This is a genomic window from Pseudomonas sp. GW821-FHT11D10, from assembly GCF_058808435.1.
In genome coordinates this window covers 736,788-790,383 of record NZ_JBXARR010000002.1, presented here as the reverse complement: position 1 = coordinate 790,383, position 53,596 = coordinate 736,788, and the positions used below count along the sequence as shown (strand labels likewise).

Here is a 53,596-nt window from a genome sequence, read left to right as displayed (position 1 = left end):
TCTGCGCGTAATCGCCAACCTGATGCTGTGGCAGCGCCGCATCTCCAGCCGCCACCAACTGGCTCGTCTGGATTCGCGTCTGCTGGCTGACGCCGGGATTAGCGAAGCACAACGCTACGAAGAGCTGAGCAAGCCGTTCTGGCGCTAAGCAGCGTCGCTGGCTCTGGTCGCTAGACCCACCGCCAGCAACCCGAATTGAACACACAAGACCCGTCGCGGGAAACCGCGACGGGTCTTGTCGTTTCCGGGGTCTGAAAACGGCCAGTACAGCGGATCTGCCACCAGACAGGTACAGTTTAATTAAATGCGTAATTGAACCAGTACAATTTACTACCGGTGTATCTGTTTCGACATCTGTTTCCGGCTCAACATGACTTTTCGCCTTATTGGAAAAGGAAACGGTCATGAATGACTTACAGGATGTTTCAACAATTGCGATACCCGCCCCAGTTAGACCTCACCTGCTGCGACGTCTGCTACAGCAACTCTGGCAGGGTCTTGAACGCGCCAGGACGCGACGCCTGCTGGCTCAACTCGATGGGCGGGATCTTGCCGACCTCGGTCTCAGCCATGCCGATCGATTGAATGAAATGGAAAAACCCTTCTGGCGCTAGCACTCTGCCCTCTGTGCGAATCTGGCGCGCAGGCCTAATATCCATGCAGAACGTGGCGAATGCTGTGCGACTGGCGTCTGACCTTCAGACACCGAGCCACCTCTCAATACGGTTTATCCACAGGAGTTCTCCCATGTCCCGTCTTCGTCTGCTCAGCGCCGCCGCCCTGCTGGCCGTGGCTGCCAACGCCAGCGCTACCAGCTTCATCGTTACCACCGACGCCGTGGTTGGCGCGCTCAAGTCCTCTTCCGATGCCACTTCCGACGTCACGTCGTCCTTCCGTGACGACAAGATCGTGCTTGCTGCCCGTGATGACGCTGCCAGCTTCGTGGCCAGCGAAGGCGAAATCCGTGGCGTGAAACTGGAGAGCGCACTGGATCACATCCGTCATCAGGCTCCGCAACTGAACGCGACCGACGCACAGCTGGCCCAGGCCATTCTGACGATCTAAGCGACAGGAACATTACGGGGCACGCCGGGCGTGTCCCGATGTTTCGGCGCTGGCTCTAGTCCGGGCATTGCGCTAGCCTTGGGACTCGCCAACAGCTGCCGAGTCCCATGCGTTTTCTTTCAAACCTGCTTATCCCCTCTATCCTGATCACCGCCTGCTGGGTTCCTCTGGCAGACGCCTTTGATGTGTCCACACAAAACACCGTGGTCAGCGTCTGGGCCACCGGCATGGTGTCTTCCGCGCCGTTCGACCGTAAACTGATCATCGCCGCGCACGACGATGCCGCAGCGTTCGTTGCCAGTGACGGCCAGATGCGCGGCGCACAGCTCGAATCCGCCCTGCATTACCTGCGCAAGAGCCGGCCAAAACTTCATGTCAGCGACCTTGAACTGGCACAGGCAATTCTCGTCCAATAGTCATCCCTGTCTTTTCGGAGTCGTTCCATGCGTAGCCCGCTGATTGCTGCCGCCCTTGGCCTGCTGTTGTTGGCCGATATGGCCCAGGCACACACCCTGGTAGCCACCAGTAACATCATCGTCCGCGCTTCCCAGCGCACCATCGATTTCACCTCCGACACCACCACGTCGATTCGCGATTCGAAAATCATCCGCGAAGCCCACGACGACGCTGCCAGTTTCGTGGCCAGCGACGGTGATATCCGTGGTGCAAACCTGGAAGCCGCTTTCAATACCTTGCGCACCCGCGTGCCGGAAGCTCGCGACGCCAGTGATCAGGTACTCGCCGAAGCCATCCTCGCACTGTGAAGTCACTCGGCGCCTGGCTGCTGGCCGGGGCGTTGTTGCTGCTTGGCAACAGTGCCCACGCCGGCCTGCAATTGCAGCTCAAGACCGATGGCTTGAGCCCCGCCCAACAACAGGCCAGCCAGGCGCTGCTCGATGAAGCCATGCAGGCATTGCCGCCGAGCTTCATCGAACGTCTGGACCGGCGCATCGATGTCGGCTGGACCGACGACATGCCCGGAAACGCCTACGGTCAGGCAACGCTCGTCTCCGAGCTGGACCTGAACCGCAAACTGCTTGCCAGCCTCACCGATGGCAGCGCGGCCACTCAAAAAACCAATCGCCCTCACGGCACCGTTCGCCGGGAACTGCTGGCCACGGTGCTGCACGAAATCACCCACATTTACGATCGCGCGCGCTTGTGGCCGGCGGTCGAACGCACGCTGATCCAGCGCTGCACCCGGCGCAACAACAGCGCCGGGCTGATCGGCATTCCCGATGAGTGCCGCGGCCAGAATGGTCGGCGCTTCACCCTCAGCGATGATCCACGCCTGCTCGACCTCGCCGGCTGGCAGCAATACGTCGGGCGTCGGGGTGAGCGGGAACAGCACAACCGGCAGATCGCCCGCAGCCCCGACCTCTACGAAATCTCCAGCCCGAAGGAGTTTGTCGCGGTCAACATGGAGTATTTCCTCCTCGACCCGAGCTACGCCTGCCGTCGCCCGGCGCTGTATCGCTATTACCAGGAACACTTCGGCTGGGCACCGCCCGCGAAAGATGAGTGCGCCAAAACCTTCGCTTTCCTCAATGCCGGCAACGACTTTGCCAAACAGCCCCTGGGCCAGGTCGATCCGGAGCGCGTGTACGCGGTGGATTACCTGTTGGCCGAAGCCAACCAGAACTGGGTCAGCCGTTGGGGCCACAGCATGTTGCGTCTGGTGATCTGTGCACCGGGCCGGCCACGCGGGCCGGACTGCCGACTGGATCTGGATCAGCATCTGGTGCTGTCGTACCGCGCCTTCGTCGGTGACGTGCAACTGTCGAGCTGGGACGGACTGGTCGGCAAATATCCGTCGCGACTGTTCGTGCTGCCGCTGGCGCAGGTGATCGACGAATACACCAAGACCGAACTGCGCAGCCTGGCGTCGGTGCCGCTGAATCTCTCGCGCAGCGAAATCGAGGGTGTGGTCGAACACGCCGCCGAGATGCACTGGAGCTACGACGGCAATTACTTCTTCCTCTCCAACAACTGTGCGGTGGAAGGCCTGAAACTGTTGCGCAGCGGCAGCAACAATGCCCGGCTCACCGGCCTCGACAGCATCATGCCCAACGGTTTGCTGGAAGTGCTGAAGGGGCGAGGCCTGGCCGACACCAGCGTGCTCGATGATCCGAAAGAGGCGTTGCGCCTGGGTTATCGCTTCGACTCGTTCCGTGATCGTTATCAGGCGATGTTCGATGTGTTGAAGAAGCAATTGCCGATCAAGCAGACAACCGTTGAAGAATGGCTTTCGCTGTCCGCCGAAGAGCGTCGCCCGTGGTTCGAACGGGCCGACCTGCGCACCAGCGCCGCGCTGTTGTTGCTGGAGCAAGCCAGTTTCCGCCGCCAACTGTTGCTGGCTCAGGATGAGGTCAAGCAACGCTACCTCGGCGCCCGTGAGCTGGAGAACGGAGGCATGGACAAGGCCAACGCGACCTTGCAGCAGATTCTCGCCAACAGCGGTTTCCTCAGCCGACCGGCAGAATTGCTCGATTCCCGAGGTTACGGCCTGCCGCAACCGAGCGAATTCAGCCGACTGGAAGCGGAAAGCAGCCAGCGCCAGAAACAGTTGCTGGCCCTGACCGGCGATCTCGATAAGGAAGTGCGCGCATTGCTCGAGCCCAAACGAGCGGCCGAGATTGCGGCCAGCGAGGCCAACGTAAAGCAGATTGGCGAGCACCTGCGCAAACTGCACAAAGCCTCCGGCGGACTGGAATTGCCGTGAAAAACAACGGCCCTGAAAACAAAAGACCGCAGCCTGTGAAGGCTGCGGTCTTTTTTATTGCCTGACGATCAGTACAGAACGCCATCCAACACTTCGTAAACGACCCCGCTGCCCACCGCGATCAGCACGATGTCACCGCCGGCACGACGCCATTCATAACCCGGGTAATACGGCAGGCGACTCAACGCCCGGTTATCCAGCCGCTCGCCGTAATAGCCATGGGGCAGCGGCCGGCCACGGACCAGATGGATGCCTGGAGGTGGCGGCGCACCGCGAACGAAGTAGCCATGATTGTCGCGGATCACCTGCCGCACCGGGCCGAAGTCCCGAGGCGGCGGGCCGCCGCGATGGTTGCTTTGCCAATCATGGTGATCGCCACCGCGATTGTCGTAGTGGCCCTGTTGCGGGCCGCCGTGGTCGTGATCGTCGCGCGGATCGGCGCTGGCCAGCAGCGGCGTCGCGCTGATCATCAGCACGCCCAGACTGGCAATCAGACGTTTCGGCATTTTCATCGGGTCTTTCCTCACTGCACTGACAGCAAAAAGGGATTCAGAACGTGGTTCTGAATCCCTCGGTCTTGCTTGGTTAGTCTGTGCGTGGAGGCTCTAATTCCTCTGTATCAGGAACTTTACCTTCAGCTGACGCGAGCCTTACGCACGCCTTCGGACAGCGCCGAACACAGGCTCAGCACGCCGTCGATGGCCTGGTCCGGCGTGGTCGCGTTGGCGATGTGATCGATCAGCGCCGAGCCCACCACCACACCATCGGCCAGACGCGCGATGGACGCCGCCTGCTCCGGCGTACGGATACCGAAACCGATGCTGATCGGCAGGTCGGTATGCCGACGCAGACGCGCCACCGCTTCCTCGACGTGTTCCAGAGTCGCGGCACCGGCACCGGTCACACCGGCAACCGACACGTAGTAAACGAAGCCGGAGCTGCCGTTCAACACTTTTGGCAGACGCGCATCATCAGTGGTCGGCGTGGTCAGGCGGATGAAGTCGATGCCCGCAGCCTGGGCCGGGTCGCACAGCTCCGAGTTGTGCTCCGGTGGCATGTCGACCACGATCAGGCCATCAACGCCGGCCTCTTTGGCTTCGGCGATGAAGCGCTCGACGCCGAACTTGTGAATCGGGTTGAAGTAACCCATCAGCACCAGCGGCGTGTCACTGTTGTCCTTGCGGAACTCGCGGACCATTTGCAGGGTTTTGATCAGGTTCTGCTTGGCGCCCAAAGCACGGATGTTCGCCAGCTGAATCGCCGGGCCGTCGGCCATCGGGTCGGTGAACGGCATGCCCAGTTCGATCACGTCGGCACCGGCTTTCGGCAGGCCTTTGAGGATCGCCAGCGAAGTGTCGTAGTCCGGGTCGCCAGCAGTGACGAAGGTCACCAGGGCGGCGCGGTTCTGTTCCTTGAGTTCAGCAAAACGGGTTTGCAGGCGGCTCATCAGTGTTTCTCCTGCTTGGAGGTTTCCATGTGGTGCATGACGGTCTGCATGTCTTTGTCGCCGCGACCGGACAGGTTGACCACCATCAGGTGATCCTTCGGCAGCTTCGGCGCGCGTTTGAATACTTCAGCCAGGGCATGGGCGCTTTCCAGTGCCGGAATGATCCCTTCCAGACGGCAGCACTGGTGGAATGCCGCAAGGGCTTCGTCGTCGGTCACCGAGGTGTACTGGACGCGGCCGATGTCATGCAACCACGCGTGTTCCGGGCCAATGCCCGGATAGTCGAGGCCGGCGGAAATCGAGTGGGCGTCGATGATCTGGCCATCGTCGTCCTGCAGCAGGAAAGTGCGGTTGCCGTGCAACACACCCGGTACGCCGCCGTTGAGGCTGGCCGCGTGTTTGCCGGTCTCGATGCCGTAACCGGCGGCTTCGACGCCGATGATCTCGACGCTCTTGTCATCGAGGAACGGGTGGAACAGGCCCATGGCGTTGGAACCGCCACCGATGCACGCCACCAGGCTGTCCGGCAGGCGACCTTCCTGAGCTTGCAACTGATCGCGGGTTTCCTTGCCGATCACCGCCTGGAAGTCGCGAACCATGGCTGGATAAGGGTGCGGACCGGCCACAGTGCCGATCAGGTAGAAGGTGCTGTCGACGTTGGTCACCCAGTCACGCAGCGCTTCGTTCATTGCGTCTTTCAGGGTGCCGGTGCCGGCGACCACCGGGATCACCTCGGCGCCCAGCAGCTTCATGCGGAACACGTTGGCCTGCTGACGTTCGATGTCAGTGGTGCCCATGTAGATCACGCAGTCCAGACCGAAACGCGCAGCCACGGTGGCGGTGGCCACGCCGTGCATACCGGCGCCGGTCTCGGCGATGATGCGTTTCTTGCCCATGCGCCGCGCCAGCAGGATCTGGCCGATGCAGTTGTTGATCTTGTGCGCGCCGGTGTGGTTCAGCTCTTCGCGCTTGAGATAGATCTTGGCGCCACCGCAGAATTCGGTCAGGCGCTCGGCGAAATACAGCGGGCTCGGACGTCCGACGTAGTCGCGCTGGAAGTAGGCCAGTTCTTCTTTGAACGCCGGATCTTCCTTGGCCGCTTCGTATTCGCGGGCCAGATCGAGGATCAACGGCATCAGGGTTTCAGCGACATAACGGCCGCCGAACGAGCCAAACAGCCCGTTGGCGTCAGGGCCGTTTCGCAGATCGGAGGTGTTCGAAGTCTGGGTCATGGTTCGCTCCAGCGGATTTCACGAGAAGACAATGGCGTTCACTCTACCCCTGACCTTCCAGGCTGAAAACCGATAAGATCGCCACAACCTGTCAGGAAAACTCACAGATATCATGAGCCATGACCTTCCCCCGCTGAACGCCCTGCGCGCCTTCGAAGCCACCGCCCGCCTGAACAGCGTCAGCCAGGCCGCCGAGCAGCTGCACGTCACTCACGGTGCGGTCAGCCGCCAGCTCAAGGTGCTTGAAGAGCACCTTGGCGTCAGCCTGTTCGTTAAGGACGGCCGTGGCCTGAAACTCACAGATGCCGGCATCCGTCTGCGCGATGCCAGCGGCGAGGCGTTCGATCGCTTGCGCAGCGTTTGCGCCGAACTGACCCAAAGCACCGCCGATGCGCCGTTCGTGCTCGGTTGCTCCGGCAGTCTGCTGGCGCGCTGGTTCATTCCTCGGCTGGGACGACTGAATGCCGACCTGCCGGACTTGCGTCTGCACTTGTCCGCCGGTGAAGGCGACCTCGACCCGCGGCGTCCGGGGCTGGATGCATTGCTGCTGTTCGCCGAACCGCCATGGCCCGCAGACATGCAAGTCTATGAGCTGGCCAGCGAGCGCATCGGGCCGGTCATGAGCCCGCTGTTCAGCGGCTACCAGCGCCTGCAATCGGCACCACCCATCGCCCTGCTCGACGAACCCTTGCTGCACACAACCTCACGCCCGCAAGCCTGGCCAAGCTGGGCGCAACAAAACGGCCTCGACGCCAAGGCGTTGAAGCTGGGGCAGGGTTTCGAGCATTTGTATTACTTGCTGGAAGCGGCCGTCGCCGGGCTGGGCGTGGCGATCGCGCCGGAACCGCTGGTAACCGAAGACTTGAAGGCCGGGCGCCTGGTCGCGCCATGGGGTTTCAGCGAAACCCCGGCGCAACTGGCGTTGTGGCTACCCAAGCGCGCCGCAGACGGGCGCGCCCGGCAATTGGCGCAGTGGCTCAGGCACGAGCTGCGCCAGGCGGATCACTCGCCGCGCTTGAACAGCAAGTAAGCGGCCAGCAGACCCAGCGCACCGACCGCCACACCGGCGGTCGTCCACGGATGTTCCTGCGCGTAATCGCGGGTGGCGATCCCGGTCTCGCGGGTTTTGACTTTGACTTCTTCGTAGGCATCGCTGAGCAGACTGCGCGAGTGTTTCAGCGCACTTTCAGCGTTGCCCTTGAGCGCCTTGAGGGTCTTGCGCGACTCGTCAGAAGCGTCGTCCTTAAGGCTTTCCAACGACTTGAGCAGACTCTCGATCTCCGCTTCCATGCTTTGCAACGAGGCTTTGCGTAACGAGGTGTTGGCCATGGTGGCTCTCCTGCATTGGTGATGAGTGGCGTGTGTTGGTTGGGACTTCACGGGTTCTGGAAAGTGCAGAAAATCTGAACTTCCCCTCTCCCGGATCGCCGAAATCAACACGGCAAATCGCTGCTAGGCTCAATTGCACACTTCAAGGAGAACGCCATGAGTGACCATCACACCTACAAGAAAGTCGAGCTGGTCGGTTCGTCCACCAGCAGCATCGAAGACGCCATCAACAACGCGTTGGCCGAGGCCAACAAGAGCATCAAGCATCTGGAATGGTTTGAAGTGACCGAAACCCGAGGCCACATCAAGGACGGCAAGGCGGCGCACTTTCAAGTGACCCTGAAAGTCGGGTTCCGGATTGCCAGCAGCTGAGTTTGGTCTACGCTTCTGAACTTGCGCGCTGGCCGAGTGCCATAGGAATGGCAAAGCGCTACAAGGTGAGCGCATCGGGCGAACGGCTCGATGCCCGCCTTTTTTAATCCGACCAGGGAGTGCGACCGATGAAGAAGTTCATGTTGGCGGTAGGTTTGTTGAGCCTTGCGGGTGGTGCGTTTGCTGCCGGCAAGCCCTGTGAAGAACTGAAGGCCGAGATTGCGGCCAAGCTGGATGCCAAGGGCGTATCCGGGTATTCGCTGGAGATTGTCGACAAGGGTGCGGCCAGTGGCGGCAAAGTCGTCGGCACCTGCGAAGGCGGTGCCAAACAGATCGTCTACACCCGCGGCTGATCACGCCGGAAAAACAAAAGCCGACGCAATGCGTCGGCTTTTTTGTGCACGGCTATCGGGTTCAGCCCTTCATGACCTGCGCCAGCAGCTCGTAGGAATGCAGGCGATCGGCGTGTTCATACAGGTCGCAGGTGAAGATCAGTTCGTCAGCCTGGGTCTGTTCGATCAGCACTTCGAGTTTCGCGCGGATTTTCTGCGGGCTGCCGACCATCGCCAGACCGAGGAAATCCCCCACCGCCTCACGTTCATGGGGCAGCCACAGGCCGTCCATGGTTTTCACCGGCGGACGCTGCACCAGACTTTGCCCACGCATCAGCGCGAGGATTCGCTGATACACCGAGGTCGCCAGGTAATCGGCCTGCTCATCGGTGTCGGCCGCCACCAGCGGCACACCGAGCATCACGTACGGTTTATCGAGTACCGCCGATGGCTTGAAGTGATTGCGGTAGACGCGGATCGCCTCGTGCATGAAGCGCGGTGCGAAATGCGAGGCAAAGGCGTAGGGCAAACCGCGCTCGCCGGCCAGTTGCGCACTGAACAGACTGGAGCCGAGCAGCCAGATCGGCACATTGGTGCCGGTGCCCGGCATCGCGATCACGCGCTGATCCGGGGTACGCGGGCCGAGGAAGCGCACCAGTTCTGCCACGTCCTCGGGGAAGTCATCGGCACTGCCGGAGCGCTCACGGCGCAGGGCGCGGGCGGTCATCTGATCGGAACCCGGCGCACGGCCCAGGCCGAGGTCGATCCGTCCCGGATACAGGCTTTCGAGGGTGCCGAACTGCTCGGCAATCACCAGCGGCGCGTGGTTGGGCAGCATCACGCCACCGGAGCCGACCCGAATGGTCGACGTGCCGCCGGCCAGGTAGCCCAGCAACACCGAGGTGGCGGAACTGGCGATGCCATCCATGTTGTGGTGCTCGGCGACCCAGAACCGCGTATAGCCGAATTTTTCGACATGCTGCGCCAGATCCAGCGAGTTGCGCAGCGACTGGGCCGGGCTGCCGTTCTCGCGCACCGGCACCAGATCGAGGGTGGAAAACTTTACGTCGGACAGTTGCTTCATAAACCTGCATCTCCGATTGAGGGCGCAGGTTTGTTCTTGGCGAACGCAAACCTGCCCAATTCATAAGCGTGTTCTGTGCAATAAGGGCATATACCCGAGTTTCAATAGCCGATCCGAAATTTCCTACTAAAAAAGTCAACGATTCACTTGGGCTGAACTTTGTTCCGACGTCTATCCTCAGAAGCCTTGCAGGCAAAAACCACGACGGCGCGGCGTTTCGCGCCCGATTTGAAGGAGGCACACATGGCTATCGTGAAGAAGGCATCCGCGCATTGGGAAGGTGACCTGAAAACCGGCATCGGCTCGATTTCCACCGAAACCGGCGTCCTGCGCGAAGCACCATACGGCTTCAAGGCCCGCTTCGAAGGCGGCAAGGGCACCAATCCGGAAGAACTGATCGGCGCCGCCCATGCGGGCTGTTTCTCCATGGCGTTCTCGATGATTCTCGGTGACGCCGGGCTCAAGGCCGACAGCATCGACACCCAGGCCGAAGTCACGCTGGATCAGGTGGATGGCGGCTTCGCGATCACCGCGGTGAAACTGATCCTCAAGGCAAAAATTCCGGGAGCGACCCAGGCGCAGTTCGAAGAACTGAGCAACAAAGCCAAGGAAGGTTGCCCGGTGTCCAAGGTGCTGAATGCGAAGATCAGTCTCGACGCCTCGCTGGTTGGCTGACGGGATTGAGTCGGATCAGAACCCGCCAGGCAAAAATGTGGTCGAATAAATGACAGCAGCTTTCGCGCATCTTCGTGCGCGCTGCTTCGATGGAGCTTCAACCATGAAACGTTTTGCCTTGGCGGTTATCTGTGGCGTGCTGGCAACGTCGGCCTTCGCAGCGCCCAAAGACTGCGAAGAACTCAAGCAAGAGATCGAAATCAAGATTCAGGCGAATGCCGTGCCCTCCTACACCCTGGAGATAGTCTCCAAAGAGGAGGCTGAAAAACACGACATCGCCATGATCGTCGGCACCTGCGACAACGGCACCAAAGCCATCATCTATCAGAAGAACGACCGCTGATACGCCTCAGATGATGCAGTTGACCTCGCGGTCCTCGGCGACGATTTCCCGCTTGTCGTTGTACAGGCGGGCACTCGGGGTAAACGCCAGCGAACGGCCTTCGAGCAAGTAACGCTGGCCCGCCTCGAAATGATCGTAGCGGATGGTCATATAGCACAGCCGCTCAACGGGACCGGTCATCAGGCTGCCGCCTCCGCCGAACACTTCAAAGTCGAAGCGCACCCGCAGCTCGTGGCTGCCGGGCGTGACCTGGAAGAAACGCCCGTCAGTCAGCCGCTTGTTGTCGAGACGCTCGGCCATCAGCAGTTTTCCGCCGGGGGTTGGCGTAGAGAATTCGACCCAGGCCATGTTCGGGTCGACGGGGGGCAACGGTGTCTGGCAACCGGCGAGTACGCCTGCGGCCATCAACAACATCAAGATGCGCATGATGGATGTCCGTGAGTTCGGACATCCAGCATAACGCCGATCAGGTTCGCTGGCAGCCCGCCGGCGTGCCCTGGCCCACCACGTTGCGTTGTTGGTCATAGAGCTTGGCCCACGGGCGGAAACCGATGCTTCCCGCCTGCAACTGATAACGCTGGCCAGCGTTGAAATCCTTGAATTTCACGTTCAACTGACAATCGCGCCACAGCGGCTCGGCATCCGGGCCGATGTTGGTCGCCTCGACCGGGAATTGATAACGCACCGTCAGCTCATGGCTGCCGGGCTGCACTTCGAAGTAACGATGATCGACGGAAGCCTTGTTGTCGACTTCCAGCGCCTGCAACGCCGTGTCCTGTTGCCGGGCATCCAGATCGATCCAGGCTTGCGAAGGGTCAGGAGTCGGCATTCCGAATCCGGCACAACCGGCCAGCGTCAGCACGCTTCCCGTCAGTATCAACATGCGCATAGCGGAGCTCCAATGGGCGGGATAGTCTTGGGCAGACTTTCCGGGGGGATTTCTTATTTTGATCAGGCCGCTTCCAAGCCATGGGTTACTTGATCGCGTTTTGCGGGTTTTGTTTCCGGGTGTGATGATTTTGTTGCTCAACGGTTGCTCAAGCCTGAGCTATTACAGCCAGCTGGCCAGCGGTCAGCTGCAGCTTTTGCGGGCGCGGGAGCCAGTGGCCAAGGTGATCGCCGACCCGGCTCGCGACGCCAGACTTCGCACTCACCTCGCCCAATCCCAGAAAGCCCGGGCCTTCGCCAGCGAACATCTGCACCTGCCGGACAACCAAAGCTATCGCCTCTACGCCGACATCGGTCGGCCGTTTGTCGTGTGGAATGTGTTCGCCACCCCGGAATTTTCCCTGAGCCCGCAGAACCATTGCTTCCCGATTGCCGGTTGCGTGGCCTATCGCGGCTATTACAGCCAGAGCGCGGCGCGGGGCGAAGCAGCGATTCAGCACCTGCAAGGCATGGACGTGTCGATCGGTGGCGTCGAGGCCTACTCGACCCTCGGCTGGTTCAACGACCCGATTCTCAATTCGATGATGGGCTGGGGCGACGAGCGTCTGGCGACGCTGATCTTCCATGAACTGGCCCACCAGCGCTTTTATGTGAAGGACGACACCGAGTTCAACGAGTCTTTCGCCACCTTCGTCGAGCAGGAAGGTACGCGGCAGTGGCGAGCGTTTCGGGGCTTGCCCCCGGAAAACGACTCGAGGCTCAAGCAGCGGGATCAGTTCATTCAGTTGATCCTCGATACCCGCTCACGCCTTGAAAAACTCTATGCGCAACCATTGGCGACGGCGCAGATGCGCGAGCGCAAGGCCGCGGAGTTCGAACGGTTTCGACACGACTACCGAACGATGCGCGATGGCCAGTGGGCCGGAGACAAACGCTATGACGCCTGGGTCAATGCGCCGTTGAACAACGCACGGCTGTTGCCGTTCGGGCTGTATGACCAGTGGGTTCCGGCGTTTGCGGCGTTGTTCAGGCAGGTCGGTGGGGATTGGGTCAGGTTTTACGCAGAGGTCGAGAAGTTGGGTGGCTTGCCAGTCGTTGAGCGTAAGTCGGCTCTGAGAGTGCTGGCAGGCTCATAAATCTACAGCGGCTTTTTTGGCCCCATCGCGAGCAAGCTCGCTCCCGCAGGAAACCGAGTTCTACTACTGAAACGCGGTCACTGTGGGAGCGGGCTTGCTCGCGAAGGCTATCTGATCAGCGCTGCAAAAATGCCTGATGCAACTGATCCAAAGTCTCGAAGTGATACGCCGGCGCTTCCGCGCTCAGCTCTTCATGGCTGCCAAAACCGTAACCCACGGCCGCCGCATCCAGCCCGTTGCTGCGAGCACCGATCAGGTCGTGCTTGCGGTCACCGATCATCAGCGTGTTGGCCGGGTCCAGCCCTTCCTCGGCGATCAAGTGGGCAATCAGCTCGACCTTGTTGGTGCGGGTGCCGTCCAGTTCGCTGCCGTAGATCACCTTGAAGTGTCTGGCGAAATCAAAGTGCCGGGCGATTTCCCGGGCGAACACCCACGGCTTCGACGTCGCGATATACAGCTGGCGGCCCTGACCACTCAGGGTTTCAAGCAACGGCGTGACGCCGTCGAACACCCGGTTCTCGTACAGGCCGGTGACCTTGAAGCGCTCGCGATAGAAATTCACCGCCTCCCACGCCTTGGCTTCATCGAAACCATAGAACTGCATGAACGCCTGCAACAGCGGCGGGCCGATGAAGTGTTCCAGTTTGGTCAGGTCGGGCTCGTCGATGCCGAGTTTGCTCAAGGCGAACTGGATGGAACGGGTGATGCCCTCACGCGGGTCGGTGAGGGTGCCATCGAGGTCGAACAGTACGGTCTGGTAATGCATGAAAAATCCCGGGCAATAGAGAGAAAAATCAGAGCTGGTCGTAGCCTTCGGCCAGATGCAGGTCCTTGAGCTTCACGTAGTTCGCCGCGCTGTAGGTGAAAAAGGCGTTTTCCTTGTCGGTCAGCGGGCGGACCTGTTTCACCGGGCTGCCCACGTACAGAAAACCGCTTTCCAGACGCTTGCCCGGCGGCACCAGGCTGCCGGCGCCGATGATCACGTCGTCCTCGACCACCGCGCCGTCCATAACGATGCTGCCCATGCCGATCAACACGCGGCTGCCGACGGTGCAGCCATGCAGCATGACCTTGTGGGCGATAGTCACGTCATCGCCGATCAGCAGCGGAAAGCCGTCCGGGTTGAACGGGCCGGCGTGGGTGATGTGCAACACACAACCATCCTGCACGCTGGTACGCGCGCCGATGCGGATGCGGTGCATGTCGCCGCGGATCACGGTCAGCGGCCACACGGAACTGTCTTCGCCGATTTGGACGTCGCCGATCACCACCGCCGAGCCGTCGACAAAAGCGCCCTGGCTCAAACGTGGAGTGTGATTCTGGTACTTGCGAAGGGACACGATTAGTTCTCTCTCTGTCGCCGATAGCTGCGGTGGGTGTCGATTGTAATTAAGATGGGCGCATGTTTCTTCCAGCCAAGGTGCCAACCGTGAGCGTGAACAACCCTCTTCTGCAGTCCTACGACCTGCCGCCGTTCTCCGCGATCCGTGCCGAACACGTTCAGCCGGCCATCGAAACCATCCTGGCCGACAACCGCGCCGCCATTGCCGAAATCCTCAAGACCCAGGGCCAGAACCCGACCTGGACCGGGCTGGTGCTGGCGATGGACGAACTCAATGATCGCCTGAGCGCTGCCTGGAGTCCGGTCAGCCACCTCAATGCCGTGTGCAACAGCGCCGAACTGCGTGAAGCCTACGAGTCGTGCCTGCCGGCATTGAGCGCCTATTCCACCGAAATGGGCCAGAACCGTGAACTGTTCCAGGCTTATGAAGCTCTGGCCAACAGCCCGGAAGCCGCCGGTTTCGACGTGGCGCAGAAAACCATTCTGGAACACGCCCTGCGCGATTTCCGCCTGTCGGGCATTGACCTGCCGGAAGCCGAACAAAAACGTTACGCCGAAGTGCAGAGCAAGCTGTCCGAGCTGGGCAGCCGCTTCTCCAACCAGTTGCTCGACGCCACCCAGGCCTGGACCAAGCATCTGACCGACGAAGCCGCCCTCGCCGGCCTGACCGATTCGGCCAAGGCGCAAATGGCTGCCGCCGCACAGGCCAAAGGCCTCGACGGCTGGCTGATCACCCTGGAATTCCCGAGCTACTACGCGGTGATGACTTACGCCCAGGACCGAGCGCTGCGCGAAGAAGTCTACGCCGCCTACTGCACCCGTGCGTCGGATCAAGGCCCGAACGCCGGCCAGAACGACAACGGCCCGGTCATGGGCGAAATCCTCGACCTGCGTCAGGAGCTGGCCAAGCTGCTCGGTTTCTCCAGCTTCTCCGAACTGAGCCTGGCGACCAAAATGGCCGAGTCCAGCGATCAGGTGCTGAGCTTCCTGCGCGATCTGGCAAAGCGCAGCAAACCGTTCGCCGCCCAGGATCTGCAACAGCTCAAGGCTTACGCCGCCGAGCAGGGCTGCGCCGATCTGCAAAGCTGGGACAGCGGTTTCTACGGTGAAAAACTCCGTGAACAACGCTACAGCGTCGCCCAGGAAACCCTGCGCGCCTACTTCCCGATCGACAAAGTGCTGGGCGGTCTGTTCGCCATCGTTCAGCGCCTGTACGGCATCGAAATCGCCGAACTGAAAGGCTTCGACACCTGGCACCCGGACGTGCGCCTGTTCGAGATCAAGGAAAACGGCCAGCACGTCGGCCGCTTCTTCTTCGACCTCTACGCCCGCGCCAACAAGCGCGGCGGTGCCTGGATGGACGGCGCCCGCGACCGTCGCCGCACCCTCGACGGCGTGCTGCAAAGCCCGGTGGCCAACCTGGTGTGCAACTTCACTCCGGCCGACAGCGGCAAGCCTGCGCTGCTGACCCACGATGAAGTGACCACCCTGTTCCACGAATTCGGCCACGGCCTGCATCACCTGCTGACCCGCGTCGAGCATGCCGGCGTGTCCGGCATCAACGGCGTGGCGTGGGATGCGGTCGAGCTGCCGAGCCAGTTCATGGAAAACTGGTGCTGGGAGCCGGAAGGCCTCGCGCTGATTTCCGGCCACTACGAAACCGGCGAGCCGCTGCCGCAGGATCTGCTGGAAAAAATGCTCGCGGCGAAGAACTTCCAGTCCGGACTGATGATGGTGCGTCAGCTGGAGTTCTCGCTGTTCGACTTCGAACTGCACGCCACCCACGGTGATGGCCGCAGCGTCGCGCAGGTGCTCGAAGGCGTGCGCAACGAAGTCTCGGTGATGCGTCCTCCGGCCTACAACCGATTCCCGAACAGCTTTGCGCACATCTTCGCCGGCGGTTACGCGGCGGGTTACTACAGCTACAAGTGGGCGGAAGTGTTGTCGGCGGATGCCTTCTCCAAATTCGAAGAAGATGGCGTGCTGAATGCCGATACCGGTCGCGCCTTCCGCGAAGCGATCCTGGCCCGCGGTGGTTCGCAGGCACCGATGGTGCTGTTCGTCGACTTCCGTGGCCGTGAACCGTCGATTGACGCACTCTTGCGCCACAGCGGCCTGAGTGAGGACGCGGCAGCATGAGTGAGGCACCCGTGAAGACCAAAAAACGCTTTATCGCCGGGGCGGTCTGCCCGGCGTGCAGCGAGCCGGACAAACTGATGATGTGGAGCGAGGACGATGTCCCGCACCGCGAATGCGTGGCGTGCGGCTACAGCGATACGCTGAATGCACAAGGGCTTTCGGTACCGAAAGAACTGGGCACGCGGGTCAACACCAGCGCGCTCAAGCCGGCACCGGACAAAACGGTTCAGGCGGTGCAGTTCTTCCCGAATCCGAAACTGAAGAAAAAGCCTGACGAGCAGCACTGATCCTCAACCACCTTCCCCGATTCGTCGGTGGAAGGTGGTATTGGCTTAACACCTGTCCCCCGCACTTGCTTCGTAGGCTGGCCCTTTGTGCCACGCCTCGAAGGAAGCTGCCATGCCCGACACCAATCCCCTCCTGCAACACTGGACGTTGCCACCGTGGCCAGCGATTCGCGCCGAGCACCTGCTGCCGGCCGTCAACGGCATCATTGCCGACAACCGACGCATCATCGCCCAGGTGATCGCCAGTCAGACCGAACATCCCGGCTGGGATGATCTGGTGCTGAGCATCGACGAGGCCGACGCGCGCCTCGGTGAAGTCCGCTCGATTCTCGAAACGTTTTCGATGGTCAGGTCTGACGATGCCGTCTGGCTTGTGGAAAGCGCCAAGGCCCATCTGGCGATCAATCAGTATCGCTTCGAAAAAGCCCGCAATCGCCCGTTGTACGAGGCTTACCGGCGTCTGGCACAAAGCTCGATCTCCGGCAGTTTCGATGAGTCGCGCAACATCGCACTGGCGCGGACTCTGCGTCGATTCAAGCAGTCGGGCATTGAGCTTCCTGCTGAACAGCAACAGGAACTGGCGCGGTTGAACCGCGAGATCGGCGGGCTGGAGTACGTGTTTCTGGACAACCTCGAGCGCTGGACCGAGTCGTGGAGCAAACGTGTCGACGACATTGCGCTACTCGCGGGACTGTCGCCGGCGATGAAGGATCGGCTGGCACTCGCCGCACGCCAGACCGGGCATGACGGCTGGTTGATCCGGCTGGACCAGAACACCTGCCAGCACATCCTCAAGTACGCCGAGAACCGCGCCTTGCGGGAGGAATGCTACGTTGCCTACATGACCCGCGCCTCCGATCGCGGGCCGCTGGCCGGTCGCTTTGATAACGGCCCGGTGCTGAAGAAGCTGCTCGCACTGCGCCAGCAGAAAGCCCGTTTGCTTGGCCATGAAAACGCCGCGCAACTGAGTCTGGCCAAAAACAGCGCCCGGACGACGGAGTGGGTCAGTGGTTTTCTCCAGCGTCAGGCGACGCAGCTGGCACCTGCCCTCGCGCAGGATGCGAAACAACTGGCCGCCTTTGCACAGCAACGCGGGATCGACCGGGTCCAGTCGTGGGATGAGGATTTCCTCGCCGAACAATGGCGCCAGCAAGCGTTTTCCGGCGCGCTGGAAAACCTGCGTGATTACTTCCCACTAGAGGGCACCCTGCGCAGGCTCTTTCTGTTCTGCGAAAGGATGTTCGGGATCCGCATCGTCGAGCAGTCCGGCGGAGACCACTGGCATGACGATGTGCGCCTGCTGGAAATCAGCGAGCATGAGCAGGTCATCGGCTACATCTACCTCGACCCGTTTCACCGCGACAACGCGGTGGACTTCCCCGGCACCTCCACACTGCGCAACCGCCGGATCAACGCCGAAGGTCGCCCGGCGCTGCCGATTGCCCTGCTCTACAGCAATTTCACACCCGCCACCGACACCCATCCGTGCCGGCTCGAAATCGACGATCTGCGAGTGCTGTTTCATGAGTTTGGCCATTGCCTCCAGCACGTGCTGACGCGCTCGCCCCATCACAGCCTCTCCGGCATCCAGCAACTGGGCCATGAAGCGGCGGAGTTTTCCGGGCAATTGTTCGAGCAGTGGTGTTTGTCGCGGGAGTTTGTGCTGTGGCTCGGCGCGCATTTTCAGACCGGCGAACGCCTTAACGCCGGACGGGTCGACGCGGCACTGTCAGCCACTCAATCCCACTCCAGCCGGCAACAGGCCTTGTTGCTGATGGGGGCGATGATCGACTTCGAACTGCACCTGACCCACGGCGATGGACGCTCGGTCGAGGAGGTTTGCAACGATGTGCACCGCAGCCTGGGTCCTCTGCAACTGCCGGACGATCACCGGTTCGCCAACGGTTTCGACTACATGGTGACCCAGTACGACGCCTCGGTTTACGCCTACGTCTGGTCGGGCGTGCTGGCTCAGGAAGCGTTCAAGCGCTTCAGCCGGGACTGGGTGTTCAACGCGCAAACCGGCCGTGAGTTTCGTGCAACGTTCTTTGCGCCGGGTGCGGGGCGTCCGTTGCTGGACGCGGTGGAAGCGTTCATCGGCCGGCCGGTCGCCGGCCTCGTTGACGGAGAGGCCGGACGAGTTACTTAAGATTGACCGTCTGAAACCAGCTCTTCATCGAGCACGTGGCAAACGCGCTGGTGCTGCAATCGCCATTGGCCAACGCGGTGCGCAGTTTATCGACATCGGCCTGCATCACGTAACGCACGCTGTCCCGGAAGTGCCCACTCTCACCAAAGCCGCCCTGGGTCATTTCGCTGAGGGCGTCTTCCTTGCTCCAGCCCTGCACCACGATCCGGTACATCGCCGCCATCAGGCCGGTGCGATCGGAGCCGTGCTTGCAGTGCATCAACACCGGGCCGTCGGCTTCGGCGGACTGGATGGCACGCAGGGTCTTGAGCACATCACTGTCGTCCACGTGATTGGTGCGATAGGGCAATTGCACCTGATGGATACCGGGGGCTTTCAGCCAGTTGGAATCCGCTTCCGGCAGGAAGTTGATGACCGTGGCCACCTTCAGGTTGTTCAGCAACGGTACGGCGCCGTCATCCGGGAGCGCGCTGCGGTACAGCGTGGGCGACATCTGGAACAGGTTGTATTGCACTTCTACCGGTTGCGCCCACTCGACGGGACGGGAAGCCGGGGTGTCCGCCGCCTGAGCGGGAATCCAGCTGAACAGCGCAAGCAGCGACAAACAGAATGCGGAGGAAAAACGCGTCAGGAACATGCTTTACGGCGTCCGTGTGGGTTTTGTCAGTGAAGGCCGCAGCTTGCGAGCCACGCAGTCAAATCCCTGTGAGGCGCTTGTAAAAGAATCGTGAAGACACCGGTTCCCTTGGTCGAAAAGCGGTCTTTTTTTGGCTGAATCGGTTCATCCGGTTGCTTAGCCTGCTACCATTTGTCACATCATGTTGCAGACGCGTCCCCCTTCTCCCGGTCATTCCGGCCACGTCGCAGCCCGAACATTCTTGAGCCGTTCACAGAAACGGCTGACAACCATCAATGCCTGATGAGGTGCATCCCCATGTCTGATGAAGATCGAGACAACCCGCGGCGTGATTTTTTGCGCAAATCCCTGACCCTGATTCCGGTCGTCACCCTCGCCGGCAGCGGACTCGGCAGCACGGTGCTGCAAGCAGCGCCTGAAAGCGCGCCTGCCACGTCCCAGGCGAAAACGGCCGCCGTTGAAGCGAGCACCTATCAGCCGAACTACTTCACCGCCGAAGAGTGGGCGTTCATCAATGCCGCCGTCGCGCAATTGATCCCCAACGATGCGCAGGGCCCAGGTGCACTCGAGGCCGGCGTGCCGGAATACATTGACCGTCAGATGAACACCCCGTACGCCGCCGGTGCCCTTTGGTACATGCAGGGCCCGTTCAATGCCGACGCCGCGCCGGAGATGGGCTGGCAGAGCAAACTGGTGCCAAAAGAGATCTATCGCCTCGGCATCGCCGCCGCGGATCAGTGGGCAAAATCCATCAACGGTAAAACATTTGCCGAGCAAGACAGCGCTACCCGAGACGATCTGCTCAAGCAGCTTGAAGCCGGAAAACCGCAATTCGACGCGGTTCCGGCGAAGATTTTCTTCAGCTTGCTGCTGCAAAACACCAAGGAAGGGTTCTTCTGCGACCCGATCCACGGCGGCAACAAAGGCATGGTCGGCTGGACCATGATCGGCTTCCCCGGCGCCCGCGCCGATTTCATGGATTGGGTGGAACGCAACGAGCAGTACCCCTTCCCGGCAGTTTCGATTCGCGGCGAGAGGGCGTGAGCATGGCAACGGTAATGAAGAAGGTTGACGCAGTGATCGTCGGTTTCGGCTGGACGGGCGCGATCATGGCCAAGGAGCTGACCGAAGCCGGGCTCAACGTGCTGGCGCTGGAACGCGGGCCGATGCAGGACACCTACCCGGACGGCAACTATCCGCAGGTGATCGACGAACTCACCTACAGCGTGCGGAAAAAACTCTTCCAGGACGTTTCCAAGGAAACCGTCACCATCCGTCACAGCGTCAACGACATCGCCTTGCCGAACCGCCAGTTGGGCGCGTTCCTGCCGGGCAATGGCGTGGGCGGCGCCGGGCTGCACTGGTCGGGCGTTCACTTTCGGGTCGACCCGATCGAGTTGCGCATGCGCAGCCACTACGAAGAGCGCTACGGCAAGAGTTTCATCCCCAAGGACATGACCATCCAGGACTTCGGCGTCAGCTATGAAGAGCTGGAACCATTCTTCGACTTCGCCGAAAAAGTCTTCGGCACCTCAGGCCAGGCCTGGACCGTGAAAGGCCAACTGGTCGGTCAGGGCAAGGGCGGCAACCCGTACGCGCCGGATCGCTCGAACCCGTTCCCGCTGGAAGCGCAGAAGAACACGGTTTCCGCACAGCTGTTCGGCAAGGCGGCTGCCGAAGTCGGTTACAAACCCTACAACCTGCCTTCCGCCAATACTTCAGGGCCGTACACCAACCCTTACGGCGCGCAGATGGGGCCGTGCAACTTCTGCGGTTTCTGCAGCGGTTATGTTTGCTACATGTATTCCAAGGCGTCGCCGAACGTGAACATTCTGCCGGCGCTGAAGCCGCTGCCGAATTTCGAACTGCGGCCTAACGCCCACGTTCTGCGGGTCAACCTCGACAGCACGAAAACCAAGGCCACCGGCGTCACCTACATCGACGGTCAGGGTCGCGAGATCGAGCAACCGGCGGATCTGGTGATCCTCGGCGCGTTCCAGTTGCACAACGTGCGCCTGATGCTGCTCTCCGGCATCGGCAAACCGTACGATCCGGTCAGCGGCGAAGGCGTGGTCGGGCGCAACTTCGCCTACCAGAACATGGCCACGATCAAGGCGTTCTTCGACAAGGACACCCACACCAACAACTTCATCGGCGCCGGCGGCAACGGTGTGGCGGTGGATGACTTCAACGCCGACAACTTCGATCACGGACCGCATGGCTTCGTCGGTGGCTCGCCGATGTGGGTCAACCAGGCCGGCAGCCGACCGATCGCCGGCACCTCCAACCCGCCGGGCACCCCGGCCTGGGGCAGTGCGTGGAAACGCGCGACCGCCGATTACTACACCCACCAGGTGTCGATGGACGCCCACGGCGCGCATCAGTCCTACCGTGGCAACTACCTCGATCTGGACCCGGTGTACCGCGATGCCTACGGCATGCCGCTGCTGCGGATGACGTTCGACTGGCAGGAAAACGACATCAAGATGAACCGCTTCATGGTCGAGAAAATGGGCAAAATCGCCGAGGCCATGGGCCCGAAAGCCATCGCCGTGATCGGCAAGAAAGTCGGCGACCACTTCAACACTGCGTCGTACCAGACCACCCACCTCAACGGTGGCGCGATCATGGGCACCGATCCGAAGACCAGCGCGCTGAACCGCTACCTGCAGAGCTGGGACGTGCACAACGTGTTCGTCCCGGGCGCCTCGGCGTTCCCGCAAGGCCTGGGTTACAACCCGACCGGGCTGGTTGCCGCGCTGACCTACTGGTCGGCGAAAGCGATCCGCGAGCAATACCTGAGAAACCCCGGCCCGCTGGTTCAGGCTTAAGGAGCGATGACCATGAAGACTCTCGTTATCGCGACCCTGGCGCTGCTCGGCAGCACGGCCGTTCATGGCGCCGAAGTTGATCAATCCTTGATCAAGCAAGGCGAATACCTCGCCCGTGCCGGCGACTGCGTGGCTTGCCACACGGCCAAGGACGGCAAGCCGTTCGCCGGTGGCCTGCCGATGGAAACCCCGATCGGCACGATCTACTCGACCAACATCACCCCGGATAAAACCGGCGTCGGTGACTACAGTTTCGAGGATTTCGACCAGGCCGTACGCCATGGTGTGGCCAAAAACGGCAGTACCTTGTACCCGGCGATGCCGTACCCGTCCTACGCCCGTGTCAGCGAAACCGACATGCAGGCGCTTTACGCCTACTTCATGCATGGCGTGGAACCGGTAGCGCAGGAGAACAAAGCCAGCGACATCCCGTGGCCACTGAGCATGCGCTGGCCACTGATGGGCTGGCGCTGGCTGTTCGCACCGAAGGTCGAGGATTACAAAGCCGCGTCGGACGATGCCGTCGTCAGCCGTGGGGCGTATCTGGTGGAAGGCCTCGGACATTGCGGCGCCTGCCATACGCCACGGGCCCTGACCATGCAGGAAAAATCCCTGAGCGCGGCCGAAGGCAGCAGTTTTCTGTCAGGCAGTGCGCCGCTGGAAGGCTGGATCGCCAAGAGCCTGCGCGGCGACCACAAGGACGGTCTCGGCAGCTGGAGCGAAGAGCAACTGGTGCAGTTTCTCAAGACCGGTCGCAGCGACCGCAGTGCGGTGTTCGGCGGCATGAGCGACGTGGTCACCCACAGCATGCAGTACATGACCGACGCCGACCTGACCGCGATTGCCCGTTACCTGAAATCGCTGCCGGCCAATGATCCTGCCGACCAGCCGCACCAGTACGACGAAAAAGCCGCCAAGGCCTTGTGGAATGGTGACGACAGTCAGCGCGGAGCCTCGGTGTACATCGACAACTGCGCGGCGTGCCACCGCACCGACGGCCACGGCTACACCCGGGTGTTCCCGGCGCTGGCAGGTAATCCGGTGCTGCAATCGGACGACCCGACTTCGCTGATCCACATCGTGCTCAAGGGCGGCACCCTGCCTGCAACGCACACGGCGCCGTCTACCTTTACCATGCCTGGCTTCGCCTGGCGTCTGTCGGATCAGGAAGTGGCAGATGTCGTGAGCTTTATTCGTGGAAGTTGGGGTAACAAGGCATCCCCTGTCACCGCGAAAGAGGTTGCAAAATTACGCACCGACGATATGACTACAACATCAGCCGGTGATCTTGGACAAGTAACCAGCCACAACTAAGCACAATAACCCCTGCATGATTAATCATGCAGGGGTTATTGATTCAATCGCTGTTACGGATTGGTAATACTGGCATAGGCTTTGGCCAGGGCAACCAGTTTGGCTCGATCCTGCTCACCGATTTCACCGTCACGATCCACATCGTGCTCCAGACGGCCGATGCTGAAGGTATGGCCGCCATCCCGGGAGGTCGCGGTGACAAAAATCGGATCAACCAGCATTTCGGTCTGCACGCCAGCCTCGGCATCCCAGCCCAATTCCTTACGCGCCAGTTGCATGGATACCAGTGTATTGGGCTCCGATGGGCCGGGCTGCATCAGTTGCAGAAAAATACCGCGCGAATTAAAAAACGACATCATCAATTCCTTTTGTCTTTTATATAATCAAGTGTTGTGAAGCGGAGTGAATACTACGAACCTGAACAGTAAACGAACAGCCAACTTATGTTTCTTCAATTTGCACAACTGCAACTTTAGCTCTAGACAAACTTGCAACTAACCGCTCGATTTATTGATGGACGGCCGAACGGTAGTGGATCCTCCGCCGCCTTGCGGATACTGTATGTATGTACAGATCAAGGACACCCGTGATGACCATCCCCTTGCCCCCGCGCGGTCGCGGCACCGCGACCAACCCGCACAACCGCTTCGCGCCGAGTCGTTCGGTGGCCGAGGATGACGGCTGGTTTCAGGAAGTGCCTTTGACCCAGGGCACCGAAGTCAGCTTCGAAACCGCGAAGACCATCATCACCCGCAACACTTCGCCGGACCTGCCGTTCGACCGCTCGATCAATCCCTATCGCGGCTGTGAGCATGGATGCATTTATTGCTATGCGCGGCCCAGCCACGCCTATTGGGACATGTCGCCGGGGCTGGATTTCGAAACCAAACTGATCGCCAAGACCAATGCCGCCCAGGTCCTGGAAGAACAGTTGGGGAAAAAAGGCTATCAATGCGCGCCGATCAACCTCGGCTCCAATACCGATCCCTATCAGCCGATCGAACGCGAACACCGGATCACCCGCCAGACCCTCGAAGTACTGCTGCGCTACCGGCATCCGGTGACCATTGTCACCAAGGGCTCGCTGATCCTGCGTGATCTCGATCTGCTCACCGAACTGGCACAACAGCGGCTGGTGGCGGTGATGATCAGCCTCACCACCCTGGACGACGAACTCAAACGCATCCTCGAACCCCGCGCCGCCGCGCCCAAGGCCCGGTTGCGGGCGATCCGGGTCATGCGCGAGGCGGGGATACCGGTCGGTGTGCTGTGTTCGCCGATGATTCCGATGATCAACGACAGCGAAATCGAAAGTCTGCTGACCGAAGCCCACGCCGCCGGCGCCCAGAGCGCTGCGTACATGATGCTGCGCCTGCCGCTGGAGGTGGCACCGCTGTTCGAGGAATGGCTTGAAGCACACTACCCGCAGCGCGCGGCGCATGTGCTGAGCCTGATCCGCCAGAGCCGTGGCGGCGAGCTCTACGACAGCCGTTTCGGTGCCCGGATGCGCGGCGAGGGGCCATTTGCCGACCTGCTCGCCCAGCGCTTCGCCAAAGCGCTGAAACGCCTTGGGCTCAATCACCGCGAAGGCTTCAACCTCGATTGCACGGCCTTCTGTCCGCCGGGTCGCCAGATGGCGCTGATTTAGGGACAATTGGCCTATGGTTGAGAGGAAGGAATGCTTGGCCCGGTTTACGCCGGTCACGTTTTTTGTGACCTGGAACACACGTTCTAGAGCGCTTGATTCAGTTTGAGTTAAGTTTCGGCGGTTACCTTGTTCATCGAGTGACTGACGGGTCGGGATGACCCGGATGTTCTAAACAGCCACTGGCTTCACACCGGAATACACGGGAACGACTCCCCGAATCCGCCAATGAGGATGAATCATGAGTGACAAGGATAAACAGCCGTTGGCTGCGTCGGCGCAAGCCGCCCCTGTGGCGGAATCCGCCGATGCAGCGTTGAAGCATATCGTTGACGGCTTTTTGCATTTTCATCATGAGGTCTTTCCGCAGCAGGAAGAACTCTTCAAGAAACTCGCCACGGCCCAGTCGCCACGGGCGATGTTCATCACCTGCGCCGACTCGCGCATCGTGCCCGAACTGATCACCCAGAGCTCGCCCGGCGATCTGTTCGTGACCCGTAACGTCGGCAACGTCGTTCCGCCCTACGGTCAGATGAACGGCGGCGTTTCCACCGCCATCGAATACGCGGTACTGGCCCTTGGCGTCCAACACATCATCATTTGCGGCCACTCCGACTGCGGCGCCATGCGTGCGGTGCTCAACCCGGACAGCCTGGAAAAAATGCCGACGGTCAAAGCCTGGCTACGCCATGCCGAAGTCGCGAAAACCATGGTGCAGGACAACTGCAACTGCGCCAACGAAAAAGAAAGCATGCCGATCCTCACCGAGGAGAACGTCATCGCCCAACTGCAGCACTTGCGTACCCATCCTTCGGTAGCCTCGCGCATGGCGAACGGTCATCTGTTCATCCATGGCTGGGTCTACAACATCGAAACCAGCGAAATCAAAGCTTACGACGCGGATCAGGGTTGCTTCCTGCCGCTCGACGGCAGCCATCCGATCCCGGTGGCGACGCCCAAAGCGCGCTTCTAAATCCTCCTAAAAATCTGTGTGGTTTGACGCCGGCCGCTGTTTCAGCGGCCAGGCCTCGCCACGCCTGAAGAAAACTTCGGGAGTATCGCCATGCGTGCGGCTCAATTGAAAGCTGTGTTGCCACGGGAGCTGCTCGCTTCAGTGGTTGTGTTTCTGGTCGCCCTGCCGCTGTGCATGGGCATTGCCATTGCTTCTGGGCTGCCGCCGGCCAAAGGCCTGATCACCGGGATCATCGGCGGTCTGGTGGTGGGCTGGCTGGCGGGTTCGCCGTTGCAGGTCAGCGGGCCGGCGGCGGGTCTGGCGGTGCTGGTGTTCGAGCTGGTGCGCCAGCACGGCATCGAGATGCTCGGGCCGATCCTGCTGCTCGCCGGTTTCCTGCAACTGGTGGCCGGGCGGCTGAAGCTCGGTTGCTGGTTCCGGGTCACGGCGCCAGCGGTGGTGTACGGCATGCTTGCCGGGATTGGCGTGCTGATCGTGCTCTCACAGGTGCATGTGATGCTGGATGCCGCGCCGAAGCCCTCCGGCCTCGACAACCTCACGGCATTCCCCGGCGCGGTGGCGCAGGCCTTGCCGTCCTTTGGCTGGCAGGCCGGGTTGCTCGGGCTCGCTACCATCGCCGTGATGTGGCTCTGGGAGAAATTTCGCCCGTATTCACTGCGCTTCATTCCCGGCGCGTTGCTCGGGGTCGGGCTGGCGACAGGCGCCAGTCTGTTATTGGCGCTGCAAGTGAAGCGGGTTGAAGTGCCAGCGAATCTGGCCGAAGCCATCGACTGGCTGAAACCGGCGGATCTGCTGAGCCTGGCCGACCCGACGCTGCTGATCGCCGCGTTCGCCGTGGCCTTCATCGCCAGCGCCGAAACCCTGCTGTCCGCCGCCGCGGTGGATCGCATGCACAGCGGCCCGCGCTCGGACTTCGACCGTGAGCTGTCGGCGCAAGGCGTCGGCAACATGCTTTGCGGTCTGGTCGGCGCGCTGCCGATGACCGGCGTGATCGTGCGCAGTTCGGCCAACGTCCAGGCCGGCGCCACCACACGCTACTCGACGATTTTCCATGGCCTGTGGCTGCTGGCGTTCGTGCTGTTGCTGTCGAGCGTGTTGCAGAGCATTCCGGTGGCGAGTCTGGCGGGCGTTCTGGTCTACACCGGTTTCAAACTGGTGGATCTCAAGGCGTTCCGCGGTCTGGGCCGCTATGGCCGGATGCCGATGTTCACCTACGCCGCCACGGCGCTGGCGATCATCTTCACCGATCTTTTGACCGGCGTGCTGATCGGTTTCGGCCTGACCCTGGTGAAACTGGCGTTCAAGGCCTCGCGCCTGAAAATCAGCCTGATCGATCTGCCGCAGGACGGGGAAATGGAGTTGCGTCTGGTGGGCGCGGCCACATTCCTCAAAGTGCCGGCACTGACGCAGGTGCTGGGCAGCATTCCGCCGGGCACGACTGTGCACGTGCCGCTCAATAACCTGAGCTACATCGACCATTCGTGTCTGGAACTGCTCGAAGAGTGGGGCCGGGCGAATGCGGCCAAGGGGGCGAAACTGTTGATCGAGTCGCGCGGATTGAAACGCAGGCTCGAGGGGCGGATCCGCACCACCACCGGGATCGGAGCGGCGGGCTGAAAACACTTGGGGGAACAGAGCAATCTGTTCCCCCAATCGTTTGCGCCGAGATCAAGCCGCAGGCTGATCCAGCTCCAGGCCCACGCCCAGACGGCGGCTCATGCACGGCCAGCGTTTCCACGCCGCACCGGTGTCCGGGCTGCTGAGTTTCTCGCGGTAGGCTTCCACCGACTCCAGCGCAAAGCTGTCGTCGTCGAGCATGCTGTCCACCGCGTGATGCACCACTTCGTCGAGTTGGTTGGCAAATTCCTCACCGATCAACTGGTGAGCAATCAGATTGGCGACCGTCATGTCCAAGGGGATCAGTGGCTGGCCGAAATGCTTGATGTACAGGTCGTTGACCTCTTCGACAAAGCGGTGCGCCAGATAGGCTTCGTCCAGCAGACTGTCCAGGCCCACGGGCGGCTGGATGAAGTACTGCTCGGCGATTTTCAGCACCGGTTTGATCTGCGACTCGATTCCCGCTTCCCTGGCGACTTCATTGGCTGCATCCAGCAGGTCTGGCACTTCGTCGATGTAGGCGGCGACAAAACGCGTCAGCACGCCGTTGGCGTCGGTTTCCGGCAACTGGATGGCCGGGTGCAGGTGTTGCAGTTGGGCTTCCAGCTGACGGGTCAGCTTTCCGGTTTCAATCTCGTGTTGTCGGGCTATGTGGATCTGCTCGCGCAATGCGGCGGTGTTCATGAAAACTCCAGGAAACAAGGCAATGAAATAGGGAAGACATAACTTAGCTGGCTTACGAAAAATGCTAAGACGCATTTGTCATAATTATTTCATCCTTGATGCAACGGCGTTATATCGGTTTGCCACCACTCGTCTGCATCCTTCTCCATTCGTGCCCTGGAACGCAAGTGCCAGCTGTTTCATTCGATTTACGTGCGCACATTGCATTTTTCAGCCGCTGTCTATACTCGCCAGTGAATGGAGTTAGCTGATGACGCCCGACTGCACCCGCAGCAAGGCCCGGCGATTCAAGTTCGTAGTCTGATGCAGCCGATCCCTTGCCGCAGGCGAAAGCCGGCGGGATAACAAGAACGATAAGGGGAACCCGCAATGATGCGACATCCACACGTCTGGATGGGCCTCCTGTTGTGGTCGATTTTCAGCCCGGCGCACGCTGCCTGGACTGTGAATATGGCGCCTGGAGCGACTGAAATCAGTCACGCAGTATTCGACCTGCACATGACCATTTTCTGGATCTGTGTGGTGATCGGGATCATCGTCTTCGGCGCCATGTTCTGGTCGATGATGGTGCACCGCCGTTCTACCGGGCAGGTCGCCGCAAAATTCCACGAAAGCACCACCGTCGAAATTCTCTGGACCGTCGTCCCGTTGCTGATCCTGGTGGCGATGGCCGTTCCGGCGACCGCGACCCTGATCAAGATGTACGACACCAGTGAGCCGGATATCGATATCCAGATCACCGGGTATCAGTGGAAGTGGCACTACAAATACCTGGGCCAGGACGTCGAGTTCTTCAGCAACCTGGCCACGCCCGCCGAGCAGATCCACAACAAGGAAGCCAAGGGCGAGCATTACCTGCTCGAGGTCGACAAACCGCTGGTGCTGCCGACCGGCGCCAAGGTGCGCTTTCTCGTGACGTCCGCCGACGTGATCCACTCCTGGTGGGTGCCGGCCTTCGCGGTCAAGCGCGATGCGATTCCCGGGTTCGTCAACGAAGCCTGGACCCGCATCGACAAGCCCGGCCTCTACCGTGGTCAGTGCGCCGAGCTGTGCGGCAAGGATCACGGCTTCATGCCGATCGTGGTCGACGTCAAGGAAAAGGCCGATTACGAAAAATGGCTCGCCGAGCGCAAGGCCGAAGCGTTGCAGCTCAAGGAGCTGACCAGCAAGGAATGGACCCTCGACGAGCTCAAGGAACGTGGCGACAAGATCTACCACACCACCTGCGTCGCCTGTCACCAGGCTGAAGGCCAGGGCCTGCCGCCGATGTTCCCGGCCCTCAAGGGCTCGAAAATCGCCACCGGCCCGAAAGACGCGCACCTGAGCATTGTCTTCCACGGCAAGCCCGGCACCGCCATGGCGGCGTTCGGCAAGCAGCTGTCGGAAGTCGATATCGCAGCGGTCGTGACCTACGAACGTAACGCCTGGGGCAACAACAAGGGCGACATGGTCACGCCAAAAGAAGTGCTGGAGCTGAAACAGGCGGAAAGCAAATGAGCCGGTCTATTGCGTACTTCGTGAACCGGTCGGGGCCCTGCGCCCCGGCCTGCCCAGTCCACTCTTTTGAAGGAGACCGGCCATGAGCGCTGTCATCGATGACCACGGTCATGCCGACCACGACCACGCCCACGGCCCCGCCAAAGGCCTGATGCGCTGGGTGCTGACCACCAACCACAAGGACATCGGCACGCTGTACCTGTGGTTTGCGTTCTGCATGTTCCTGCTCGGCGGCTCGTTCGCCATGGTGATCCGCGCCGAGCTGTTCCAGCCCGGCCTGCAGATTGTGGAGCCTGCGTTCTTCAACCAGATGACCACCATGCATGGCCTGGTGATGGTGTTCGGTGCGGTGATGCCGGCGTTCGTCGGCCTCGCCAACTGGATGATCCCGCTGATGGTCGGCGCGCCGGACATGGCCCTGCCGCGGATGAACAACTTCAGCTTCTGGCTGCTGCCGGCGGCGTTCCTGCTGCTGGTCTCGACCCTGTTCACCCCCGGTGGCGGGCCGAACTTCGGCTGGACGTTCTACGCACCGCTGTCCACCACCTATGCCCCGGAAAGCGTGACGTTCTTCATCTTCGCCATCCACCTGATGGGGATCAGTTCGATCATGGGCGCGATCAACGTGATCGCCACCATCCTCAACCTGCGCGCCCCCGGCATGACCCTGATGAAAATGCCGCTGTTCGTCTGGACCTGGCTGATCACCGCGTTCCTGCTGATCGCGGTGATGCCGGTGCTGGCCGGGTGCGTGACGATGATGCTGATGGACATCCACTTCGGCACCAGCTTCTTCAGTGCCGCCGGTGGCGGTGACCCGGTGCTGTTCCAGCATGTGTTCTGGTTCTTCGGCCACCCCGAGGTGTACATCATGATCCTGCCGGCCTTCGGTGCCGTCAGCCAGATCATCCCGACCTTCTCGCGCAAGCCGCTGTTCGGCTATACCTCGATGGTCTACGCCACGGCGAGCATCGCGTTCCTGTCGTTCATCGTCTGGGCGCACCACATGTTCGTGGTGGGCATCCCGCTGGTGGGCGAGCTGTTCTTCATGTACGCGACGATGCTGATCGCGGTGCCGACCGGGGTGAAGGTGTTCAACTGGGCCAGCACCATGTGGCAAGGCTCGATGACCTTCGAGACGCCGATGCTGTTTGCGGTGGCGTTCGTGATCCTGTTCTCGATCGGCGGTTTCTCCGGGCTGATGCTGGCCATCGCGCCGGCGGACTTCCAGTACCAGGACACCTACTTCGTGGTCGCGCACTTCCACTACGTGCTGGTGCCGGGGGCGATCTTCGGGATCTTCGCCTCGGCCTACTACTGGCTGCCGAAATGGACCGGCCACATGTACGACGAAACCCTGGGCAAGCTGCACTTCTGGCTGTCCTTCGTCGGCATGAACCTGACGTTCTTCCCGATGCACTTCGTGGGTCTGGCGGGCATGCCCCGGCGGATTCCCGACTACAACCTGCAGTTCGCCGACTTCAACATGGTCTCGTCGATCGGCGCGTTCATGTTCGGCGCCACGCAGATCTTCTTCCTGTTCATCGTGATCAAGACCATCCGTGGCGGCGAGCCGGCTCCGGCCAAACCGTGGGATGGCGCCGAAGGTCTGGAATGGAGCGTGCCGTCACCGGCGCCGTACCACACCTTCACCACGCCGCCGGAAGTGAAATGAACCCTGTAGCCGTTGAGGGCCGCCACCATGGCTGACTCGATCTCGATGAAGAAGCTGGTCACCCGATTGCTCGGCGTGGTGGTGGCGATGTTCGTCTTCGGTTTTGCCCTGGTGCCGATCTACGACGTGATGTGCAAGGCGTTCGGCATCAACGGCAAGACCGCCGGGCAATACGAAGGCGAGCAGACCGTCGATGCTACGCGGCAGGTGCGGGTGCAGTTTTTGTCGACCAACACCGCCGACATGCCGTGGGATTTCTACCCCAAGCATGACGAACTGACGGCCAACCCCGGCGCGGTGAACGAGATGATCTTCATCGCGCGCAACCCCACCGACAAACCGATGAGCGCGCAAGCCGTACCGAGCATCGCGCCGAGCAATGCGGCGGCGTATTTCCACAAGACCGAATGCTTTTGCTTTACCCAGCAGGTGCTGCAGCCCGGTCAGCAGATCGAGATGCCGGTGCGTTTCATCGTTGACCGCGACATGCCCAAGGACGTGAAGCACCTGACGCTGTCCTACACGCTGTTCGATATCACCGCCCGACATCCTCCGGTGGCTGCAAACACTGGCGGTTAAGCGTGCCCGATAAGGAGAACAATAAATGGCAACTCATGAGCACTATTACGTCCCGGCCCAGAGCAAGTGGCCGATCGTGGCCACGGTGGGGATGTTGGTCACCGTGTACGGTCTGGCGACCTGGTTCAACGATCTGAAGGCAGCGCGTCCGGAATCCCACGGCCCGCTGATCTTTTTCGTCGGCGGCCTGTTGCTGGCGTACATGCTGTTCGGCTGGTTCGGTACGGTGATCAAGGAAAGCCGCGCGGGGTTGTACAGCCCGCAGCTGGACCGCTCGTTCCGCTGGGGCATGAGCTGGTTCATTTTCTCCGAGGTGATGTTCTTCATCGCCTTCTTCGGCGCGCTGTTCTATGTGCGGCACATCTCCGGCCCGGCGCTGGGCGGCGAAGGCACCAAAGGCATCGCCCACATGCTCTGGCCGAACTTCCAGTTCACCTGGCCGCTGCTGCACACGCCGGATCCGAAACTGTTCCCGCCTCCGAAAGAAGTCATCAGCCCCTGGGGCCTGCCGCTGATCAACACCATTCTGCTGGTGAGCTCCAGCGTGACCATCACCATCGCCCACCACGCGCTGAAGAAAGGTCATCGCGGCGCGCTGAAACTGTGGCTGGCAATCACCGTGCTGCTGGGTTGCGCGTTCCTCGGCTTCCAGGCTGAAGAATATATCCACGCCTACCACGAACTGGGGCTGACCCTCGGCTCGGGCATCTACGGCGCGACGTTCTTCATGCTCACCGGTTTCCACGGCGCCCACGTGACCATCGGCACGATCATTCTGTTCGTGATGCTGATGCGCATCATGAAGGGCCACTTCGACAACGAACATCAGTTCGGTTTTGAAGCGGCGAGCTGGTATTGGCACTTCGTCGATGTGGTGTGGATCGGCTTGTTCATCTTCGTTTACGTGCTCTGAGGAATAGAGCTACCAAGGCGCGTGCGACACCAGTTGGCCGCTGTAGAAACCCCAGGCGATCAGGCCGACGGTGCAAGCGGCCAACGCCACCCGAACACTCAAGGCGATCACCAGCCGATTCGAGCTGCTGTCGTCCTTGACCAGGAAAAACAGGCCGCTGAACAGGCTGACCACCGTGGCAATCAGCATCAGGACGATGGCTGCTTTGAGCATGGGAAGAACTCCGGGGGAACAAGCGATGCAGTTGAGTATAGCGATCGCACTCACTGATTTTCTGGCGCGGCCATGAAGCGCTTCCGGCCGGGCGTGGTGCCGACACTGGTGGTCGGCCTGCTGCTGCCGTTGCTGATTTCGCTGGGCTTCTGGCAACTGGGCCGGGGCGCGGAGAAAACCGCCCTGCTCGCCAGCTACGCCGAACGTCGCGCCGCCGAACCGATGGCCAGCACCGAGTTGCTGCACAGCGCCGATCCGGCGTTTCGCCGGGTCCATCTGCACGGCCAGTTCGACGCCGCCCACAGCCTGTTGCTGGACAACCGTCAGCGCAACGGCAAGGTTGGCGTCGAATTGCTGCAACCGTTTCAGGATCAGCGCAGCGGCCAGTGGCTGCTGGTCAATCGCGGCTGGCTGCCGTGGCCGGATCGGCGCACGGCCCCGCAATTCAACACACCGACCGATGCCGTGAATGTCGATGCCTGGGTGTACGTCGCCCCCGGCGCCACCTTCCAGCTGCATGCCGACCCGGTCAGCAGCAGCTGGCCGCAAACCGTCACCGCCATCGAACCCGCGAAGCTGTGGAAAACCCTCGAACGCGACGGCTTCGCCTACGAATTACGCGCCGAACCCGGCCCGGCCAGCTATCAGGCCGACTGGCCGGTGGTCGCGATGGGCCCGGAAAAACACCTCGGTTACGCCGTGCAGTGGTTCGCCATGGCCACCGCCCTGCTCGGTCTTTACCTCTATCTCGGCTGGCACAACGCAAAGGAGAAAAACCATGGGAGCGGCCATGAATCCACCCAGCATGTCTGAAGCAAAAGCCCCGGCCAGTCGCCGTCGCGGACGCATCCAGCTGCTGTTGATCGTGCTCGGCGTGGTCGGGCCGATGATCCTCGCCACCGGCATGTACAAGTTGCAGTTCTGGGTGCCGGACGGTCGCAGCTATCACGGCGAACTGATCGGCAACGGCCAGACCCGCGCCGACCTCGGCATCCAGGCTGACGAAACGCGCTGGCAGATGCTGGTCACCGCGCCGAAGGATTGCGCGGTGGACTGCCAGCAACTGGTGTACCTGGCGCGGCAGATCCAGATCGGCCTGGGTCGCGAAGCCGGGCGCGCCAGCCATGCACTCGCTGCCGCGCAACCACTGGCCGCCGACTACGAAGCCAAGCTGACTCGCGAGTACCCGCAGTTGCAACGTTACCCGCTGGACGCAGCCACCTTCAGCAAGGCCACGGGCGACAAGGCCACGCCGCAGCTGTGGATCATCGATCCCCACGGCAACCTCGTGCTGCGCTACGACCCGAGCGTCAAGGGCAAGGATCTGCTCAACGACCTGCGCCACCTGCTGAAACTGTCGAACATCGGATAAGGGCATCGTCATGGCCAAACCTGGATTTCGCCTCGCGCTGTTTGCCACCCTGCTGGCACTGATCGTGGTGCTGCTCGGCGCCTACACCCGCCTGACCCACGCCGGCCTCGGCTGTCCGGACTGGCCGGGCTGCTACGGGTTCATCAGCGTGCCGAAGAGCGAAGCCCAACTGGCCCATGCCGAACTGCATTACCCGGATTCGCCGGTGGAAGCGCATAAAGGCTGGAACGAGATGATCCACCGCTACTTCGCCGGCACCCTCGGCATGCTGATTTCGGTACTGGCCGGGCGCGCGTGGGTCAATCGTCGTCATCCGGGGCAACCGCTGAAACTGCCACTGTTTCTGCTGGCGGTGGTGTTCGCCCAAGCCGCGTTCGGCATGTGGACGGTGACGCTCAAGCTCTGGCCGCAAGTGGTGACCGGGCATTTGCTCGGTGGCTTCGCGACGTTGAGCCTGCTGTTTCTGCTGACGTTGCGACTGTCCGGCGTGCTGCCGGCGCTGACCGTGCCCAAGCGGCTGCAATATTGGGCGACTGCCGGGTTGTTGCTGGTGATCGGCCAGATCGCCCTTGGTGGCTGGGTCAGCTCCAACTATGCGGCGGTGGCCTGCATCGACTTCCCGACCTGCCACGGCCAATGGCTGCCGCCGGCGGATTTCGCCAACGGCTTTCACCTGACCCAACACATCGGCCCGAATTACCTCGGCGGGCAACTCGACAGCGATGCACGCACGGCGATTCACCTGACCCACCGCATCGGCGCCCTGCTGGTGACGGTCGTTCTGCTCGGCCTGGCCTGGCAACTGAAAGTGGTGGGCATGACCCGACTGGCCGGGCTGGTGCTGATCGCCCTCACCGCGCAGATCACCCTCGGCATCAGCAACGTGCTGTTTCATCTGCCGCTGCCGGTGGCCGTGGCGCATAACGCTGGCGGCGCAGCGCTGCTGCTGACGATGGTGCTGGTCAACTACCACGCGCGGACCAGCCTGGTTCGGGTCAAGCAGCCGATGATCGCGCGCTGGCGCCTGAGCCCGCGCAAACACTCGGCGGCGCCCATCACTATTAAAGGAGAGACGCCATGGCGATTCTGATCGGCGAACGTCCCGCGCAGGCGTTGTGGCGAGATTACCTGGAGCTGACCAAACCGAAAGTCGTGGTGCTGATGTTGATCACCTCGCTGGTCGGCATGTTCCTCGCGACCCGCGCCGGGGTGCCGTGGACGGTGCTGGTGTTCGGCAACCTGGGGATCGCGTTGTGTGCCGGTGGCGCGGCGGCGGTCAATCACGTGGTGGACCGGCGCATCGATGCGGTCATGGCCCGCACCCATAAACGGCCGCTGGCCGAGGGCCGTGTTTCGCCCACAGGAGCACTGACCTTTGCGCTGGTGCTGGCGCTGCTCGGCCAGGCCTTGCTGCTGACCTTCACCAATCCGCTGACTGCGTGGCTGACCCTGGCCTCGCTGCTCGGCTACGCGGTGATCTACACCGGTTTCCTCAAACGCGCGACGCCGCAGAACATCGTCATCGGCGGTCTTGCCGGCGCTGCCCCGCCGCTGCTCGGCTGGACCGCCGCCACCGGCCACGTCAGCGCCGAACCGTTGCTGCTGGTACTGATCATCTTCGCCTGGACCCCGCCGCACTTCTGGGCGCTGGCGATCCATCGCAAGGAGGAATACGCCAAGGCCGACATTCCGATGCTGCCGGTCACCCACGGCGAGCACTACACCAAGGTGCACATTCTGCTGTACACCTTCGCCCTGCTGGCGGTCAGTCTGCTGCCGTATGTGATCCACATGAGCGGCCTGTTGTACCTGATCTGCGCGCTCGGGCTGGGCGCGCGGTTTCTGCAATGGGCCGTGGTGCTGTACCGTGGCACTCGGCCGCACGCGGCGATCAACACCTTCAAGTACTCTATCTGGTACTTGTTTCTGCTGTTCATCGCCCTGCTCGTAGACCACTACTTACTGTTGAACCTATGACTCGAACCCAGAAAACCGTCTTCATCCTCGTCGCCGTGATCGCGCTGATCCTCGGCCTGACCGTCAACAAAGTGCTGAGCGGCAAGGGCCAGGGCGACCCGACCGCACTGATCGACGCCGGCATCATCCTGCTGCCGCAGAGCCGCAACCTGCCGGACGTGACGATGACCAATCAGGACGGCCAACCGGTCACGGTCAACGAACTCAAAGGCAAGTGGAGCCTGCTGTTCTTCGGCTACACCTTCTGCCCGGACATCTGCCCGACCACCCTCGCCCAACTGCGCCAGATCAAGAGCGAGCTGCCGAAGGATGCGGTGGATAAATTGCAGATCGTGCTGGTCAGCGTCGACCCGAACCGCGACAACCCTGCGCAGTTGAAGCAGTACCTGGGCTACTTCGATCCACAGTTCATCGGTCTGACGCCGAAGTCGATCGACGAGCTGCAGAAGGTGGCGAACGCGGTGAGCATTCCGTTCATTCCGGCGGACACCAGCAAGCCGAATTACACGGTGGATCACAGTGGGAACCTGGCGGTGATCGGGCCTGATGGTACGCAGCGCGGGTTTATTCGGGCGCCGTTGAACAATGCCAAGCTGGTTGCGCAGTTGCCGGTGATGTTGAGCCGCAAGTAAAAACTGAACGCACAAAAAAGGGGACGCCATTGGCGTCCCCTTTTCGTTTTGATCGTTCCCACGCTCTGCGTGGGCACGATCAGATTAGAACGCCGGCAACACCGCGCCTTTGTACTTCTCGGTAATGAATTTCTTCACTTCCGGGCTGTGCAGCGCAGCGGCCAGTTTCTTCATGGCGTCGCTGTCCTTGTTGTCCGCGCGGGACACCAGGATGTTCACGTAAGGCGAGTCGCTGCCTTCGATGACCAGCGCATCCTTGGACGGATCGAGCTTGGCTTCCAGCGCGTAGTTGGTGTTGATCAGCGCCAGGTCGACCTGAGTCAGCACGCGCGGAATGGTCGCAGCTTCCAGTTCACGGATCTTCAGGTCTTTCGGGTTCTGGGCGATGTCCTTGACGGTCGACAGGATGTTGGTCGGATCCTTCAGGGTGATCACGCCAGCCTTGGCCAGCAGCAACAGCGCACGGCCGCCGTTGGTGGCGTCGTTCGGGATTACCACGTTGGCGCCGCTTGGCAGCTCTTCGATTTTCTTGAACTTGCTGGAGTAGGCGCCCAGCGGTTCCAGGTGCACGCCGGTTACGGAAACCAGGCTGGTGCCCTTGGCCTTGTTGAACTCATCGAGGTACGGCTGGTGCTGGAAGAAGTTGGCGTCCAGACGCTTCTCGGCCACCTGGACGTTCGGCTGAACGTAGTCGGTGAAGACCTTGACCTTCAGATCCACGCCTTCTTTGGCCAGCACCGGCTTCACGAACTCGAGGATTTCCGCGTGCGGCACCGGAGTGGCAGCAACGGTCAGGGTTTCGTCGGCGTGGGCCGAGAACGCTGCAACGGCAGCCAGGGCAACGATCAGTTTTTTCATTCAGCTAACTCCTTTTTACGGCGCCCGTCTGGCGCCTGCCAGCGAATGGCCGGCTCATGTCATTACAAAACCGGTTATTTGCGCGAGAAGTGCACGACCAGTCGGTCGCCTGCCATTTGCAGCACTTGCACCAGAATCAGCAGCAACACCACGGTCACGATCATCACGTCGGTCTGGAACCGCTGGTAGCCGAAACGGATCGCCAGGTCACCCAGGCCACCGGCACCGACCACACCGGCCATCGCCGTGTAGGAAACCAGTGTAATCGCCGTCACCGTAATCGCTGCGAAGATGCCCGGACGGGCTTCCGGCAGCAAGGCGTTCATGATGATCTGCCGGGTGGTCGCACCCATCGACTGGGTCGCTTCGATGATGCCGCGATCGACTTCACGCAGGGCGGTTTCCACCAGCCGCGCGAAGAACGGGGTCGCACCCACTACCAGCGGCGGAATCGCACCGGCCACGCCCAGCGAGGTGCCGGTGATCAGCACGGTGAACGGGATCATCACGATCAACAGAATGATGAACGGCAGCGAACGCAGGATGTTCACCACCAGCGACAGCAAGGCGTACACACCTTTGGCTTCGAGCAACTGACGCGGGCTGCACAGGAACAGCAGCACGCCCAGCGGCAGGCCGAGCAGCACGGTGAACAGCAGCGAACCGCCGAGCATCATCATGGTGTCGCCGGTGGCGAGCCAGATTTCGTACCAGTCGATATTGGTGAAGAAACTCATCAGGTCTTCCATTAGCGCAACACCTCCATGTGAACGTCAGCGGCGGTGAAGCGGGCGAACGCCGCTTCCATGTCGCCACCGGTGACGGCGAGGGTCAATTGCCCGTAAGGAATGTCTTTGATGCGGTCGATGCGACCGGCCAGGATGCTGTAGTCCACACCGGTTTCCCGGGCGACGGTACCGAGCAACGGCGCGTAGGTCGCTTCGCCCTGGAAGGTCAGACGCACGATGCGGCCCGGCACGTGAGCGAAGTCATCGCGCTGCTCGCTTTCGTCGATCTGCTCGCTTTCCTGAACAAAGCGCTTGGTGGTCGGGTGCTTCGGATGCAGGAACACATCGGCCACCGAACCTTGCTCGACGATCACACCGGCGTCCATCACGCCGACCTGATCGCACACGCGGCGGATCACATCCATCTCGTGGGTAATCAGGACGATGGTCAGTTTCAGCTCGCGGTTGATCTCGGCCAGCAGTTGCAGGACCGACGCCGTGGTCTGCGGGTCGAGGGCGCTGGTGGCTTCGTCGCACAGCAGGATTTTCGGCTTGGTCGCCAGAGCGCGGGCGATGCCGACGCGCTGCTTCTGACCGCCGGACAGCTGCGCCGGGTACTTTTTGGCGTGATCGGACAGACCGACCCGCGCCAGCAACTCGGCCACACGCTGGTCGATCTCGGCGCGGGACAGTTCACCGGCCAGGGTCAGCGGCAGCGCGACGTTGTCGGCCACGGTCTTGGACGCCAGCAGGTTGAAGTGCTGGAAGATCATCCCGACCTGCTGACGGAAACGGCGCAGGCCGTTGGCGTCCAGCGCGGTGACTTCTTCGCCGTCGACGATGATCTTGCCGCCACTGGATTGCTCCAGGCGATTGATCAGACGCAGCAGGGTACTTTTTCCCGCGCCGGAATGGCCAATCAGGCCGAACACCTGACCGTTCTCGATGGAGAAGCTGGTCGGGTGCAGCGCGGTGATGTCCTTACCGGCGACGCGGTAAGTCTTATGGACGTTTTGAAACTCGATCACGTAGCGAACCTTGTGGGGCGCGTTGGAAAAGGATCAGCGGTTAGCCGGGCGCGCATTTTAGCCTGTCCGTATAGAGGTTATTAGCATTTATTCCGCATTCAACCTTTCATTTGGCAATAACGCGATCAAAGGTCATAAAAAAGGAACGGCCAAAACCCTCATCAGTCACTAAGTAAGCGACTTGAAACTCCGGGCGCCGTGCCCGGGAACCACTCAAGAGCCTCGGCAACACCGGGGTCAAACGAGGAGTTTACGTCTGATGAGCAGCAAAAAACCTGTCCCTTCCAAAAGTGAGCTGGCCGGAACCGATACTCCGGATCGCGCCAACACCAACGCCAAACTCGACAGCCTGGAAAAATTTCGCTCCGACGCCACCGGCCAGGCCCTGCGCACCAATCAGGGCGTGAAGGTCGCGGACAACCAGAACACCCTCAAGGCCGGTGCTCGCGGGCCGTCGCTGCTGGAAGACTTCATCATGCGTGAAAAGATCACGCACTTTGACCATGAGCGGATTCCCGAGCGCATCGTCCACGCTCGCGGCACCGGCGCCCATGGTTTCTTTCAGAGCTACGAGAACCATTCGACGCTGACCAAGGCCGGTTTCCTGCAGGATCCGGGGAAGAAAACCCCGGTATTCGTGCGTTTTTCCACAGTGCAGGGGCCACGCGGTTCCGGCGACACCGTGCGTGACGTGCGTGGTTTTGCCGTGAAGTTCTTCACCGACGAAGGCAACTTCGACCTGGTCGGCAACAACATGCCGGTATTTTTCATACAGGACGCGATCAAGTTTCCCGACTTCGTCCACGCCGTAAAACCCGAACCGCACAACGAAATCCCCACCGGCGGTTCGGCTCACGACACGTTCTGGGATTTTGTGTCGCTGGTGCCGGAATCGGCGCACATGGTCATCTGGGCCATGTCCGACCGGGCCATCCCGAAAAGCCTGCGCAGCATGCAGGGCTTCGGCGTGCACACCTTCCGGCTGATCAACGCCGAAGGCAAATCACGCTTCGTCAAATTCCACTGGCGCCCCACCGCCGGCACCTGTTCGCTGGTGTGGGACGAGGCGCAGAAGCTCGCCGGTAAAGACACCGACTACCATCGGCGAGATCTCTGGGAGGCCATCGAGACCGGGGACTACCCGGAATGGGAACTCGGCGTACAGGTCATCGAGGAGGAAAACGAGCACGACTTCGATTTCGACATCCTCGACCCGACCAAGCTGATTCCCGAGGAAATCGTTCCGATCACGCCGCTGGGCAAGATGACCCTCAACCGCAACCCGGACAATTTCTTCGCCGAGACCGAGCAGGTCGCGTTCTGCCCCGGCCATATCGTGCCGGGCATCGACTTCTCCAATGACCCACTGCTGCAAGGCCGGCTGTTTTCCTACACCGACACGCAGATCAGCCGACTCGGCGGGCCGAACTTTCATGAGCTGCCGATCAATCGCCCGGTCGCACCGTTCCACAACGGCCAGCGCGATGCCCAGCACCGCACAGTGATCGACAAGGGCCGCGCGTCCTACGAACCGAACTCCATCGATGGCGGCTGGCCGAAGGAAACCCCACCGGCGGCGCAGGACGGCGGGTTCGAGAGTTATCCGGAGCGCATCGACGCCAACAAGATCCGCCAGCGCAGCGAGTCGTTCAGCGACCACTTTTCCCAGGCGCGGCTGTTCTTCAAGAGCATGAGCAAGCACGAGCAGGAACACATCATCTCGGCTTACAGCTTCGAACTGGGCAAGGTTGAACGCGAGCACATTCGGACGCGGGAAGTGAACGAGATCCTGGCCAACATCGATCTGGAACTGGCCAAGCGCGTGGCGCAAAACCTGGGGTTGCCGGAACCGGCCAAAGGCACGGTCGAGGTGCCGAAAACATCACTGGATCACTCGCCATCGCTGAGTCAGGCCAACCTGTTGCCGGAGAACATCAAGGCCCGAAAAGTCGCAATCCTTGCGGCCAACGGCGTCGATGGTGCGGCCATCGATGCGATGAAGAAGGCGCTGGCGGCAGAAGGTGCGCACGCCAAATTGCTCGGCCCGACCTCGGCGCCGGTGAAGACCGCCGATGGCAAAAGCCTGGCGGTGGATGCGTCGATGGAAGGTTTGCCGTCGGTGGCGTTCGACGCGGTGTTCGTGCCGGGAGGCGCGGCGTCGGTCAAGGCATTGAGCGGTGACGGCGTGGCGTTGCACTACCTGTTGGAGGCGTACAAACACTTGAAGGCTATTGCGCTGCATGGCGAGGCCAAACAGTTGCTGGACGTGCTGAAGCTGGAGGCGGATGCGGGGTTGATCGAGGGCAAGGATGTGAAGGCGCTGACCCAGCCGTTCTTTGCGGCGATCGGTCAGCATCGGGTCTGGGATCGTGAGGCGAAGGCCAAGGCGATTCCGGCCTGAAAAAAACCGCAGCCTGCGAAAAGCAGGCTGCGGTTAATTCAAGGTTTGCGCGGGCTTAGCACCATCTGCGCCGGCACCGTGCGCAGAATCTGTTTCTCGATCTTCAAATCGAAATCCGGATCGAGCTTCTTCACACGCTTGGTGATCAACGTCGCCAGCCACGGGTAATCATTGGTGCGCGGGGCCTGAATGCTCACCGCACAGTCGTAATTCACCACATCGGCGGCGATCGCATCCAGTTGGCGGCGAAGTTTGCGGCTATCGGTGATGTTCAACGCGACCGTAGTGCTTTCGGCGGTCGGATCGATCACCTTGGCTTTCGGCTTGGCTTCAGCGGCCTGCAGTGCTGCTTCGGCTTTCTCCAGCTCGGCCTTGCGCGCTTCGGTGATGGCGCCATTGACGCCACCGGTCAGCGCCGGGGCCTTGGGCATCAGCACGCGGGCACGGGCCAGCGCGGTCGCGGCCGCGTTCACATCGCCCTTCTGCAGAACGATCTGGCTGCGGCGCAGATAAGCTTCGGCCAACTGACGCTGGTATTGCTCAAGGGATTGATCGTTGGGTGTTTCGGCCTGCAAGGCTGCCAATTGGTCTTCGGCAGTGGCCAGTTCGCTGCTGGCCAGGCTTTGCTCCAGCTGTGCGATGGCCGTGGCCCGCGCATCGGGGACTTCGGCCACCGGCGGCGTGCTTTGGCAGGCGCCCAGCAGCACTGAAAAGGCCACAAGGAGCAGATAACGGGAGGCGAACGGCTTCATTCCTGCGACTCTCTATTTGCGCAAAAAACGAGCAAGTCTACACCCCTCGACGGGGCAGAACAAAACTCAGCAGAAACAGTGCGGCGGCCGTCACAACGATTGACGGGCCGGCCGGGGTGTCCTTGAACCAGGACAGCGCCAGCCCGCCACACACGGCGAGCATGCCCAGCACGCTCGCGCCCAGTGCCATCTGCTCCGGCGAACGGGCGTGACGTTGTGCCGCAGCCGCCGGGATGATCAACAACGAAGTAATCAGCAACACACCGACGATTTTCATCGCCACGGCGATCACCACCGCGATCAACAGCATCAGCGCCATGCGCAAACCGGCCACCGGCAGGCCTTCGACTTTGGCCAGTTCTTCGTGCACGGTAATCGCCAGCAGCGGGCGCCACAGCGTCACCAGCAACACCAGCACCGCTGCGCTGCCACCGAGGATCCACGCCAGATCGGTCGGGCTGATCGCCAGCAGGTCGCCGAACAGATAGGCCATCAGGTCGATCCGCACTTCATGCATGAAGCTTAGTACCACCAGCCCGAGAGAGAGCGTGCTCGGCGCAAGAATGCCCAACAGCGTGTCGGAAGCCAGCGGCTGACGCTGCTGCAAGGTCACCAGCAGCACCGCCAGCAGCAGGCAGCCGACGGTGACCGCGACAGTCGGGCTGACATCCAGCAGAAAGCCCAGGGCTACGCCGAGCAGTGCGGCATGGGACAGGGTATCGCCGAAATAGGCCATGCGCCGCCAGACCACGAACGAGCCCAGCGGCCCCGCGACCACCGCCAGCGCCAGACCTGCAAGCAGGGCGTAGAACAGAAAATCAGCCATGCTTGCAGCTATCTCCGTGAACGTGAGGTTGAGCCGACAGGGGCCCTTTGACCACCGAACCGTGCAGGTCGTGGGCGTGGTCATGATGGTGGTGATAGATCGCCAGGCTCGGCGCATTGTTGCCGAACAGCTCGACGAAGGCCGGATCGCCACTGACCTGCTCGGGATGCCCGGAGCAGCAGACATGACGATTGAGGCACACAACCTGATCGGTGGTGCTCATCACCAGATGCAGATCGTGGGAAACCATCAATACGCCGCAGCCGTGACGGTCGCGCAGACGGGTGATCAGGCTGTACAGCTCCGCTTGCCCGGCGACATCGACGCCCTGCACAGGCTCGTCGAGCACCAGCAATTCCGGCTCGCGCAACAAGGCACGGGCCAGCAGCACGCGCTGCATTTCACCGCCGGAAACGCTTTGCACCGGGCTGTCGATGACGTGTTCGGCGCCGACTTCCTTGAGTGCCGCCAGCGCACGCGGGCGATCGACGCCCGGTACCAGCCGCAGGAAACGCAGCACCGACAACGGCAAGGTCGGATCAACGTGAAGTTTTTGCGGCATGTAGCCGACGCGCAGTTTCGGCTTGCGCCAGACGCTGCCGCTGTCAGGTTTCAGCAGCCCGAGCACGGCGCGCACCAGCGTGGTCTTGCCGGCGCCGTTGGGGCCGATCAGGGTGACGATCTGCCCCGGCTCGACGCTCAGGTGAATGTTGTCCAGCACGTTCTGCCCGGCAAACCGGACCGCCACCTGCTCCAGACGGATCAGCGCATCGCTCATCAAGCCCCCCGGCAACCGGAGCAGAGGCCGACCACTTCCACGGTCTGGGCCTCGACGATGAAGCCGACATCCTTGGCGCTGTGGACGATGGCGTCGCTGATGGTTTTTTGCTCAAGTTCGATGGCGGCGTGGCATTCACGGCAGATCAGGAACTGGCCCTGGTGCGAATGTTTCGGGTGAACGCAGCCGACGAAGGCGTTGAGCGAGGAGATGCGGTGCACCAGGCCGTTTTCCAGCAGGAAGTCCAGCGCCCGGTATACGGTCGGCGGCGCAGCGCGGCGGCCGTCCTGCTCGCTGAGTACCGCCAGAATGTCATAGGCACCCAGCGGCTTGTGACTCTGCCAGACCAGTTCCAGCACCCGCCGGCGCAACGCGGTCAGGCGCAGGCCTTTCTGTGCACACAGGGCATCGGCCTCGGACAGCGCGCTGTGAACGCAGTGCGAGTGGTCGTGGGGACGGCTGGCAATCGGTGTAATAGGCATGAGCGGCGACGAGTTTGGTTAGAGACGTTATTATGTTACCCGTTCTCGCCTCATTGAGTGGTCATCGTGTCCCGACTTTTTTCTGTTTTTGTCGTATTCATCACCGGTTTTCTGCTGATCGGTCCGGCTCAGGCCGAGGTCAGAGTCCTCACCAGCATCAAGCCCCTGCAACTGATTGCCGCTGCGGTGCAGGACGGCGTGGCAATTCCGGAAGTGCTGCTGCCGCCGGGAGCTTCGCCGCATAACTATGCGTTGCGTCCGTCCGACGTGCGCAAGGTGCAATCGGTGGACCTGCTGTACTGGATCGGCCCGGACATGGAAGGTTTCCTGCCTCGCGTGCTGAATGGTCGTACGCTGCCGAGCGTTGCCGTGCAGGATCTGCCGGGCATGAAACTGCGCCGCTTCGCTGCGGACAGCCATTCCCATGCTGAAGAAGCCGACGAACACGATCACGACCATCGTCCGGGCAGCCTCGATGCGCATTTGTGGCTATCGCCGGCGAACGCGCGGGTTATTGCCGACAAAATGGCCGCTGACCTGAGCGCCGCAGACCCGGCCAATGCCGAGCGCTATCAGAGCAACGCCAAAGCATTCGACGAGCGTCTGGATGCGCTGGATCAGCGCTTGAAGAAACGTCTGGCCGGTATTGAAGGCAAACCCTACTTCGTCTTCCACGAAGCCTTCGATTACTTCGAAGACGCCTACGGCCTGAAACACACCGGCGTGTTCAGCGTCGCGGCGGAAGTGCAGCCGGGCGCCCAGCATGTGGCGGCGATGCGCGCGCGTTTGCAGGAAGTCGGCAAGACCTGCGTGTTCAGTGAGCCGCCGCTGCGTCCACGTCTGGCCGAGACCCTGGTGGCGGGCCTGCCGGTGAAACTGGCGGAACTGGATGCGTTGGGCGGGTACACGCCAGCGACGGCTCAGGGTTACGAGCAAGTGCTGGAGAAGCTGGGGAATGATCTGGCGGGTTGTCTCGAATCGCTCTGATACAAAAAAACCGCAGCCTGCACAGGCTGCGGTTTTTTCTTTTACAGGGCGAAAGGTAGCGGCGTACTGACCGTCTGACGTTGCGCCAGACGCTGCTCGAACTCTTTCGGATCGTGAATCAGCACGTCCTGCCCGGCGAACGATTCCGCCGCAATCAAGCGCGACAGCCAGAACCGCACGCACGCCACTCGCAGCATGGTCGGCCACAGCTCGGCTTCGGCTGCCGTGAACGGTCGCAGTGCCGCGTAGGCACCCAGGAACGCACGCGCACGCGGGCCGTCGATCAGGCCGTCATCGTCCGAGCACCAGTCGTTCAGGGCAATCGCCACGTCATAGAGCATCGGGCCAGAGCAGGCGTTGTAGAAGTCGATCAGCCCGGTCAGGTGCGTGCCTTCGAACATCGCATTATCGCGGAACAGGTCGGCGTGGATGTTCGCCCGAGGCAGCGCGAGAATTTTCTCTTTCTGTTGGGTGATTTCGTCCAGCGCGGTTTGCAGCAGCGCACGAGGCTCGTCGCTCAGGTGCGAAAGAAACTGCGTGCCCTCTTCCAGCATCCAGTCCAGGCCACGATCGGTCTTGCGCTTGATCATGTTGTCGCCCTGGGTCGCCAGGTGCAGGTGCGCCTGCAACTCACCGACCTGCGCGCAATGCTGGGCGTTGGCCTGCTTGATGTGCTTGCCGGCCAGGCGCGGTTGCAGCAGCGCCGGTTTGCCTTTCAGCTCGCGCAGGGCCACGCCATCAGTGGTGCGCAGCGCGTAAGGTACCGGCAGATCGGCTTCGTGCAACACGTCGAGCAGGTCGATGAAGAACGGCATTTCCTGCACCGGGCCGCGCTCGACCAGGGTCAGGACGAACTCGCCCTTTTCCATGCTGATGAAGAAGTTGGTGTTTTCGCTGCCGGCGGCGATCCCCTGGAAATCGAGCAGACGGCCGAGCCCGTAAGGGGCGAGAAAGGTTTCCAGCTCGGGCCGAGCCAGGGGGGTGAACACAGACATGGTTAAAAACTGCTCAGTTCTGGCGCCGCCATCAAACGGCGCCGATTAAAAGTCAGGAAACTTACTTCCAGGTAAAGATTTCCCACGACGGAATCAGCATATCCGGCTGGTCGGATCGGATGTAGTTCGCGTCCGTACCATCGGCACGCACCAGGAAATAGGGTTTGCCGCCCTTCGGTGTGACCTTGATCGCATACACGAATCCACTCCGGCTGTATTCCTGAATGACCTTGTCGCCTTCCGTGTGCGTGCTAATGGTAACTTCCGGCTCCGACGACGGCGCATCATCCGCCGCGATCGCGGCCAGCGGTGAGACAGCAATCAGACTGACCAGCAGCAAGCGATTTAACGTACGCATGATAACCTTGTCCCTTTGTCGTCAACGGTCCCGCTATTCTAGCGCCGGGCCCGCCGAAAAGGTTGATTCTGCTCATGAGCCAAGCCCCCCTCGTCCTGGTGGACGGTTCGTCTTACCTGTACCGCGCCTTTCACGCGCTACCACCGCTGACCACCTCCAAAGGCCTGCCGACCGGTGCGGTCAAAGGCGTGCTGAACATGCTCAAGAGCCTGCGCAAGCAGTATCCGGACAGCCCGTTCGCCGTGGTGTTCGACGCCAAGGGTGGGACTTTTCGCGATGAGATGTACGCCGAATACAAAGCCAACCGCCCAAGCATGCCCGACGACATGCGCGTGCAGATCGAGCCGCTGCATCAGAGCGTGATCGCCCTCGGTTTCCCGCTGCTGTGCGTCGAAGGCGTCGAGGCCGATGACGTGATCGGCACCCTGGCCCGCAGCAGCGCGGCCGCCGATCGCCCGGTGATCATCTCCACCGGCGACAAGGACATGGCGCAATTGGTCGACGGCCACATTACCTTGGTCAACACCATGTCCGGTAGTTCGATGGACGTGGAAGGCGTGAAGGAGAAATTCGGCGTCGCTCCCGAGCAGATCATCGATTATCTGGCCCTTATGGGCGATTCTTCCGACAACATCCCCGGCGTTCCCGGCATCGGCCCGAAGACCGCGTCCGGCCTGCTGGTGGGCGTCAACGGTGGCCTGACCGAGCTGTATGCGCAGCTCGACATCGTGCCGACCCTGCCGATCCGCGGCGCCAAGACTCTGCCGGCCAAGCTCGAAGAGCACAAGGAGATGGCGTTCCTTTCCTATCAACTGGCGACCATCAAGGTCGACGTGCCGCTGGATATCGGCCTCGACGACCTGCAAATGGGCCCGGAAGATTCGGCCAAACTGCTTGAGCTCTACACCCTGCTGGAGTTCAAGAGCTGGATCAACGATCTGGAACGGGACGCCAAGCGTCTGGAGCTGAGCGCTGCCACCGAGCCTGCGCCGGCCGGCGATCTGTTCAGCGCGCCTGCCGAAGAAGCGCCTGCCGCTCCGGCTGAAGCCGCGTACGAAACCATCCTTGATCAGGCGCGATTCGACGTCTGGCTGGAAAAGCTGAAGAACGCCAAGCTGTTCGCCTTCGATACCGAAACCACCGGCATCGATGCGCAACAGGCGCAACTGGTCGGCTTGTCCTTCGCGGTGCAGGCCAACGAAGCGGCCTACATCCCGCTGACCCACTCCTACATCGGCGTGCCGGAGCAGCTGGATCGCGACACCGTGCTGCGCGCGCTCAAGCCGATCCTCGAAGACCCGAACAAACTCAAGGTCGGCCAGCACGCCAAGTTCGACATGAACATCTTGGCCAACTGCGCCATCGGCGGTGATCAGAACGAAGGCATCACCGTACGCGGGATCGCCTTCGACACGATGCTTGAGTCCTACGTGCTCAACTCCACCGCTACTCGTCACGACATGGACAGCCTGGCGCAAAAGTACCTGGATCACACCACCGTGAGCTTCCAGGACATCGCCGGCAAAGGCGCCAAACAGCTGACCTTCGACCAGATCGCCCTGGAACAGGCCGGGCCTTACGCAGCCGAAGATGCCGACGTGACCCTGCGCCTGCATCAGACGCTGTTCGAGAAGCTGAGCGCCATCCCGAGCCTGGCCAGCGTACTGACCGACATCGAGATCCCGCTGGTGCCGGTGCTCGCTCGCATCGAGCGCCAGGGCGCGTTCGTCGACGCTGAACTGCTCGGCATCCAGAGCATTGAACTGGGCAACAAGATGGTCGCGCTGGAGCGTGAAGCCTTCGAGATCGCCGGTGAAGAATTCAACCTCGGTTCGCCGAAGCAACTGGGCGTGATCCTCTACGAGAAACTCGGCCTGCCGGTGCTGAAGAAGACCGCCAAGGGCCAGCCATCCACCGCCGAAGAAGTGCTGGCGAAACTGGCCGAAGACGATCACCGCTTGCCGAAAGTGCTGATGGAACACCGTTCCATGAGCAAGCTGAAGAGCACCTACACCGATCGCCTGCCGGAGCAGATCAACCCGCGTACCGGGCGTATCCACACTTCGTACCATCAGGCCGTTGCGTCGACCGGTCGCCTGTCGTCGAGCGACCCGAACCTGCAGAACATTCCGGTGCGCACTGCCGAAGGCCGACGCATCCGCCAGGCTTTCGTTGCGCCGAAAGGTTACAAACTGCTGGCAGCGGACTACTCGCAGATCGAACTGCGGATCATGGCCCACCTGTCCCGCGACGAAGGCCTGATGAACGCCTTCCGCAACAATCTGGACGTGCACACCGCCACCGCGGCCGAAGTGTTCAAGGTCGAGCTGAATGAAGTGAGCTCAGACCAGCGCCGTGGCGCCAAGGCGATCAACTTCGGTCTGATCTACGGCATGGGCGCGCAGAAGCTGGGCAAGGACATCGGCGTCGACACCAAGACCGCCAAGGCCTACATCGAGACCTACTTCGCGCGTTACCCGGGCGTGCGTGAATACATGGATCGCACTCGCGCCCAGGCGGCGGATCAGGGCTTCGTGGAAACGATCTTCGGTCGTCGCCTGTATCTGCCGGACATCAACTCCAACAAGCCGCAGGAACGCGCGGCCGCCGAACGCACGGCGATCAACGCGCCGATGCAGGGCACCGCAGCAGACATCATCAAGAAAGCCATGGTCGCGGTGGATAATTGGCTGAGCGCTTCCGGGCTGGACGCCAAAGTCATCCTGCAGGTGCACGACGAACTGGTGCTGGAGGTTCGCGAGGATCTGGTCGATCAGGTTCGCGAAGAAATTCGCGTGCACATGAGCGAAGCGGCAAAACTGGACGTGCCGTTGCTGGTGGAAGTTGGGGTTGGCAACAACTGGGACGAGGCGCACTGAGGCGTCTGGGACGGTGTTTTGCCGCGACAGAGCGTCGCGGCAAGGGCATCGAAAAGCGCTTAGGCCTGATCGTTCTTGAGCTTATTCCAAAGTTTTTTGAAAAGATTCTGAACTAATCTTGCGACAGGGCACTCAGAGATACTGAATGGCTGGTGAAGCCCTTCGATGCTCCTATGTTGTGTTAAGTGTTGGCAGATATCTGAACCCCGCCCTAGCGGTTCGGAACTTAAACCCCGGAACTTCTCCCTCCCCATATGAAGTCCGGGGCTTTTTTTTGCCTCAAAACTGCCTGTGGCGCTGCCAGACTGCGTTAAAAGCATCGCTAAAAATGCTCATTTAGGTTCCCTAAACTCCGCTTTTTAGCGATGCTTTTGCCTTGCCTGACAGCACCACAGACAGTTTTGAAATCCCTTACTCTGCCGCTGCTTCCGCGCCTTTGTCTGCCAGTTCCATCCAGCCCGCCAACACAGTGTAGGCCTCTTCCAGGCCCATGCGTTTCGGGGCGGAGAACAGCTGGATCGTCACCAGATCGCCCCAACCCTTACGGATTTCCGACTGCACCTTGAGCAGCGTGTTCTTGGCTGCGCCGTAGGTCAATTTGTCGGCCTTGGTCAGCAGGATGTGCATCGGCATACCGGCCGCAACGGCCCAGTCGAGCATCAGCAGGTCGAAGTCGGTCATTGGATGACGGATGTCCATCATCAGAATCAAACCCTTCAAACTCTCGCGGCCACCGAGGTAAGCCTCAAGGTGACGCTGCCAGTGTTGCTTGAGCGGGATCGGTACTTTTGCATAACCGTAGCCCGGGAGGTCGACCAGACGCCGTTCATCGTCTAGCTTGAAGAAGTTCAACAGCTGTGTGCGACCCGGGGTTTTCGAGGTGCGCGCCAGGCTGGCGTGAGTCAGAGTGTTCAGCGCGCTGGATTTACCGGCGTTGGAACGACCGGCGAACGCCACTTCGAAGCCTTCGTCGTCGGGGCACTGATCGACTTTGGCGGCACTGAGCATGAACGTGGACTGTTGGCACAGGCCGAGGATGGGATTCTTGAGTTGCATGGGATTTCCGATGTGGGCGGCGCCGGGATTAGGCGCGGAACGCGGTGTCGCTTCCGTTTCAGTGACGCCAGTATATAATGCCGCAGATTTTGTGTGTGCTTTGTCCCAGCGAAGGATGAAGTTCACGAGAGCGACAGACCTTGATTGCGCATTAGAACGCAGAACGCTCTCAACCCTGAAAAGGTCGTTTTATGACGAAATGGCTGCTGGCTGCCGGAGTCTTGATGCCGCTTTACAGCGCACAGGCTACACAGGATCCGGAAGCCGTGTACAACCGTGTTTGTGGAGCCTGTCATTCCGGCCAACTACCCATGGCGCCCAGAAGAGGCGATCAGGAAGCTTGGACGCCGAGGTTGGCGAAAGGTATGGAGACGCTGGTGCAACACGTGACCCAGGGTTTCAAGGCGATGCCGCCGCGTGGTTTGTGCATGGACTGCAGTGCCGAGGATTACCAGGCCCTCATCCTCTGGATGAGCGAGAGTAAGCCCGGTCCATAACTCTTAACCCTTAGCCGTAGTTGGATTAGCTGATGAACAAACTGATCGTGAGTCTGCTGTTGACCGTGGGAATCTCAGGCTTCGCCCATGCTGCCGGTGATGCAGCCGCAGGCCAGGCAAAAGCCGCCGTATGCGGCGCCTGCCATGGCCCGGATGGCAACAGCATGGCGCCAAACTTTCCAAAGCTGGCCGGACAGGGTGAACGCTACCTGACCAAGCAATTGCATGACATCAAGTCGGGCAAGCGCACCGTTCTGGAAATGACCGGCCTGCTGACCAACCTGAGCGATCAGGACCTGGCCGACATCGCCGCTTACTTCGCCAGCCAGAAAGGCAGCGTCGGCGCCGCCGATCCGAAGATCGTCGCTCGTGGTGAAGCCCTGTTCCGTGGCGGCAACCTCGAGAAAGGCCTGCCAGCCTGCACCGGCTGCCACTCGCCGAACGGCGCCGGCAACGCAGCCGCCGGCTTCCCGCACCTGGGTGGCCAACACGCTCAGTACATCGCCAAGCAACTGACCGATTTCCGCAAGGAAGAAGCCGGTCGCAGCAACGACGGCGACGCGATGACCATGCGCACCATCGCCCGCAAGCTGAGCGACGAAGACATCGCGGCAGTCTCCAGCTACATTCAGGGCCTGCACTAAGACGCGCGATTCGAGCGTTGCGTGCAATGGCCAACGCCTGCCACGTTAACGCTCGATTAATCCGTCGCAGCAAGTATAAAAAGGGTGGCTTTGGCCGCCCTTTTTTGTGGCCGCTGCCGTTACACTACAGAACTCATGCCCGCCAGGATCTGTCTGAAAACAGGTCGCGCGAGGCGACCAAAATTGTCCAGGAGTAAAGCATGCGTAATCTGATCATCAGCGCCGCCCTCGTCGCTGCCAGCCTGTTCGGCGTGACCGCCCAGGCCGCCGAAGCCCCTGCTGCCCCTTACGTCGAACTGAGCAACCCGGTACCGGTCGCCGTGCCTGGCAAGATCGAAGTGGTCGAGCTGTTCTGGTATGGCTGCCCGCACTGCTACGCGTTCGAGCCGGTGATCAATCCGTGGGTTGAAAAACTGCCGTCCGACGTCAACTTCGTACGCATTCCTGCGATGTTCGGTGGCCCGTGGGACGCCCACGGTCAGATGTTCCTGACCCTGGAAGCCATGGGCGTCGAGCACAATGTGCACGCTGCCGTTTTCAACGCGATCCAGAAAGAACACAAGAAGCTGACCGACAAGAACGACATGGCCGACTTCCTCGCCACTCAAGGCGTGGACAAGGACAAGTTCCTGGCGACCTTCGATTCGTTCGCCATCAAGGGGCAGATCGTGAAAGCCCGCGAACTGGCCAAGAAGTATGAAATCTCCGGTGTTCCAACCATGATCGTCAACGGTAAGTACCGCTTCGACATCGGCTCTGCCGGCGGTGCCGAACAGGCGCTGAAACTGGCTGACCAACTGGTGGCCAAAGAGCGAGCGACCAACAAGGCAGCCGCCAACTAAGCGCGGCAATCGCCATGCGCCGCTGGGGAACCGAACGCGTCGTTGGCCTGCATGATCCGCAGGTCAACGAGCATCACCTGGAATCGACGGGCCTGCCCGCAGACAGCCGTCTGCGCTTGCTCAGCTTCAATATTCAGGTCGGCATCAGCACCGAGCGCTATCGGCACTATCTGACCCGCAGCTGGCAGCATCTGCTGCCGCACCCCGGGCGCTCCAGCAATCTGCAAAAGATCGGCAATCTGCTCGGCGACTTCGATCTGGTCGCCCTGCAGGAAGCCGATGGCGGCAGCCTGCGTTCAGGCTACGTCAATCAGGTCGAACACCTGGCCCAGCTCGGTGCCTTCCCCTACTGGTATCAACAACTCAATCGCAACCTTGGCCGAC

60 protein-coding genes (2 of these 60 only partly in view) are annotated in these 53,596 nt (G+C 61.2%); 37 read left to right on the top strand and 23 right to left on the bottom strand.

Translation table 11 applies throughout. The features are described 5' to 3' along the window. The 6 genes from AC1RT4_RS10085 to AC1RT4_RS10060 form a co-directional block, all read left to right on the top strand. On the top strand, positions 1–148 hold the 3' portion of the coding sequence (locus AC1RT4_RS10085) for a DUF1127 domain-containing protein (protein ID WP_007911656.1). 68 nt of this gene lie to the left of the window's left edge; only the last 148 of its 216 coding nucleotides appear in the window; its start codon lies off the left edge, out of view; the stop codon is at positions 146–148. Positions 149–404: 256 nt separating this feature from the next. Further along, complete coding sequence (locus AC1RT4_RS10080) at positions 405–614, top strand: DUF1127 domain-containing protein (RefSeq protein WP_493085282.1); 210 nt, start codon at positions 405–407, stop codon at positions 612–614. A 133-nt stretch (positions 615–747) separates the two neighbouring features. Beyond that, on the top strand, positions 748–1,065 hold the full coding sequence (locus tag AC1RT4_RS10075; protein ID WP_007953908.1) for a DUF2388 domain-containing protein: 318 nt from the start codon (positions 748–750) through the stop codon (positions 1,063–1,065). Positions 1,066–1,172: 107 nt separating this feature from the next. Next, a complete protein-coding gene (locus tag AC1RT4_RS10070; RefSeq protein ID WP_127796526.1) occupies positions 1,173–1,481 on the top strand; it encodes a DUF2388 domain-containing protein in 309 nt (102 codons plus the stop codon). 27 nt (positions 1,482–1,508) lie between these two features. Continuing rightward, the gene (locus tag AC1RT4_RS10065; RefSeq protein WP_007953910.1) at positions 1,509–1,829 is read left to right on the top strand and encodes a DUF2388 domain-containing protein; all 321 of its coding nucleotides are present in this window, start codon (positions 1,509–1,511) and stop codon (positions 1,827–1,829) included. Beyond that, entirely contained in the window at positions 1,826–3,787 is a 1,962-nt protein-coding gene (locus AC1RT4_RS10060) for a DUF7844 domain-containing protein (protein WP_493085281.1), read from the top strand. Before AC1RT4_RS10065 ends, AC1RT4_RS10060 begins: the two co-directional genes overlap by 4 nt. 68 nt (positions 3,788–3,855) lie before the next feature. Here the strand turns inward: AC1RT4_RS10060 and AC1RT4_RS10055 are convergent, their stop codons facing one another. The 3 genes from AC1RT4_RS10055 to trpB all read right to left on the bottom strand — a co-directional run bounded on the left by AC1RT4_RS10055 (position 3,856) and on the right by trpB (position 6,466). Continuing rightward, a complete protein-coding gene (locus tag AC1RT4_RS10055) occupies positions 3,856–4,299 on the bottom strand; it encodes an anti-virulence regulator CigR family protein (protein ID WP_007953914.1) in 444 nt (147 codons plus the stop codon). Positions 4,300–4,421: 122 nt separating this feature from the next. After that, on the bottom strand, positions 4,422–5,234 hold the full coding sequence (trpA, locus tag AC1RT4_RS10050; RefSeq protein ID WP_007953915.1) for a tryptophan synthase subunit alpha: 813 nt from the start codon (positions 5,232–5,234) through the stop codon (positions 4,422–4,424). Next, positions 5,234–6,466, bottom strand: coding sequence for a tryptophan synthase subunit beta (trpB, locus tag AC1RT4_RS10045; RefSeq protein WP_007953916.1), 1,233 nt, complete (start codon positions 6,464–6,466; stop codon positions 5,234–5,236). Before trpB ends, trpA begins: the two co-directional genes overlap by 1 nt. Positions 6,467–6,578: 112 nt before the next feature. Between trpB and AC1RT4_RS10040 the strand changes: the two genes are divergently transcribed. Further along, positions 6,579–7,496: a LysR family transcriptional regulator gene (locus AC1RT4_RS10040; protein WP_493085280.1), complete on the top strand. Its 918-nt coding sequence runs from the start codon at positions 6,579–6,581 to the stop codon at positions 7,494–7,496. Here the strand turns inward: AC1RT4_RS10040 and AC1RT4_RS10035 are convergent. Beyond that, positions 7,469–7,795: an ElaB/YgaM/YqjD family protein gene (locus tag AC1RT4_RS10035; RefSeq protein ID WP_007953918.1), complete on the bottom strand. Its 327-nt coding sequence runs from the start codon at positions 7,793–7,795 to the stop codon at positions 7,469–7,471. The genes AC1RT4_RS10040 and AC1RT4_RS10035 overlap by 28 nt on opposite strands. A 156-nt stretch (positions 7,796–7,951) precedes the next feature. Here AC1RT4_RS10035 and AC1RT4_RS10030 point away from each other — a divergent pair, with 156 nt between their 5' ends. Beyond that, positions 7,952–8,167 (top strand): dodecin, encoded by a 216-nt coding sequence (locus AC1RT4_RS10030; protein ID WP_007953919.1) that lies wholly within the window; start codon positions 7,952–7,954, stop codon positions 8,165–8,167. Positions 8,168–8,295: 128 nt separating this feature from the next. Beyond that, entirely contained in the window at positions 8,296–8,520 is a 225-nt protein-coding gene (locus tag AC1RT4_RS10025; RefSeq protein ID WP_102718502.1) for a DUF1161 domain-containing protein, read from the top strand. A 61-nt stretch (positions 8,521–8,581) separates the two neighbouring features. Here AC1RT4_RS10025 and AC1RT4_RS10020 read toward each other — a convergent pair whose 3' ends face one another. Next, on the bottom strand, positions 8,582–9,583 hold the full coding sequence (locus tag AC1RT4_RS10020) for an LLM class flavin-dependent oxidoreductase (RefSeq protein ID WP_065260633.1): 1,002 nt from the start codon (positions 9,581–9,583) through the stop codon (positions 8,582–8,584). 243 nt (positions 9,584–9,826) lie between these two features. Between AC1RT4_RS10020 and AC1RT4_RS10015 the strand changes: the two genes are divergently transcribed. Both AC1RT4_RS10015 and AC1RT4_RS10010 read left to right on the top strand, forming a co-directional pair. Continuing rightward, complete coding sequence (locus AC1RT4_RS10015) at positions 9,827–10,258, top strand: OsmC family protein (protein WP_007953923.1); 432 nt, start codon at positions 9,827–9,829, stop codon at positions 10,256–10,258. Between the two features lie 103 nt (positions 10,259–10,361). Further along, entirely contained in the window at positions 10,362–10,601 is a 240-nt protein-coding gene (locus AC1RT4_RS10010) for a DUF1161 domain-containing protein (protein ID WP_007953935.1), read from the top strand. A gap of 6 nt (positions 10,602–10,607) precedes the next feature. On the opposite strand, the gene AC1RT4_RS10005 is transcribed toward AC1RT4_RS10010, so the two are convergent. Both AC1RT4_RS10005 and AC1RT4_RS10000 read right to left on the bottom strand, forming a co-directional pair. After that, positions 10,608–11,027 carry a PA0061/PA0062 family lipoprotein gene (locus AC1RT4_RS10005; protein WP_493085279.1) on the bottom strand — a complete coding sequence of 140 codons (420 nt, stop codon included), beginning with the start codon at positions 11,025–11,027 and terminating at the stop codon, positions 10,608–10,610. Positions 11,028–11,067: 40 nt separating this feature from the next. After that, a complete protein-coding gene (locus tag AC1RT4_RS10000) occupies positions 11,068–11,490 on the bottom strand; it encodes a PA0061/PA0062 family lipoprotein (protein ID WP_129973316.1) in 423 nt (140 codons plus the stop codon). 58 nt (positions 11,491–11,548) lie between these two features. Between AC1RT4_RS10000 and AC1RT4_RS09995 the strand changes: the two genes are divergently transcribed. Next, positions 11,549–12,625, top strand: coding sequence for an aminopeptidase (locus AC1RT4_RS09995; protein ID WP_493085278.1), 1,077 nt, complete (start codon positions 11,549–11,551; stop codon positions 12,623–12,625). Between the two features lie 115 nt (positions 12,626–12,740). Here AC1RT4_RS09995 and AC1RT4_RS09990 read toward each other — a convergent pair whose 3' ends face one another. Together AC1RT4_RS09990 and AC1RT4_RS09985 are read right to left on the bottom strand one after the other, a co-directional pair. After that, positions 12,741–13,391, bottom strand: coding sequence for an HAD family hydrolase (locus AC1RT4_RS09990; RefSeq protein WP_289204172.1), 651 nt, complete (start codon positions 13,389–13,391; stop codon positions 12,741–12,743). A 28-nt stretch (positions 13,392–13,419) separates the two neighbouring features. Then, positions 13,420–13,965, bottom strand: a complete 546-nt coding sequence (locus AC1RT4_RS09985) for a gamma carbonic anhydrase family protein (RefSeq protein WP_493085277.1) — start codon at positions 13,963–13,965, stop codon at positions 13,420–13,422. 62 nt (positions 13,966–14,027) lie between these two features. Here AC1RT4_RS09985 and prlC point away from each other — a divergent pair, with 62 nt between their 5' ends. The 3 genes from prlC to AC1RT4_RS09970 all read left to right on the top strand — a co-directional run bounded on the left by prlC (position 14,028) and on the right by AC1RT4_RS09970 (position 18,542). Then, complete coding sequence (gene prlC / locus AC1RT4_RS09980) at positions 14,028–16,106, top strand: oligopeptidase A (protein ID WP_493085276.1); 2,079 nt, start codon at positions 14,028–14,030, stop codon at positions 16,104–16,106. Further along, a complete protein-coding gene (locus AC1RT4_RS09975) occupies positions 16,103–16,393 on the top strand; it encodes a YheV family putative zinc ribbon protein (RefSeq protein ID WP_007953955.1) in 291 nt (96 codons plus the stop codon). Before prlC ends, AC1RT4_RS09975 begins: the two co-directional genes overlap by 4 nt. 112 nt (positions 16,394–16,505) lie before the next feature. Next, complete coding sequence (locus AC1RT4_RS09970) at positions 16,506–18,542, top strand: M3 family metallopeptidase (RefSeq protein WP_493085275.1); 2,037 nt, start codon at positions 16,506–16,508, stop codon at positions 18,540–18,542. On the opposite strand, the gene AC1RT4_RS09965 is transcribed toward AC1RT4_RS09970, so the two are convergent. Then, on the bottom strand, positions 18,535–19,179 hold the full coding sequence (locus AC1RT4_RS09965; RefSeq protein WP_493085274.1) for a phosphatase domain-containing protein: 645 nt from the start codon (positions 19,177–19,179) through the stop codon (positions 18,535–18,537). The genes AC1RT4_RS09970 and AC1RT4_RS09965 overlap by 8 nt on opposite strands. Positions 19,180–19,476: 297 nt before the next feature. Here AC1RT4_RS09965 and AC1RT4_RS09960 point away from each other — a divergent pair, with 297 nt between their 5' ends. From AC1RT4_RS09960 to AC1RT4_RS09950, 3 genes are read left to right on the top strand one after another with little or no spacing between them, the layout of a single operon-like run. Further along, positions 19,477–20,223 (top strand): gluconate 2-dehydrogenase subunit 3 family protein, encoded by a 747-nt coding sequence (locus tag AC1RT4_RS09960; RefSeq protein ID WP_493085273.1) that lies wholly within the window; start codon positions 19,477–19,479, stop codon positions 20,221–20,223. A 2-nt stretch (positions 20,224–20,225) separates the two neighbouring features. Then, on the top strand, positions 20,226–22,010 hold the full coding sequence (locus AC1RT4_RS09955) for a GMC family oxidoreductase (RefSeq protein WP_493085272.1): 1,785 nt from the start codon (positions 20,226–20,228) through the stop codon (positions 22,008–22,010). A 12-nt stretch (positions 22,011–22,022) separates the two neighbouring features. After that, positions 22,023–23,324, top strand: coding sequence for a c-type cytochrome (locus tag AC1RT4_RS09950; RefSeq protein WP_493085271.1), 1,302 nt, complete (start codon positions 22,023–22,025; stop codon positions 23,322–23,324). 53 nt (positions 23,325–23,377) lie between these two features. On the opposite strand, the gene AC1RT4_RS09945 is transcribed toward AC1RT4_RS09950, so the two are convergent. Next, entirely contained in the window at positions 23,378–23,680 is a 303-nt protein-coding gene (locus tag AC1RT4_RS09945) for a hypothetical protein (RefSeq protein WP_007953977.1), read from the bottom strand. A 233-nt stretch (positions 23,681–23,913) separates the two neighbouring features. Here AC1RT4_RS09945 and AC1RT4_RS09940 point away from each other — a divergent pair, with 233 nt between their 5' ends. The 3 genes from AC1RT4_RS09940 to AC1RT4_RS09930 all read left to right on the top strand — a co-directional run bounded on the left by AC1RT4_RS09940 (position 23,914) and on the right by AC1RT4_RS09930 (position 27,559). After that, the gene (locus AC1RT4_RS09940; RefSeq protein ID WP_493085270.1) at positions 23,914–24,972 is read left to right on the top strand and encodes a PA0069 family radical SAM protein; all 1,059 of its coding nucleotides are present in this window, start codon (positions 23,914–23,916) and stop codon (positions 24,970–24,972) included. A gap of 238 nt (positions 24,973–25,210) precedes the next feature. Beyond that, positions 25,211–25,942 carry a carbonic anhydrase gene (locus tag AC1RT4_RS09935; protein ID WP_007953979.1) on the top strand — a complete coding sequence of 244 codons (732 nt, stop codon included), beginning with the start codon at positions 25,211–25,213 and terminating at the stop codon, positions 25,940–25,942. A 90-nt stretch (positions 25,943–26,032) separates the two neighbouring features. Next, the gene (locus AC1RT4_RS09930; protein ID WP_493085269.1) at positions 26,033–27,559 is read left to right on the top strand and encodes a SulP family inorganic anion transporter; all 1,527 of its coding nucleotides are present in this window, start codon (positions 26,033–26,035) and stop codon (positions 27,557–27,559) included. A gap of 51 nt (positions 27,560–27,610) precedes the next feature. Here AC1RT4_RS09930 and AC1RT4_RS09925 read toward each other — a convergent pair whose 3' ends face one another. Beyond that, positions 27,611–28,243 (bottom strand): hypothetical protein, encoded by a 633-nt coding sequence (locus AC1RT4_RS09925; RefSeq protein ID WP_007953981.1) that lies wholly within the window; start codon positions 28,241–28,243, stop codon positions 27,611–27,613. Positions 28,244–28,612: 369 nt separating this feature from the next. Here AC1RT4_RS09925 and coxB point away from each other — a divergent pair, with 369 nt between their 5' ends. From coxB to AC1RT4_RS09905, 4 genes are all read left to right on the top strand, one after another. After that, complete coding sequence (gene coxB, locus AC1RT4_RS09920; protein ID WP_085606416.1) at positions 28,613–29,740, top strand: cytochrome c oxidase subunit II; 1,128 nt, start codon at positions 28,613–28,615, stop codon at positions 29,738–29,740. An 82-nt stretch (positions 29,741–29,822) separates the two neighbouring features. Then, on the top strand, positions 29,823–31,415 hold the full coding sequence (gene ctaD, locus AC1RT4_RS09915) for a cytochrome c oxidase subunit I (protein WP_007953983.1): 1,593 nt from the start codon (positions 29,823–29,825) through the stop codon (positions 31,413–31,415). Between the two features lie 27 nt (positions 31,416–31,442). Further along, a complete protein-coding gene (locus AC1RT4_RS09910) occupies positions 31,443–31,994 on the top strand; it encodes a cytochrome c oxidase assembly protein (RefSeq protein WP_085606414.1) in 552 nt (183 codons plus the stop codon). A gap of 25 nt (positions 31,995–32,019) precedes the next feature. After that, entirely contained in the window at positions 32,020–32,907 is an 888-nt protein-coding gene (locus tag AC1RT4_RS09905) for a cytochrome c oxidase subunit 3 (protein WP_493085268.1), read from the top strand. 9 nt (positions 32,908–32,916) lie between these two features. Here the strand turns inward: AC1RT4_RS09905 and AC1RT4_RS09900 are convergent, their stop codons facing one another. Continuing rightward, positions 32,917–33,120: a twin transmembrane helix small protein gene (locus AC1RT4_RS09900; protein WP_064379555.1), complete on the bottom strand. Its 204-nt coding sequence runs from the start codon at positions 33,118–33,120 to the stop codon at positions 32,917–32,919. A 72-nt stretch (positions 33,121–33,192) separates the two neighbouring features. Here AC1RT4_RS09900 and AC1RT4_RS09895 point away from each other — a divergent pair, with 72 nt between their 5' ends. Genes AC1RT4_RS09895 through AC1RT4_RS09875 form a run of 5 tightly spaced genes read left to right on the top strand, consistent with a single transcriptional unit; the run spans position 33,193 to position 37,101 of the window. Beyond that, positions 33,193–33,933, top strand: coding sequence for an SURF1 family protein (locus AC1RT4_RS09895; RefSeq protein ID WP_493085267.1), 741 nt, complete (start codon positions 33,193–33,195; stop codon positions 33,931–33,933). Further along, positions 33,899–34,492, top strand: a complete 594-nt coding sequence (locus AC1RT4_RS09890) for a PA_0111/PP_0108 family redox-active disulfide protein (protein WP_493085266.1) — start codon at positions 33,899–33,901, stop codon at positions 34,490–34,492. The genes AC1RT4_RS09895 and AC1RT4_RS09890 overlap by 35 nt, the downstream gene beginning before the upstream one ends. A 10-nt stretch (positions 34,493–34,502) precedes the next feature. Further along, entirely contained in the window at positions 34,503–35,582 is a 1,080-nt protein-coding gene (locus AC1RT4_RS09885) for a COX15/CtaA family protein (protein WP_493085265.1), read from the top strand. Beyond that, a complete protein-coding gene (gene cyoE / locus AC1RT4_RS09880; RefSeq protein ID WP_007953992.1) occupies positions 35,570–36,469 on the top strand; it encodes a heme o synthase in 900 nt (299 codons plus the stop codon). Before AC1RT4_RS09885 ends, cyoE begins: the two co-directional genes overlap by 13 nt. Continuing rightward, the gene (locus tag AC1RT4_RS09875) at positions 36,466–37,101 is read left to right on the top strand and encodes an SCO family protein (RefSeq protein ID WP_127796507.1); all 636 of its coding nucleotides are present in this window, start codon (positions 36,466–36,468) and stop codon (positions 37,099–37,101) included. The genes cyoE and AC1RT4_RS09875 overlap by 4 nt, the downstream gene beginning before the upstream one ends. Positions 37,102–37,185: 84 nt before the next feature. Here the strand turns inward: AC1RT4_RS09875 and AC1RT4_RS09870 are convergent, their stop codons facing one another. The 3 genes from AC1RT4_RS09870 to AC1RT4_RS09860 all read right to left on the bottom strand — a co-directional run bounded on the left by AC1RT4_RS09870 (position 37,186) and on the right by AC1RT4_RS09860 (position 39,715). Then, on the bottom strand, positions 37,186–37,959 hold the full coding sequence (locus AC1RT4_RS09870; RefSeq protein ID WP_007953996.1) for a MetQ/NlpA family ABC transporter substrate-binding protein: 774 nt from the start codon (positions 37,957–37,959) through the stop codon (positions 37,186–37,188). 74 nt (positions 37,960–38,033) lie between these two features. Then, on the bottom strand, positions 38,034–38,708 hold the full coding sequence (locus tag AC1RT4_RS09865; protein WP_493085264.1) for a methionine ABC transporter permease: 675 nt from the start codon (positions 38,706–38,708) through the stop codon (positions 38,034–38,036). Further along, a complete protein-coding gene (locus tag AC1RT4_RS09860) occupies positions 38,708–39,715 on the bottom strand; it encodes a methionine ABC transporter ATP-binding protein (RefSeq protein ID WP_007953999.1) in 1,008 nt (335 codons plus the stop codon). Before AC1RT4_RS09860 ends, AC1RT4_RS09865 begins: the two co-directional genes overlap by 1 nt. 259 nt (positions 39,716–39,974) lie before the next feature. Here AC1RT4_RS09860 and katE point away from each other — a divergent pair, with 259 nt between their 5' ends. After that, positions 39,975–42,116 carry a catalase HPII gene (gene katE, locus AC1RT4_RS09855; RefSeq protein WP_493085263.1) on the top strand — a complete coding sequence of 714 codons (2,142 nt, stop codon included), beginning with the start codon at positions 39,975–39,977 and terminating at the stop codon, positions 42,114–42,116. A gap of 38 nt (positions 42,117–42,154) precedes the next feature. On the opposite strand, the gene AC1RT4_RS09850 is transcribed toward katE, so the two are convergent. The 4 genes from AC1RT4_RS09850 to zur are packed head-to-tail and all read right to left on the bottom strand — an operon-like array spanning position 42,155 to position 44,954. Beyond that, positions 42,155–42,868, bottom strand: coding sequence for a PA5502 family lipoprotein (locus AC1RT4_RS09850; protein WP_011331786.1), 714 nt, complete (start codon positions 42,866–42,868; stop codon positions 42,155–42,157). A 37-nt stretch (positions 42,869–42,905) separates the two neighbouring features. Then, positions 42,906–43,694, bottom strand: coding sequence for a zinc ABC transporter permease subunit ZnuB (gene znuB, locus AC1RT4_RS09845; protein ID WP_007954005.1), 789 nt, complete (start codon positions 43,692–43,694; stop codon positions 42,906–42,908). Continuing rightward, the gene (gene znuC / locus AC1RT4_RS09840; RefSeq protein ID WP_085690422.1) at positions 43,687–44,472 is read right to left on the bottom strand and encodes a zinc ABC transporter ATP-binding protein ZnuC; all 786 of its coding nucleotides are present in this window, start codon (positions 44,470–44,472) and stop codon (positions 43,687–43,689) included. The genes znuB and znuC overlap by 8 nt, the downstream gene beginning before the upstream one ends. Next, positions 44,472–44,954: a zinc uptake transcriptional repressor Zur gene (gene zur / locus AC1RT4_RS09835; RefSeq protein ID WP_011331783.1), complete on the bottom strand. Its 483-nt coding sequence runs from the start codon at positions 44,952–44,954 to the stop codon at positions 44,472–44,474. The genes znuC and zur overlap by 1 nt, the downstream gene beginning before the upstream one ends. Before the next feature lie 57 nt (positions 44,955–45,011). Between zur and AC1RT4_RS09830 the strand changes: the two genes are divergently transcribed. Continuing rightward, the gene (locus AC1RT4_RS09830; RefSeq protein ID WP_493085262.1) at positions 45,012–45,941 is read left to right on the top strand and encodes a zinc ABC transporter substrate-binding protein; all 930 of its coding nucleotides are present in this window, start codon (positions 45,012–45,014) and stop codon (positions 45,939–45,941) included. A 41-nt stretch (positions 45,942–45,982) separates the two neighbouring features. Here the strand turns inward: AC1RT4_RS09830 and AC1RT4_RS09825 are convergent, their stop codons facing one another. Further along, positions 45,983–46,936 carry a homoserine kinase gene (locus tag AC1RT4_RS09825; RefSeq protein ID WP_493085261.1) on the bottom strand — a complete coding sequence of 318 codons (954 nt, stop codon included), beginning with the start codon at positions 46,934–46,936 and terminating at the stop codon, positions 45,983–45,985. Positions 46,937–46,997: 61 nt separating this feature from the next. Further along, on the bottom strand, positions 46,998–47,294 hold the full coding sequence (locus AC1RT4_RS09820) for a DUF2782 domain-containing protein (RefSeq protein ID WP_011331780.1): 297 nt from the start codon (positions 47,292–47,294) through the stop codon (positions 46,998–47,000). A gap of 74 nt (positions 47,295–47,368) precedes the next feature. On the opposite strand from AC1RT4_RS09820, the gene polA reads away from it, so the two are divergent. Next, positions 47,369–50,173, top strand: coding sequence for a DNA polymerase I (polA, locus tag AC1RT4_RS09815; RefSeq protein WP_493085259.1), 2,805 nt, complete (start codon positions 47,369–47,371; stop codon positions 50,171–50,173). A 411-nt stretch (positions 50,174–50,584) separates the two neighbouring features. Here polA and yihA read toward each other — a convergent pair whose 3' ends face one another. Further along, on the bottom strand, positions 50,585–51,229 hold the full coding sequence (yihA, locus tag AC1RT4_RS09810; protein ID WP_096822423.1) for a ribosome biogenesis GTP-binding protein YihA/YsxC: 645 nt from the start codon (positions 51,227–51,229) through the stop codon (positions 50,585–50,587). A gap of 191 nt (positions 51,230–51,420) precedes the next feature. Here yihA and AC1RT4_RS09805 point away from each other — a divergent pair, with 191 nt between their 5' ends. The 4 genes from AC1RT4_RS09805 to AC1RT4_RS09790 form a co-directional block, all read left to right on the top strand. Then, on the top strand, positions 51,421–51,726 hold the full coding sequence (locus tag AC1RT4_RS09805; RefSeq protein ID WP_045121721.1) for a c-type cytochrome: 306 nt from the start codon (positions 51,421–51,423) through the stop codon (positions 51,724–51,726). A 32-nt stretch (positions 51,727–51,758) separates the two neighbouring features. Further along, positions 51,759–52,370 carry a c-type cytochrome gene (locus AC1RT4_RS09800; RefSeq protein ID WP_085606391.1) on the top strand — a complete coding sequence of 204 codons (612 nt, stop codon included), beginning with the start codon at positions 51,759–51,761 and terminating at the stop codon, positions 52,368–52,370. 200 nt (positions 52,371–52,570) lie between these two features. Beyond that, positions 52,571–53,212: a thiol:disulfide interchange protein DsbA/DsbL gene (locus AC1RT4_RS09795; RefSeq protein ID WP_007954043.1), complete on the top strand. Its 642-nt coding sequence runs from the start codon at positions 52,571–52,573 to the stop codon at positions 53,210–53,212. A gap of 14 nt (positions 53,213–53,226) precedes the next feature. Beyond that, on the top strand, positions 53,227–53,596 hold the 5' end (the start) of the coding sequence (locus tag AC1RT4_RS09790) for an endonuclease/exonuclease/phosphatase family protein (RefSeq protein ID WP_039764867.1). It continues 509 nt past the right edge of the window; 370 of the gene's 879 nt are visible here — the first part of the coding sequence; it begins with the start codon at positions 53,227–53,229; its stop codon lies beyond the right edge, outside the window.

What these genes read in the sequence shown, in the direction of transcription:
- coxB (WP_085606416.1), top strand. Translation starts at nt 28,613, where the DNA reads ATGATGCGACATCCACACGTCTGGATGGGCCTCCTGTTGTGGTCGATT.
- AC1RT4_RS09870 (WP_007953996.1), bottom strand. Translation starts at nt 37,959, where the DNA reads ATGAAAAAACTGATCGTTGCCCTGGCTGCCGTTGCAGCGTTCTCGGCC.
- AC1RT4_RS10015 (WP_007953923.1), top strand. Translation starts at nt 9,827, where the DNA reads ATGGCTATCGTGAAGAAGGCATCCGCGCATTGGGAAGGTGACCTGAAA.
- AC1RT4_RS09850 (WP_011331786.1), bottom strand. Translation starts at nt 42,868, where the DNA reads ATGAAGCCGTTCGCCTCCCGTTATCTGCTCCTTGTGGCCTTTTCAGTG.
- AC1RT4_RS09950 (WP_493085271.1), top strand. Translation starts at nt 22,023, where the DNA reads ATGAAGACTCTCGTTATCGCGACCCTGGCGCTGCTCGGCAGCACGGCC.
- AC1RT4_RS10055 (WP_007953914.1), bottom strand. Translation starts at nt 4,299, where the DNA reads ATGAAAATGCCGAAACGTCTGATTGCCAGTCTGGGCGTGCTGATGATC.
- AC1RT4_RS10030 (WP_007953919.1), top strand. Translation starts at nt 7,952, where the DNA reads ATGAGTGACCATCACACCTACAAGAAAGTCGAGCTGGTCGGTTCGTCC.
- AC1RT4_RS10070 (WP_127796526.1), top strand. Translation starts at nt 1,173, where the DNA reads ATGCGTTTTCTTTCAAACCTGCTTATCCCCTCTATCCTGATCACCGCC.
- AC1RT4_RS10000 (WP_129973316.1), bottom strand. Translation starts at nt 11,490, where the DNA reads ATGCGCATGTTGATACTGACGGGAAGCGTGCTGACGCTGGCCGGTTGT.
- znuC (WP_085690422.1), bottom strand. Translation starts at nt 44,472, where the DNA reads ATGAGCGATGCGCTGATCCGTCTGGAGCAGGTGGCGGTCCGGTTTGCC.
- AC1RT4_RS09975 (WP_007953955.1), top strand. Translation starts at nt 16,103, where the DNA reads ATGAGTGAGGCACCCGTGAAGACCAAAAAACGCTTTATCGCCGGGGCG.
- AC1RT4_RS09925 (WP_007953981.1), bottom strand. Translation starts at nt 28,243, where the DNA reads ATGAACACCGCCGCATTGCGCGAGCAGATCCACATAGCCCGACAACAC.
- AC1RT4_RS09910 (WP_085606414.1), top strand. Translation starts at nt 31,443, where the DNA reads ATGGCTGACTCGATCTCGATGAAGAAGCTGGTCACCCGATTGCTCGGC.
- AC1RT4_RS09805 (WP_045121721.1), top strand. Translation starts at nt 51,421, where the DNA reads ATGACGAAATGGCTGCTGGCTGCCGGAGTCTTGATGCCGCTTTACAGC.
- polA (WP_493085259.1), top strand. Translation starts at nt 47,369, where the DNA reads ATGAGCCAAGCCCCCCTCGTCCTGGTGGACGGTTCGTCTTACCTGTAC.
- AC1RT4_RS09875 (WP_127796507.1), top strand. Translation starts at nt 36,466, where the DNA reads ATGACTCGAACCCAGAAAACCGTCTTCATCCTCGTCGCCGTGATCGCG.
- AC1RT4_RS09970 (WP_493085275.1), top strand. Translation starts at nt 16,506, where the DNA reads ATGCCCGACACCAATCCCCTCCTGCAACACTGGACGTTGCCACCGTGG.
- zur (WP_011331783.1), bottom strand. Translation starts at nt 44,954, where the DNA reads ATGCCTATTACACCGATTGCCAGCCGTCCCCACGACCACTCGCACTGC.
- trpB (WP_007953916.1), bottom strand. Translation starts at nt 6,466, where the DNA reads ATGACCCAGACTTCGAACACCTCCGATCTGCGAAACGGCCCTGACGCC.
- AC1RT4_RS10075 (WP_007953908.1), top strand. Translation starts at nt 748, where the DNA reads ATGTCCCGTCTTCGTCTGCTCAGCGCCGCCGCCCTGCTGGCCGTGGCT.
- AC1RT4_RS10010 (WP_007953935.1), top strand. Translation starts at nt 10,362, where the DNA reads ATGAAACGTTTTGCCTTGGCGGTTATCTGTGGCGTGCTGGCAACGTCG.
- AC1RT4_RS09890 (WP_493085266.1), top strand. Translation starts at nt 33,899, where the DNA reads ATGGGAGCGGCCATGAATCCACCCAGCATGTCTGAAGCAAAAGCCCCG.
- ctaD (WP_007953983.1), top strand. Translation starts at nt 29,823, where the DNA reads ATGAGCGCTGTCATCGATGACCACGGTCATGCCGACCACGACCACGCC.
- AC1RT4_RS09885 (WP_493085265.1), top strand. Translation starts at nt 34,503, where the DNA reads ATGGCCAAACCTGGATTTCGCCTCGCGCTGTTTGCCACCCTGCTGGCA.
- AC1RT4_RS10035 (WP_007953918.1), bottom strand. Translation starts at nt 7,795, where the DNA reads ATGGCCAACACCTCGTTACGCAAAGCCTCGTTGCAAAGCATGGAAGCG.
- AC1RT4_RS09965 (WP_493085274.1), bottom strand. Translation starts at nt 19,179, where the DNA reads ATGTTCCTGACGCGTTTTTCCTCCGCATTCTGTTTGTCGCTGCTTGCG.
- AC1RT4_RS10025 (WP_102718502.1), top strand. Translation starts at nt 8,296, where the DNA reads ATGAAGAAGTTCATGTTGGCGGTAGGTTTGTTGAGCCTTGCGGGTGGT.
- AC1RT4_RS09990 (WP_289204172.1), bottom strand. Translation starts at nt 13,391, where the DNA reads ATGCATTACCAGACCGTACTGTTCGACCTCGATGGCACCCTCACCGAC.
- AC1RT4_RS09820 (WP_011331780.1), bottom strand. Translation starts at nt 47,294, where the DNA reads ATGCGTACGTTAAATCGCTTGCTGCTGGTCAGTCTGATTGCTGTCTCA.
- AC1RT4_RS10005 (WP_493085279.1), bottom strand. Translation starts at nt 11,027, where the DNA reads ATGCGCATCTTGATGTTGTTGATGGCCGCAGGCGTACTCGCCGGTTGC.
- AC1RT4_RS09900 (WP_064379555.1), bottom strand. Translation starts at nt 33,120, where the DNA reads ATGCTCAAAGCAGCCATCGTCCTGATGCTGATTGCCACGGTGGTCAGC.
- AC1RT4_RS09895 (WP_493085267.1), top strand. Translation starts at nt 33,193, where the DNA reads ATGAAGCGCTTCCGGCCGGGCGTGGTGCCGACACTGGTGGTCGGCCTG.
- AC1RT4_RS09795 (WP_007954043.1), top strand. Translation starts at nt 52,571, where the DNA reads ATGCGTAATCTGATCATCAGCGCCGCCCTCGTCGCTGCCAGCCTGTTC.
- AC1RT4_RS09865 (WP_493085264.1), bottom strand. Translation starts at nt 38,708, where the DNA reads ATGGAAGACCTGATGAGTTTCTTCACCAATATCGACTGGTACGAAATC.
- AC1RT4_RS10020 (WP_065260633.1), bottom strand. Translation starts at nt 9,583, where the DNA reads ATGAAGCAACTGTCCGACGTAAAGTTTTCCACCCTCGATCTGGTGCCG.
- katE (WP_493085263.1), top strand. Translation starts at nt 39,975, where the DNA reads ATGAGCAGCAAAAAACCTGTCCCTTCCAAAAGTGAGCTGGCCGGAACC.
- AC1RT4_RS10040 (WP_493085280.1), top strand. Translation starts at nt 6,579, where the DNA reads ATGAGCCATGACCTTCCCCCGCTGAACGCCCTGCGCGCCTTCGAAGCC.
- AC1RT4_RS09960 (WP_493085273.1), top strand. Translation starts at nt 19,477, where the DNA reads ATGTCTGATGAAGATCGAGACAACCCGCGGCGTGATTTTTTGCGCAAA.
- prlC (WP_493085276.1), top strand. Translation starts at nt 14,028, where the DNA reads ATGTTTCTTCCAGCCAAGGTGCCAACCGTGAGCGTGAACAACCCTCTT.
- znuB (WP_007954005.1), bottom strand. Translation starts at nt 43,694, where the DNA reads ATGGCTGATTTTCTGTTCTACGCCCTGCTTGCAGGTCTGGCGCTGGCG.
- AC1RT4_RS09940 (WP_493085270.1), top strand. Translation starts at nt 23,914, where the DNA reads ATGACCATCCCCTTGCCCCCGCGCGGTCGCGGCACCGCGACCAACCCG.
- AC1RT4_RS09800 (WP_085606391.1), top strand. Translation starts at nt 51,759, where the DNA reads ATGAACAAACTGATCGTGAGTCTGCTGTTGACCGTGGGAATCTCAGGC.
- AC1RT4_RS09935 (WP_007953979.1), top strand. Translation starts at nt 25,211, where the DNA reads ATGAGTGACAAGGATAAACAGCCGTTGGCTGCGTCGGCGCAAGCCGCC.
- AC1RT4_RS09905 (WP_493085268.1), top strand. Translation starts at nt 32,020, where the DNA reads ATGGCAACTCATGAGCACTATTACGTCCCGGCCCAGAGCAAGTGGCCG.
- AC1RT4_RS09825 (WP_493085261.1), bottom strand. Translation starts at nt 46,936, where the DNA reads ATGTCTGTGTTCACCCCCCTGGCTCGGCCCGAGCTGGAAACCTTTCTC.
- AC1RT4_RS10065 (WP_007953910.1), top strand. Translation starts at nt 1,509, where the DNA reads ATGCGTAGCCCGCTGATTGCTGCCGCCCTTGGCCTGCTGTTGTTGGCC.
- yihA (WP_096822423.1), bottom strand. Translation starts at nt 51,229, where the DNA reads ATGCAACTCAAGAATCCCATCCTCGGCCTGTGCCAACAGTCCACGTTC.
- AC1RT4_RS09955 (WP_493085272.1), top strand. Translation starts at nt 20,226, where the DNA reads ATGGCAACGGTAATGAAGAAGGTTGACGCAGTGATCGTCGGTTTCGGC.
- AC1RT4_RS09945 (WP_007953977.1), bottom strand. Translation starts at nt 23,680, where the DNA reads ATGTCGTTTTTTAATTCGCGCGGTATTTTTCTGCAACTGATGCAGCCC.
- cyoE (WP_007953992.1), top strand. Translation starts at nt 35,570, where the DNA reads ATGGCGATTCTGATCGGCGAACGTCCCGCGCAGGCGTTGTGGCGAGAT.
- AC1RT4_RS10080 (WP_493085282.1), top strand. Translation starts at nt 405, where the DNA reads ATGAATGACTTACAGGATGTTTCAACAATTGCGATACCCGCCCCAGTT.
- AC1RT4_RS09930 (WP_493085269.1), top strand. Translation starts at nt 26,033, where the DNA reads ATGCGTGCGGCTCAATTGAAAGCTGTGTTGCCACGGGAGCTGCTCGCT.
- trpA (WP_007953915.1), bottom strand. Translation starts at nt 5,234, where the DNA reads ATGAGCCGCCTGCAAACCCGTTTTGCTGAACTCAAGGAACAGAACCGC.